Raw genomic sequence first — 56726 nt, forward strand, 5'->3', positions numbered from 1 at the left:
TCGGCATTGCGAAGTACTTCAGCTACATCGTCATCAAGTCGCCGTTCATCAAGACGCACTGTCCGATCGAACGGCTGTTTCCCAACCAGCGCTGACCGGCGCTTCCGTTTCGTCCATGCCCGACACCCCGCCTCGCTCCCGTCCGCCTGCCCGCTTCGTCCGGCTGGCCGAAACCGACAGACCCATGCTGACGTTGCAGATCGACGGCCAGCCGGCCACCGCGCTGGCCGGCGACACCCTGCTGGTGGCGCTGCTCGCCCACGGCCGGCGCGTGCGCGACAGCGAGTTCGGCGACGGGGCGCGGGCCGGCTTCTGCCTGATGGGCGCCTGCCAGGACTGCTGGGTGTGGACGCCGGCCGGCGAGCGCCTGCGCGCCTGCTCCACCCCCGTGACGGCGGGCATGTCGGTGTGCACGCGGCCGCCCGCGCAGCACTGGCCGGCGACGCCGGACCTGCTGCAATCCGTGCAGCGCCATGCCTCGGGGGCGGCAGCATGAGCCCTGCATCGCTCGCTCATCCCGCACGCATCGTCGTGGTCGGCGCCGGCCCCGCCGGCGTGCGCGCGGCGCAGGCCCTTGTGCAGGCCGGGCTGCGGCCCATCGTCATCGACGAGAGCCGGCGCGACGGCGGCCAGATCTACCGCCGCCAGCCCGAAGGCTTCAAGCGCCCCTATGCCAAGCTCTATGGCAGTGAGGCCGCCAAGGCGCAGGCGTTGCATCGCGACTTCGATGCGCTGCGCGCGCAGTTGGACTACCGACCCGACACGCTGGCCTGGAACCTGAGCGAAGGCGCCCTGCACGTGGTGCGCGAGGGCGAGCCGCAGACGCTGCCCTTCGATGCGCTGCTGGTGTGTTCCGGCGCCACCGACCGCCTGATGCCCGTGCCCGGCTGGCAGCGCGCCGGCTGCTACAGCCTGGGCGCCTCGCAGATCGCACTGAAGGCGCAGGCCTGCGCGATCGGCACGCGCGTCGCCTTCCTCGGCAGCGGGCCGCTGCTGTACCTGGTCGCGTCGCAGTACGTGCAGGCCGGCGCGCAGGTGGCGGCGGTGCTCGACACCGCGCCGGCCGCCAAGCCCTGGGGCGCCTTGGCCGGCCTCTTCGCGCGGCCGCGGCTCGCGCTGCGCGGCCTGGCGCTGATCCGCGGCCTGCGCCGTGCCGGCGTGCCGGTGCTGCAGGGCGTGACGCCGCTTCGCATCGACGGCGACGATGGCCTCGGCGTGCAAGCCGTGGCCGTGCTCGATACCAAGGGTCGCGAACAGCGCTTCGAATGCGATGCGGTCGGCCTGGGCTGGCACCTGCGCGCCGAGACGCAATTGGCCGATCTCGCGCGCTGCGAGTTCGACTTCGAGCCGCTGAGCCGGCAGTGGTTGCCGCGCATCGATGCCGACGGACGCAGCAGCACGCCGGGCGTCTACCTCGCCGGCGATGGCGCCCGCATCCTCGGGGCCGACGGCGCCGAGGCCGCCGGCCGACTGGCCGCGCTGGCGGCGCTCGCCGACCTGAGTCACGCGCCGGGCCGCGTGCTGTACGACGCCGAGTCCGCCGCGCTGCGCCGCACGCTGGCGCAGATGGACCGCTTCCGCGAAGGCCTGGCGCGCGCCTTTCCCTGGCCGCACGCGCAGGCCGCGGCACTGCCCGACGATGCGGTGGTGTGCCGCTGCGAAGCCGTGACGGCCGGCGAACTGCGGCGTTGCGTCAACGAGATGGACAGCCGCGAAGTCAACCGCGCCAAGGCCTTCAGCCGCGTCGGCATGGGCCGCTGCCAGGGCCGCTTCTGCGGCCATGCGTCGGCCGAGATCGTGGCGCAGGCCTGCGGTATTCCTGTCGAGCAAGTGGGACGGCTGCGCACGCAGGCGCCGGTCAAGCCCCTGATGATGAATACGCGCGAGGTGCAGGCATGAGCCCGGGACCACATGACACCGACGTGCTGATACTGGGCGGCGGCCTGATGGGCACCACCGCCGCCTTCTTCCTGCGCCGCGAGCACGGCCTGTCGGTCACGCTGCTCGAGCGCGAGCTGGTGGGCCGCCAGGCCAGCGGCACCAACTTCGGCAATGTGCGGCGCCAGGGCCGCGCGCTGGCGCAGATGCCGCTGGCCAACCGCGCGCGCGCCGTCTGGGGCCGCGTGAAGGAACTGCTGGGCGAGGACCTGGAGTTCGTGCCTTACGGCCATCTGCGCGTCTGCTACACCGAGAAGCAGGCCGCGGTGCTGGAGCAGCATGCGAAGGACGTGAAGCCGCTGGGCCTCGACCTGGAGCTCTTCAGTGCCGGGCAGCTGCGCCGGCGCTGGGGCATCTTCGCGCCCGAGGTGGTGAGCGGTTCGCTCTCGCCGAACGATGGCCATGCCAACCCGCGCCTGGCCGGCCCGGCCTTCGCGCGCGCGGCCCTGCGCGCCGGCGCGAACATCGTCGAGCATGCCGAGGTGATGCACGTCGAGCGCGACGGCACCGGCTTCGTCGCGCACACGGCAGACGGCCGGCGCTTTCGCGCGCCGCAACTGCTGGTGGCTTGCGGCGCCTGGTCGAACCGCATGGCCGAGCAGTTCGGCGAAGCCGTGCCGATGGACGCGCGCGGCCCGCAGATGGGCGTGACGGAGCCGCTGCCCTACGCGATCGGCCCGTCGATCGGCGTCTCATCGCCGGTCGAGCACGAGGGCCTGTACTTCCGCCAGATCGCGCGCGGCAACATCGTCTTCGGCGGCGGACTCAAGGGGCCGGCGCATGCCGACCTGATCCGTGCCTACGTGAAACCCGACAACGTGCTGCGCCAGCTGCGCGAGCTGCGGCGCCTGGTGCCGGCCTTCGAGCACGTGCAGCTGATCCGCGTGTGGAGCGGCATCGAGGGCTACACCGGCGACTGGCAGCCGGTGATCGGCCCCAGCGCCCGCGTGCCGGGCCTGCACTACGCCTTCGGCTTCAATGGCGAAGGCTTCGCGATCAGCCCGGGTGTGGGGGAGACGATGGCCGAGTTGATCGCCACCGGGCGCACGTCGACGCCGATCGAGAGCTTCTCGATCGGCCGGTTCGCTTCCGAGTTGGCGAAGCAGGCGGCCTGAAGCGGTTGGGGTGCGGAGGCGGGCGGTGTGCCCTCACCCTAACCCTCACAAAGCGTCCGGAGTCAAGACCCAATGCACTCCGAGCCTGTGCGGGCCCCTACATCGCCATCACCACGAAGACTTTTCGGAGCGTCTCATGCACCTGCCATTCGCCGGTGGTGTGCTGCGGAAAGAACAGCGTGTCCCCCGCGCGGATCTGAAGCGGCTCGCCGCCGGTCGGCGTGAAAGTGCAGGCGCCCGCGAGGATGTGCATGACCTCGGCGTTGGGCAGCTGGCGTTCGAAGCGGCCGGGTTCGCATTCCCAGATGCCGCTGTTGTTGCCGCCGGCGCCTGCCAGCTCGACGTCGATGCCGCGCAGGCGGCACGGCAGCTCGCTCAGCGGGCGCGCGGGCGTGCCCTGGTCTTGCAGGCCATCGATGGTGGCCGATTGGTGCAGAACGGTGATGCTTATGAGGATGAAGAGGAAAGAGGAGGAGGGGATGCGGGTTCGGCTGGCGGGGCAAGGGCGCGCTCGGCCACCTCGCAGAACCAGCGCACGCCCAGCGGCAGCGCATCGTCGTTGAAGTCGTAGCAGGGGTGGTGCAGCGCGCGATCGCCCTCCGGGCCCGGATCGGCGCGGCCCTGGCCCAGCCACAGGTAGGCGCCGGGCCGGCGCTTCAGCATGAAGGCGAAGTCCTCCGAGGTGAAGGCCGCGCGCGGCGCCGTGTCGGCTTGCAGGCCGATGGCGTTGGCCGCGGCGAGCGCGAGCACGGCCTCGTCGCTGGTATTGACCGTGGCCGGGTAGTAGCGCACGTAGTTGACTTCGGCCTGGGTGCCGCTGGCCAGCGCCACACCATCGACGGTGGCGCGCAGCGCGGCCTCGATGCGGTCCTGCGATGCGGCGTCGAAGCTGCGCACGGTGCCGGTGATCGACACCTCCGCGGGCAGCACGTTGTGGCTGTGGCCGCCTTCGATGCGTGTCACCGACAGCACCGCCGATTCGCCGGGGTCGATGCGGCGCGAGACGATGGTGTGCAACTGGGCGACGAGCTGGCTCGCGGCAAGGATCGCGTCGGGCGTGTGATGCGGCTGCGCCGCATGGCCGCCGCGGCCGCGCAGCACGATGTCGAAGCGGTCGGCCGCGGCCATGATCGGGCCGGCCCGCGTCTGCGCGTAGCCCAGCGGCAGGTCGGGCCAGTTGTGCAGCGCATAGACGCTGTCGCAGGGGAAGCGCTCGAACAGGCCGTCATCGATCATCGCGCGCGCACCGCCCTTGCCCTCTTCGGCCGGCTGGAAGATGAAGTGCACCGTGCCGTCGAAGCGGCGCGAGCGCGCCAGCTGGCGCGCGGCGCCGATCAGCATGCTGGTGTGGCCGTCGTGCCCGCAGCCGTGGTGCACGCCCGGCGTGCGGCTGGCGTGGGCGGCGCGCCCGAGCTCGACCATCGGCAGCGCGTCCATGTCGGCGCGCAGGCCCACGCTGCGCACGCCGCTGCCGCAGCGCAGCGTGCCGACCACGCCGGTGCCGCCGACCCCTTCATGCACTTCGAGGCCGAGCAGCCGCAAGGCCGCGGCCACCACGCCGGCCGTGCGCCGTTCCGCGAACGCGAGTTCCGGATGCGCATGCAGGTCGCGCCGCAGCGCGACCAGTTCGGGCAGCAGGTCGGCGACCGGCGCGGCGATCGCCTGCAGCGTCAACGCCCGGCCTCGACGGCATCGGCCAGTTCGGCCAGCGTGTGGAAGTGGTAGTCGGGCTGGGTGTGCTTGGACTCGAGCGTGCCGCCGGAACCCTTCTGCCCATGGCGGCGCTCGATCCAGCAGGTGGTGATGCCCAGCTGCTTGGAGATGCCGATGTCGTGGTACTGGCTTTGCGCCACGTGCAGGTTGTCCGCCTGCTTGTAACCCCAGGCGCCTTCGAAGCGGCCGCGGGCGTAGGCGAAGTAGCGTGCATCGGGCTTCTCGCACAACGCGTCGTCGCAGCTCAGCAGCATGTCGAAGGGAGAGCCCAGCGTCTTGTCGAAATGGGCCAGCGCCCACTGCTGCGCGTTGGTCATGGTCACCAGCTTGAAGCGCTTGCCGAGCCGCTTCAGTGCTTCCACCGAATCGGGGAACGCCGGCCACTGCGCCACCGAATCGCGCAGGCCCTGCGCGAGCGCGTCGGTGTCGGGCAGGCCGAGTTTCGGCGCGATGGCGTGCCAGCAGCGCTCCAGATCGTCGGGGTACCAGCCGGCCTTGCCGTCGGCGCGCGCATAGCGGTAGGCGGCGAGGAAGTCCTCGTCCGTCACGCGGGTCTCGGGCACGGCAGAGCGCAGGTAGGCGAGCATGCCGCCTTCGAAATCGATCAGCGTGCCGACGACGTCGAAGGTGAGCACCTTGAAATCTTGCAGGGACATGGTGAAAGCTCCAGTGATGACGGCAATGCCGGTGCCATGAGCATAGGGGCCGCTTTCTGCATGGCCGAACCGAACTGGGTCTGCGCTGCGGCACAGGATTTCGTTGTCCGCGCCGTGCCGGCATCTTCTTCTGCCGCGTGCGACCCGCCGACGTCGGCAGGCCGCGACGAGGGCCTTCAGATCAGCGCGCTGATCGCCTCACCCATCTCGATCGTCGTTGCCTTGCCGCCCAAGTCGCCCGTGCGCGGGCCCGCCGCCAGCACTTGCTCGATGGCCCGCACGATCGCATCGTGCGCTTCGCGATGTCCGAGGAAATCGAGCATCAGCGCGCCCGACCAGATCATCGCCACCGGGTTGGCAATGCCCTTGCCGTAGATGTCGGGCGCAGACCCGTGAACCGGCTCGAACAACGAAGGAAACTTGCGGTCCGGATTGAGATTGGCCGACGGCGCCAGGCCGATCGTGCCGGTGCAGGCCGGTCCCAGGTCGGACAGGATGTCGCCGAACAGGTTGCTGGCCACCACGACGTCGAAGCGCTGCGGCTGCAGCACGAAGCGCGCCGACAGGATGTCGATATGCTGCTTGTCCACCTTCACTTCGGGATAGCCGCTGCCGACCGCGTCCGCGCGACCGTCCCACCACGGCATGCTGATCGCGATGCCGTTGCTCTTGGTCGCCACCGTGAGCTGCTTGCGCGGCCGGGACTGCGCGAGGTCGAACGCGTACTTCAGCACCCGGTCGGCGCCGAAGCGGCTGAACACCGATTCCTGCACGACCACTTCGCGCTCCGTTCCCTCGAACATCACGCCACCGAGATTGGTGTATTCGCCCTCGGTGTTCTCGCGCACGATGTAGAAGTCGATGTCGCCGGGCTTGCGGCCGGCCAGCGGCCCGGGCACCCCTTCGAACAGACGCACCGGGCGCAGGTTCACGTACTGGTCGAACTCGCGCCGGAACTTCAGCAACGAGCCCCACAGCGAAATGTGATCCGGCACCGTGTCCGGCCAGCCGACCGCGCCGAAGTAGACGGCGTCCATGCCTTCGAGCCGGGACTTCCAGTCGTCGGGCATCATCTGCCCGGTCTTGACGTAGTAGTCGCAACTGGCCCAGTCGATGTGCGTCACGGCCAGTTCGATGCCGAAGCGGCGCGCGGCCTTCTCGAGGACGCGCAGGCCCTCGGGCATCACTTCCTTGCCGATACCGTCGCCCGGAATGGCGGCGATGCGAAGCGTCTTGCTCATGGTGTCTGCCTTCTTGTCGATGTTCAGTACGCGGATGCGCCGGCGGCGCTCATGGCGCTCTCGGTGCCGAGGCCGAATTCGCCGGCCAGGCGACGCGCGGCCTGTGCGAGCAGCGTGACGTCGATGCCGACCGCCACGAAGGTGGCACCGAGCTCGAGGTACTTGCGTGCCAGCGCGAGGTCCGCGGTCAGCGTGCCGGCCGCCTTGCCGCTCGCGACGATGGTGCGGATGGCGCGGTCGATGGCGGCCTGGACCTCGGGATGCCCCGGTGCGCCGCGGTGGCCCATCGACGCGGCCAGGTCGGCGGGGCCGATGAACACGCCGTGCACCCCGTCGACGGCGCAGATCTCTTCGAGGTTGTCGAGGGCGGTGACGGTCTCGGCCTGCAGCAGCAGGCAGACCTCGTCGTTGGCAGCGCCCAGGTAGTCGCGCCGGGCACCCCAGCGCGAGGCCCGCGCCACGGCAGCGCCGACGCCGCGCACGCCCTCCGGCGGATAGCGGGTGGCCGCCACCAGCGCGCGCGCCTGTGCAGCCGTGTCGACCATGGGCACCAGCAGGTTCTGCACCCCGATGTCGAGCAACTGCTTGATCAGCGCGGTGTCGCCGCTGACGGCGCGCACGACCGGCTGGCCGGGATAGGCCGCGACCGCCTGCAGCTGCGCCAGGGTGCTGCGCACATCGTTGGGTGCATGCTCGCCGTCGATCAGCAGCCACTGGAAGCCGGCGGTTGCGCAGACTTCCGCGCTGTAGGGCTGCGCCATCGACAGCCAGAGACCGATCTGCGGCTGTTTGGCGAGCAGTGCGTGCTTGAAGGAATTATTCATGACCGTTGCTTCCATTCAGTCCAGCCCGCCCTGGCACACGTACTTGGTGTGCAGGTAGTCGTCCAGGCCGTGGACCGAGCCCTCGCGGCCATAGCCCGACTCCTTCACGCCGCCGAAGGGCGCGGCCTCGGCGGCCAATGCGCCTTCGTTGATGCCGACGATGCCCGACTCCAGCGCATCGGCCACCCGCCAGATGCGACGCAGGTCTTGCGAGTAGAAGTACGCGGCCAGTCCGAACGGCGTGTCGTTGGCCTGCGCGATCACGTCCGCCTCGGTGTCGAAGCGCGTGATCGGTGCCACGGGCCCGAAGGTTTCCTCGCAGGCACAGGCCATCGTCGCGTCGACGTCGACGAGCACCGTGGGTGCGTAGTAGTGGGGTCCCAGCGCCGCCAGGCGCTCGCCGCCGGCGAGCACGCGCGCGCCCCGGGCGACGGCGTCGCGGACATGGCGCTCGATCTTCTCGACCGCGCGGACATTGATCATCGGGCCGATCTGCGAGGCGGCATCGGTGGCGGGCCCGATCTTGAGCGCCGCGACGCGCGCGCCGAGCTTGTCGGCGAAGGCGTCGTGCACGCTGCTGTGCACGAACACGCGGTTGGGGCACACGCAGGTCTGTCCGCCGTTGCGGAACTTGGCGGCCATCAGCCCTTCGACCGCAGCATCGAGGTCGGCATCCTCGAACACGATGAAGGGCGCGTTGCCGCCCAGCTCCAGGGACAGCTTCTTCAGCGTGTCGGCCGAACGACGGGCGAGGTGCTTGCCCACCGGCGTGGAGCCGGTGAAGGTGATCTTGCGCACGCGCGGGTCGTCCAGCCAGACGTCCACCACCTCGGGCGTGCGTTCGCGCGAGGCGGTGACGATGTTGAGCACACCGGGCGGCACGCCGGCCTGTTCGGCCAGCGCAACCAGCGCCAGCGAGGTCAGCGGCGTGTCCTCGGCCGGCTTGCAGACCACGGTGCAGCCGGCGGCCAGCGCCGGGGCGATCTTGCGCGCGATCATCGCGGCGGGAAAATTCCACGGCGTGATCGCAGCGACCACGCCCACCGGCTCCCTGAGCGCGAACATGCGGCGCCCCGGCAGCGGGGCGGGAATGACGTCGCCATTGGCGCGCACGGCCTCTTCGGCGAACCACTCGATGTAGCTGGCGGCGTAGGCGATCTCGCCCTTTCCCTCCGCCAGCGGCTTGCCCTGCTCGCGCGAGACCAGGCGCCCCAGGTCGTCCTGGTTCGCCATCACGAGGTCGTTCCAGCGCTTGATGATCTGCGAGCGCTGCTTGGCGGGAAGCTTGCGCCAGGCGGTGAACGCGCTGTGCGCGGCGTCGACGGCGGCGCGCGCCTCATCGGCGCCGCTGTCCGGCACCTGGGCGATCCGTCCTCCGGTGGCGGGATCCGTCACGTCGAGCGTGCGGCCGGTGGCGGCGCGCCACTCGCCGGCAATGAAATTGGCGCTGCGCAGCAGGCCGGGTTGGGAAAGCGTCAGGGGCATGGTTCCGGGAATCGGTGGGTTGGGCTAACGAAGGAAGGCTCAGCTCACGATGCCCATGTGCCAGGGCACGAACTCGTGATCGCCCAGGCCCAGCAACTCGCTCTTGGTCGGTTCACCCGAAGCGGCGCGCAGGATGTGCTGGAAGATGCGCTCGCCCATCTGCTGCACGTCGAGTTCGCCGTCCAGGATCAGGCCGCAGTTGATGTCCATGTCGTCCTCGAGACGGGTGAACATGGCCGTGTTGCTCGCGAGCTTGATGGTCGGCGACGGCTTGGAGCCGAACATCGAGCCGCGGCCGGTCGTGAAGCAGATCAGGTTTGCGCCGCTGGCGATCTGGCCGGTCGAGGCCACCGGGTCGTAGCCGGGCGAGTCCATGAACACGAAGCCGGACTTGTCGATAGTCTCGGCATATTCGTACACCGCCTGCAGCGGCGTGGTGCCGCCCTTCATCGCAGACCCGAGGGACTTCTCGAAGATGTTGGCCAGCCCGCCGGCCTGGTTGCCGGGGCCCACGACGCCATTGAACTGCCCGTTGTGGCCGCGTGTGTACTCCTCCCACCAGGCGAGGCGGTCGAGCAGTTTCTGCCCCACTGCCGGGCTCACGGCGCGGCGCGTGAGCATGAACTCCACGCCATGGATTTCCGGGGTCTCCGAGAGGATGGCGGTGCCGCCGTGGCGCACCAGGATGTCCATCGCCGCGCCCAGCGCCGGATTGGCAGTGATGCCGGAGAAGCCGTCCGAGCCGCCGCATTCCAGGCCGATCTTCAGGTGCGCCGCGCTGACCGGCTGGCGCTTCACGTCGTTCGCGGCGGGCAGCATGGACTCGATGGCCGCAATGCCCGCGGCAATGGTGGCGCGGGTGCCGCCGGTGTCCTGCATCACGAAGGTTCGCACATGCGGGCCGGGCACGAGACCCTGCGATGCCACGAGGTCGGCGACCTGGTTGCGTTCGCAGCCGAGGCCGACGATCAGCACGCCGGCGAGGTTCGGATGGCGCGCATAGCCGGCAATGGTCCGGCGCAGCACGTCGAAGTGCTCGCTCGGCGACGACATGCCGCAGCCGCTGGTCTGCGCGAAGGCCACCACGCCGTCGACATTCGGGTACGGCGCCAGGCGCTCCGGCGTGAAGTGGGCGGCGATCTGCTTGATGACGGTGGCCGAGCAATTGACCGACGAGATCAGGCCGACGAAGTTGCGCGTGGCGACGCTGCCGTCCGGGCGCACGATGCCCATGAACGTGGCGCGCTCGGCCTCCGGGACGTAGTCGACGGGGCGCACGTCCTCGCAGAAGCCCGGGTCGCGGTCGAAGTCGACCAGCTCGAGGTTGTGCGTGTGCACGTGCTCGCCGGGCTCGATGTCGCGCATGGCTGCGCCGATGACGGTGTCGTACTTCCTGACCTTCTCGCCGGCGGCGATCCGGCTCGCCGCGATCTTGTGGCCGGCAGGCACCTGCGCGCGCACGCGCAGGCCCAGCTCCGGCAATGCCTGGCCCAGCGCGATGGGGGCGCGGGCGATCAGCACGTTGTCGTTCTCGTGCAGCCGGATGAGCGGCGAAGGGGCGGCGACGGCAGCGGTGGCAACAGCGGTCATGCAGATCTCCTGGCGGGTTCGCCTCAGTTCTTGCTCATCAGCTCCTTGAGCTTGAGCCTCTCGATGAGCAACTTTTCCTTGGCCACGCTGGCGCTCACGTATTTCTCGTAGTCCGGCGCGTCGAGGTACATGAGCGGCGCGTCGATCCTGGCGCAGGCGGCGGCGAATTCCGGACTCGCGGCGGCGACCTTGAAGGCCGCGCGCAGCCGGGCGGCGACGTCCGCGGGCAGGCCCTTCGGCGCGCCGATGCCGTTGGGTGCATCCACCACGACGTTGTAGCCGGCCTCTTTCAAAGTGGGCGCGTCCTTGAACTCCGTCGTGCGCTGCTCGCCCCAGGTGGCCAGGAGGCGCAGCTTGCCCGACTTGACATGCGGCGCCCAGGAGCTGGAATCGGCCAGCACATCGACGTGGCCGCCCATCAGCGCCTGCAGCGCCTCCGCACCGCCCTTGAAGGGAATGGCGTTGAACTTCACGCCGGCGGCGATGGCGAACTCCTCCATGCCGACATGCGTCGCGCCGCCCAGGCCGGCGGTGCCGTAGGTGATCTTGTCGGGGTTGGCCTTGGCGTCGGCCACCAGGTCCTTGAGCGTCTTCCAGGGCGCTTCGGCACGCACCGCGATGCCGAAGGTCTGGCCCGAAACGCGCGCGATGTAGCTGAGGTCCTTGAGGGGATCGACCTGCACCATGCCGAGCTGCGAAAAGCGCGTCACCGAGATCGGGATCTGGCCGATCGTGTAGCCGTCGGGCTTGGCGCTCGCCAGCGCCTTCAGGCCGATCATCCCGGAGGCGCCGGTCTTGTTGTCCACCACGACCGACTGCCCGAGCTCCCTGGCCGCGGCGGTGCACAGCGCGCGCATGGTCACGTCCGCAGTGCCGCCGGCGGGCCAGGGGCAGATGAAGGTGACGGGACGATCGGGGTAGCCGGCCGCGACAGCGTGCGTGGCGGCGAATGGAAGCATGGCGGCGCCGAGGCTGCCCAGCATGAACTGGCGGCGATTGGATCGCATTGTCTTGTCTCCTGATTGCATCGTGGGAAGCGCCGATTGTTCAGGGTCTCATCATTACAATCCAATGAAGTTACCGACTCTCTTCTTTCCTATTGGGTTATGAACGATGCCTGCCATCGATCGCGTGCTTCGCTCCAACCTGAAGCTGCGGCATCTGCAGTTGCTGGTGTCGCTCGACGAGTTCCGCCATCTCGGCCGTGCGGCCGAATTCCTGTCGGTCACTCAGCCGGCGGTATCGAAGACGCTGGCGGAGATCGAACGCATGTTCGACCTCGAACTCTTCGTGCGTTCGACACGCGGGACGGAACCGACCGCCTACGGATCGGCCGTGGTGCGATTCGCGCGGTCGGTGCTGGCCGACTACGGCCGCACGCGCGACGAGATCGCTGCCGTGGCGAGCGGCGCGGCAGGCCGGACCAGCGTCGGCGCCATGGTGGTCGCCACGCCCTCCTTGCTGATGCGTGCCGTCGCGTTGCTGAAGGAGCGTTCGACACAGACCACCGTCATGATCGAGGAGGGAGATCTCACCCGCCTGCTGCCGCGCTTGCGCGTCGGCGAGCTGGATCTCTTCGTCGGGCGGCTCGAGCCGGGGTATGCGGCGCCGGACCTGAAAACCGAAGCCTTGTACGCCGAGCCCATGTGCGTCGTGGTGCGGCCCGACCATGAACTGGCGTCCGCCGCCAGGCCGACCTGGCGCCAGCTTGTTCAACGGCCGTGGGTGGTGCCTCCGCCCTGGGCGTCGTCGCGCATGAAGCTCGAGCAGATGTTCTACAAGCATCGCCTGGTGCCGCCTGTGGACATCGTCGAGACGGCATCCTTTCTCGTGACGCTCAGCTGCATCCGGGAGCGATCCGCCGCCGGCTTTCTTGCGCTTGGCGTGGCGCGGCATTTCGAAGGCGAGGGCCTCGTCAAGGCGCTCAGGCTGGCGGTCCCGATCGAGCTGCCGCCGGTTGGCATGATCACGATGCACGGGCGCAACCCGACGCCGGCTACCGAGCAACTGATGCGATGCCTGCGGGCCGCCGCGGCCGAGCGCATGTCGACCGAAGCTGCCCTGTAGCGGCCTGTCAGCGCTTCTTCCCGTCGAGCGCCTGCATCGACTTCATCGAGGAGCGGCGAGCAGATCGCCCCCCAGGGCGGAGGCGGCCGAAACGGGATAAGGGCCTTTGCGCCGCACTGCCCGGACGAACTCCATGGCCTGCACCTGCTGCGCGCTGTACTCGGCCGCGGGGCCGGCCGGGAAATGCTTCGGATCCTTGTCCATGGCGATCAGCAGCAGATCGTCCGTCGTCAACGGATCCGAGCCTTGGGCGCGGTCCGCCAGGCCGACCTCGAGCGCGAAGGCCCATTCCGCCGGCGCCGCTGGATCCTTGCGCAGCATGCGCGCCGCGAGCTTCGCGGCGTTGGGACTCAGCCGGGCGATCATTGCAAAACATTCATCCAGATGCACGCAGACCTCCAAAGTTGGCCGGGGGATGCTGCCAGCGCCAGCGAAATTGGCTGTAGGCGGCATCCGTTATCCGGCGTCGGCCTTGCACGCGCCACGGCTGTGCAGGCCAGGAAAACTGATTTCCGCTCGCGTCCTTGCGCCGGCCGGCCGCCTTGCGCAAACTCCGGCGCCACCAAGGAGACGACATGGACGAGACACTGCAGCAGGAACTCCTGATCCGCCGGCTGGTCGAGCGCTGGGCGGTCTGGCGCGACGCCGGCGACTGGGAGCGCTTCGCCACCGTGTGGCATCCCGAGGGCGTGATGATGGCCACCTGGTTCCAGGGCCCGTTCCGCGACTTCATCCGCGTCACGCGGGAGGGTTGGGCCAAGGGCGTGAGCATCCTGCACTTCCTGGGCGGCTCGGCCATCGAGGTGGCGGGCGAGCGCGCCATCGCGCAGACCAAGATGACCATCTCGCAGCGCGGCATGGTCGAGGGCGTGCTCTGCGACGTGGTGTGCACCGGCCGCTTCTACGACTTCATCGTCAGGCACGAAGGCGAATGGAAGCTGCTGCATCGGCAGCCGATCTACGAGAAGGACCGCATCGATCCCGTCGACCCGGCCGCAACCGTCGAGCTCGATGCCGAAGCGCTGGCGAAGTTTCCCGAGGGCTATCGCCATCTCGCCTACATCCAGACCCGCATCGGCTACACGGTCAAGCTCGACATGCCGATGCTGAAGGGCGAGGCGGTCGAGGCGCTGTACCGCCGCGGCACCGCGTGGCTGGCCGGCGGTGCGCTCGAGCGCTGAGCCCGGCAGCGCGCCATGGACCATTGCCTCACCCGCCGCGCGGCGCTCGGCGCCGCGCTGGCCTTCACCGCATGCGCTGCCATCGCGCAGGGCGCCTACCCCGACCATCCGCTGCGCATCGTCGTGCCCCAGCCGGCGGGCGGCGGCTTCGACTTCGTCGCCCGCACGCTGGCCGACCGCCTGGGCAAGCAACTGGGCCAGCCGGTGGTGGTCGAGAACCGGCCGGGCTCGGGCACGGTCGTCGGCACCGACCTGGTCGCCAAGGCGCCGGCCGACGGCTACACGCTGCTGCTGGGCTCGGTGTCGAACCTGGCCTTGAACATGGGCATGTACCGCAACCTGCCCTACGACAGCCTGCGCGACTTCGAGCCGCTGGGCCTGGCCGTGGCCTACAGCTACACGCTGATGGCGCGCAAGGAGCTGCCGCAAGCCACGCTGAAGGAAGTGATCGGCCACGCCAAGGCCAACCCGAAGAAGCTCAACTACGCATCGGCCGGCAACGGCTCGGGCCAGCACGTGATTGCCGCGGCGCTGTGGCATGCGGCGGGCGTGGAGCTGACCCACGTGCCCTACCGCGGCGCACAGGCGGCCTACCAGGACCTGATCGGCGGCCGCGTCGACCTGTTCTTCGATCTCTCGTCGACCGCGCGCACCCAGATCGATGCCGGCACGGTGCGCGCGCTCGCGGTTTCCGGTGCGGCGCGCATCCCGACGCAGCCGGACATCCCGACCATCGCGCAGACCGGCGCGGCGCCGCTGGAACTGGAATCGTGGTTCGGCCTGTTCGCGCCGGCGAAGACGCCGCCCGCCATCCTGGAGCGCTTGCGAACCGAACTCGCACGCGTGATCGCGATGCCGGAAGTGACCGAGACCTTCCGCAAGGCCGGCGGCAAGCCGCTCGCGCTTTCGGTCGCCGACACGCGTGCGCTGGTGCAGAAGGACGTGGAGCGCTGGAGCCGGATCGTGCGCGAGCTCGACATCCGGCCCGAGTGAGCGCTCAGCCGTTGCGGAACAGGAAGCTGTAGGCATTGAGCGCCGGCACGCCGCCCAGGTGGGCATAGAGCACCTTCGAGCCCGGTGCGAACTCTCCACGGCGCACCCTGTCGATCATTCCGTGCATCGACTTGCCCTCGTACACCGGGTCGGTCAGCATGCCTTCCTGCCGCGCGCAAAGACGGATGGCTTCCAGCGTGCCTTCGTTGGGAAGCCCGTATTCGGGGCCGCCGTAGCGCGTGTCGAGGATCACGTCCTCTTCGGCGATGTCGCGGCCCAGCCCGACGAGCTCGGCGGTGCTGCGCGCGATGCGCAGGATCTGCGCCCGCGTCTGCTCGGGCTTGGCTGATGCGTCGATGCCGATGACGCGGTCTGCGCGGCCGTCGGCCGCGAAGCCGACCACCATGCCGGCCTGCGTGCTGCCGGTGACCGAGCAGACCACGATGTAGTCGAACTTGAAGCCCAGTTCGGCCTCCTGTGCGCGCACCTCTTCGGCGAAGCCGACGAAGCCCAGCCCGCCGAAAGGATGCTCGGAGCAGCCGGCCGGAATCGGGAAGGGCTTGCCGCCGGCCTTGCGCACATCGTCCATGGCCTGCTCCCAGCTCGGGCGGATGCCGATGTCGAAGCCGGCCGCGTCCAGGCGCACATCGGCACCGAGGATGCGCGACATCTCGATGTTGCCCACGCGGTCGTAGACGGCATCCGAATAGTTGACCCAGTTCTCCTGCACCAGCACGCACTTGAGCCCCAGGTGCGCGGCCACGGCGGCGACCTGGCGCGTCTGGTTCGACTGGATGCCGCCGATGGACACCAGCGTGTCGCAGCCCTGGGCCAGCGCCTCGGGAATCAGGTACTCGAGCTTGCGCGTCTTGTTGCCGCCGAAGGCCAGGCCGCTGTTGCAGTCCTCGCGCTTGGCATAGAGATCGACCTTGCCGCCCAGGTGTGCGCTCAGGCGCTTGAGGGGGTGGATCGGCGTGGGGCCGAAGGTCAGCGGATAACGGGGGTAGCGGCTCAGGTTCATGGCGATGCTCCTTGGGTGCGGCGATGGGGCCATCGTAGGAAGAAGTGCGGTTCACAGGGTTGTGAAAACTGGGCTTTCAACGCACCATGAGCATCCTGCTGATCAGTTCGTCAGCGTTTCATTTCACGATGGCCAAAAATCAAGCAACAAAAGTTCGTAGTGCGCCGGAAGCGGCGTCTCTGCTCGATCGCACCGACAAATCGATTCTTCGGGCACTGCAGCGCGATGCCTCGATCTCCAACGTGGCGCTGGCCGCCAAGGTCCATCTGAGCCCGCCGGCCTGCCTGCGCCGCGTCGAGCGTCTGAAGCGCTCGGGAATGATCGGCGCCACGGTCGCGCTCCTGAATCCGCAGGCGCTCGGCGCGGGCATGCTGGTGATGATCGGCGTGGTGCTCGACCGCTCGACGCCCGAGTCCTTCAGCGACTTCGAGAAGGCCGCGGTGAAGATCTCCGGCTGCATGGAGTGCCACGTCGTGACCGGCGAGTTCGACTACTTCATGCTGGTGCGCACCGCCGACAGCGAGAGCTTCAACCGGCTGCACGCTGAGCAGCTGCTCTACCTGCCGGGCGTGCGGCAGATCCGGTCCTTCATTGTGATCAAGCAGGTGCTGTCGACGACGCAGATCCCGCTGGCCTGAGCATGAACACCTTCACCACTTCGGCCAGCCCCGTCGCCTGCTCGCGCAGCGACCGCGAGGCCGCGGCCGATTGCTCGACCAGGCTGGCGTTCTGCTGCGTCATCTGGTCGAGCTGGGAGATGGCCTGGGTCACCTGGCCGATGCTGTCGCTTTGCTCGGCCGTGGAGGCATTGAGCTCGGCCATCAGGCCCGTCACGCGTTGCACGGCGGCGACGATCTCGGCCATCGTGCGTCCCGCATCCTCGACCAGCTGAGCGCCCGAGGCCACGCGCAGCACCGAGTCGCCGATCAGGCCCTTGATCTCGCGCGCGGCCTGCGCGCTGCGCTGCGCGAGGTTGCGCACCTCCGTCGCCACCACCGCGAAGCCGCGGCCCTGTTCGCCCGCGCGCGCCGCCTCGACCGCGGCATTGAGCGCGAGGATGTTGGTCTGGAAGGCGATGCCGTCAATCACGCCGATGATGTCGCCGATCTTCTTCGACGCGGCCGTGATCTCGTCCATGTTGGCGACCACCTGGCCCACCACCGCGCCGCCGCGCGTGGCGGCCTGCGCGGCCGAGCCCACGAGCGCGCGGGCCTGGCGCACGGCATCGGCGTTCTGCTGCACGGTCTCGGTGAGCTGGTGCATCGAGGCCGAGGTCTGCTGCAGGCTGGAGGCGGTGGACTCGGTGCGCTTCGACAAATCCTGCTGCCCGCTTGCGATCTCCAGCGCGGCCGTGCCGATGGTGCTCGACGCCTGGTCCACATGCCCGATCGCGCCGGCGATGCGTTGCAGCGCCGATTGCAGCAGGCGCGCGGCCGGCGAACGCGCTTCGATGTTCACGCCGTCGAGCGCGAGGCGTTTGCCCTGTTCCAGCCGACTGACCAGCTGGTGCAGCTCGTGCCCCTGGACCGCATCGCGGCGCATGCGCTCGCCGATCAGGATCTCGAAGCCGGTCTGCACCACCACGTAGCCGGCGTGCAGCAGCACGATCGCGAAGTCCGGCTCGGTCGTGCAGTAGACCGGAAAGCCCAGCGCCTGCAGGCGGTCGAAGGCCACGTGGTGCACGGCGATCGCGCCGGCGCCGATGACCAGCGGCTTCCAGTCGCGGTAGAGGAGGAGAAAGGCCAGCGTGACGAAGACGCCGAAGTGGTATTCGACGCGCCCCATGCCGAGCTGGATCTGCAGCGCCACGGTGGCCATCAGCAGCACCGGGAACGTGCAGCGTGCGAGCAGGGTGCCGCGCGCGAGCGCATGGAGCGCGAGGCCGACCGCCATGAGCAGGCCAGCGGCGCCCAGCGCCGGTCCGAAGCTCCCCTGGACGAAACCGAGGCCTGCGGCCATCAGGCACCCCAGGGTCAGCGCGCCCATCATCCACGAGTCGGCCTGTCGTCTCAGGCTGGCCAGGTCCAGCGAGGCCGAGGCCCCGCCGAGCGATGTATTCATCTTCGATCTCCGCAGTTGGTGAAGGGAGTACGGATGAATATCGGCAGGAGAGGGGGCCTTGTTTAGAGCTGGTCGGTCGGTACAAACCACGAGAACAGCAGCAGCTGCAGCCGCGTCAGCATGCTCGAGTCGGGCTCGTCGTCGAGCACCTCGTTGGTCTCGTCGCCGGTGCCCACCCATTGCACGCTCTGGCCGTCGGGCTTGAGGACCACGCGGTAGACGCCCTCGATGTCGTCCAGCAGGTAGGCATAGAGCAGCGCCTGCGTGAGCTCGAAGCTGTGCACGCGCACGCCGAACTCGGTGTTGAGCCGCTCGGAGCGCGGATCGAGGTTCATCGAGCCGAGCAGCACCCACTCGCGATCGATCAGGGCCAGCTTGGCATGCAGGCGGCCGCGGGCCTGGCGCAGCAGGCGGCGGATCTGCGTGTTGCGCTTCAACTGCTGCGTGCTCACCTCGAGCAGTTCCACGCCGGTCTGAAGCAGCGCGACGCGAAAGCGGTTGTAGTTGACGTTGACCAGCGGTTCGTCGCTGTCGGCCAGCGAGTTGGTGATGATGGTGATGCGCAGGCCGCGCGCGCGGGCGGCGCGGATCCGCTCCATGCCCTCGTCGCCGGGGATGAAGTAGGGCGAGATCACCAGCACTTGCGACTTGGCAGTCGCCATCGTGGCGTACCAGCGGCGCGCCAGCGTCTCCATGCCGGGCGGCCGGGTGCCGAGCGCCTTGTTCGGGCTGTCGGCCAGGGCTTGGGCCTCGGCGCGCATCCAGCGCAGCTCGCCGCGCGCGAGCTGCTCGGCGAGGCGCGGCTCGCTGAGGATGTCGCTCTCCGGCGGCGCATCGGGCCAGGGCGCGTGCTGCGCCGAGGTGGCGAGGTCGAACTCGGCCACCAGTTGTTCGGTCGGGTCGGCCGCGCGCACCATGCGCTGCAAGGGGTAGACCACGTCGCTGTTCCAGTAGTCGTCGAAGATGCGCGCGGACTGCGGCACCACCGGGCCGGCCATCAGCAACTCGAAGTCGATGAAGTTCGCGCCTTCGCTGCGCAGGAAGTACTCGTCCGCGAGGTTGCGCCCGCCCGCGATCGCGATGGCGCCGTCCGCGATGAAGAGCTTGTTGTGCATGCGGTGGTTGAGCCGCTTGAAGTCGGTGAAGAAATCCAGCCAGCGCGTGGCCGAGTGCTCGCGCCCGTTCACGAAAGGGTTGAACAGGCGCACCTCGGCCTTCGGCTCGGCGGCCAGCGCCAGCAGCAGGCGGTCGAGCCCGCCCGTATAGAAGTCGTCGAGCAAGAGGCGCACCCGCACGCCGCGCCGCGCGGCATCGCGCAGCTCGCGCAGGATCAGGAGGCCGGTCTTGTCCTTGCCGAGCTGGTAGGTCTGCACGTCCAGCGAAGCCTGCGCGCGGCGGATCAGTTCGAGCCTGGCGTCCAGCGCGAAGCTGGCCTGGGGCAAGGGCCGCACGGCCGACAGCTCATCGGGCTGGGTGTTGAAGGGGGCGACGATGCGGCCCAGCTCGGTCTGTGCGGAGACGGGTGTCGCCAGCTCGGGCGGCTGGGGCTCGCGCGGTGGCAGGCCGGCACAGCCCGCCGCAAGACATGCCAGGCCCATGGCGGCACGCCGCAGCAACGGAAGAAGACGGGCGAAAAGGTCTGGCATGGCGCGGGACGGATGGTAGCCGCGCGACCCTGCCTCGAAGGAGCGGCCTGTCTACGGGATTGTTGAGTCTTCATTTAATTCACCAATAGAATGCGAATCACTCTTAACAAGATTTCGGGATGAGGGTTTGAACTCCAGTTTTTCCGCGCGGCGCAAGGCCGCATCGCTCCTGGCCGGATGCCTGGCCGTGTCTGCGCAATCGCAGGTTTTTGCCCAAGCGGGCAGCGGCGCCGTTCTGCCGGAGGTGCGGGTCGACGCCAGCGCCGAAACCGAATCCGCCACCAGTCCGGTGATCGGCTATCGCGCGAAGAACGCCGCCACGGCGACCAAGACCGACACGCCGCTTTCCGAAACGCCGCAGGCGGTGACAGTGATCACGCGCGACCAGATCGTGGACCAGGGCGCGACCAACCTGCAGGATGCGCTGGGCTACGCGGCCGGCGTGCGTTCCGACGCCTACGGCCTCGACGCGCGCAGCGATTCTTTCCGCGTTCGCGGCGCGTATCCCGACGTCTACCTCGACGGCCTGCGCCAGGCCTACGGCTACTACACCAGCACCACGCGCACCGAGCCCTACACGCTCGAGCGCCTCGAGGTGCTGCGCGGGCCCTCGGGCATGCTGTTCGGATCCGGTACCGCGGCCGGCATCGTCAACATGGTGAGCAAGCGACCCTTGCTCGAAACCCAGCGCGAAGTGGGCATCCAGTACGGCAGCTGGAACCGAAAGCAGATCCAGGCCGACCTGACCGGGCCGCTGACCGAGGACGGCCAGTGGTCCTACCGGCTGATCGCGGTGCAGCGCAAGGCCGACACGCAGGTCGATTTCGTGCCCGACGACCGCAGCCTGATCGCGCCCTCGCTGACCTGGCGCCCGAGCGCGGCGACCTCGCTCACGCTGCAGGGCCTCTACCAGAAGGACAAGAGCGGCTCGAGCTCGCAATTCTTCCCGTGGGAAGGCACGATCCTCCCGAACCCGAACGGGCGCCTGCCGACCAGCCGCTTCATCGGCGAGCCGGGCGACTACTACGACAGCGAGCGCAAGACCTTCGGCTGGCTGTTCGAGCACAAGTTCAACGAGAACTTCACTTTCCGCCAGAACTTCCGCCACGCGCAAAACGAGAACGACAACAGCTACCACTGGGGCGACTTCTTCACCATCACCGGCGGCTGGGGCGCCGACCCGGTCGGCAAGAGGCGCCTGTCGCGCTCGCTCGACAGCTCGCTCACGCGCAATCGCATCGACACGCTGGACAACCATCTCGAGAGCCACTTCGATACCGGCGCGCTCAAGCACACGCTGCTGGTCGGCGCCGACTACCAGCGCCATCGCGAGAACGTGTGGGGCGGGATCTCCACCAGCGAGATCGACGCCTATGCCCCGGTCTACGGCAATCGGCTGGAACCGGAACGCACGGCGCGGCCGCGCACCACGCAGCGCGCCACCGGCGTCTACCTGCAGGACCAGATCAAGCTGGGAAACTGGAACTTCATCGCCGGCCTGCGGCACGACCGCGTCGTCGCCGGCGCCGAGGGCAGCGAGGATTCGAGGGACAGCGCCACCAGCAAGCGCTTCGGCGTGCTGTATGCCTTCCCGTCGGGCTGGTCGCCGTACGTGAGCTATGCCGAGTCCTTCACGCCGCAGTCGCCGCGTGACGGCCGGGTGTTCAAGCCGCTGCGCGGCGAGCAGTGGGAAGTCGGCGTCAAGTACGAGCCCGCGGGCCGCAGCCTCGCCTTCAATGCCGCGGTCTACGATCTGCGCGAGAAGAACCAGATCGCCCAACCGCTGCCCAACGTCTACGCGCAGATCGGCCAGACCAAGACGCGCGGCGTCGAGCTCGAGGCCAAGGGCTCGATCACGTCGAACCTGGATGTCACGGCGCACTACAACTACACCGACCTCGACCCGCAGCTCGAAGGCCTGCCACGCCACCAGGCGGCGCTCTGGGCCAAGTACCGCTTCGCCATCGCCGGCACGCCGGGCTTTTCGGCCGGCGCGGGCGTGCGCTACATGGGCGCCTTCCGCGATGTCTCCTTCGGCGGCTACGGCCCGCGCATCCCCAGCGTCGCGCTGCTGGACCTCGTGTTCGCCTACGAGACCGCGAAGTGGCGCTATGCGCTGAACATCAACAACGCGACGGACAAGGAGTACTTCAGCACCTGCCTCGCGCGCGGCGACTGTTGGTGGGGTACGCGCCGCAACGTGGTGGCCAGCGCCACCTACCGCTTCTGAACCCCTGAGAAAAAACCGCGATGAACAGCCGACGAATCAAGACCTGGGCCTGGGTGCACAAGTGGAGCAGCCTGGTCTGCACCGTGTTCATGCTGCTCTTGTGCATCACGGGGCTGCCGCTGATCTTCCATCACGAGATCGGCCACTTGCTGGGCACCGAGGTCGATGCGCCGAAGATGCCCGCCGGCACGCCGCGCGCAAGCCTGGACCGCGTGATCGAGGTCGCGCATGCGCTGCATCCGGAGCGCGTGGTGCAGTTCGTCTCGCAGCCGGAGGACGACGACGGCCTGTGGTTCGTCACGCTCACGCCCACGCCGGCGCCGACCGAGGACTTCAAGTCGGTTGCGGTCGATGCGCGCACGGCCAAGGTGCTGGCGCAGCCCAAGTTCGACGAGGGCTTCATGTACGTGATGTTCAAGCTGCACGTCGACCTGTTCGCCGGCCTGCCCGGCAAGCTGTTCCTCGGCTTCATGGGCTTGCTGCTGCTGGTGGCGATCGTCTCCGGCGTGGTGCTCTATTCACCCTTCATGCGCAAGCTGGACTTCGGCACCGTGCGGCGCGAGCGCCGGCCGCGTCTCAAGTGGCTGGACCTGCACAACCTGCTGGGCATCGTGACGCTGGTGTGGGCCTTCACGGTCGGCGCCACCGGCATGATCAACACCTGGGCCGACCTGATCATCAAGTACTGGCAGTACGACCAGCTGAGCACGCTGCTCGCGCCCTACCAGGGGCAGCCCGAAGTGCCGAAGGCCGAGCGCGGCTCGGTGCAGCGCTCGCTGGACGTGGCGCTCGAGCGTGCGCCGGGCAACAAGGTTTCCTTCATCGCGTTCCCGGGCACGGCCTTCTCGAGCCCGCATCACAACACCGTGTTCCTGCGCGGCAGCGAACCCTTCACTTCGCGCCTGCTGCAGCCGGTGCTGGTCGACGCCAAGACCAATGCGATCACGGCCAGCCCCGAGCTGCCCTGGTACCTGACAGGACTCCTGGTCTCGCAGCCGCTTCACTTCGGCGACTACGGCGGCATGCCGATGCAGATCCTCTGGGCGCTGCTCGACATCGCGACCATCATCGTGCTGGGCAGCGGGCTCTATCTGTGGCTCAAGCGCGGCAACGCCGTGCCGGCCGCAGCGCGTGCCGACGAAGCGGCACATCAGGCGGCCGTTCCGCTGGCGCAGCCCACGGCGGCGAAGGCGGGCTCATGACGAAGCACCACCAGCGCCCTCGCTTCTGGCCCATGTGGGGCTGGCCGATCGTGCTGGGCGTGCTCACTTGCATCGGGCTGGTGTCGGCGCTCTTCAGCGACGGCGGTGTTGGCGATGCGCTGGCGTGGGTCGCGCTCGGCATTCCGTGCGCGGTGGGCGCCTGGTACGGCTGGCGCCGGCCTCGGCGTTCGTAGGCGCGGCCTCGATCCGGCGCCATAGGGTCTTGCCCGTCGTGGCGGCGCGGCGGCTGGCCGCAGAATCGCCGCGATGAAATCCTCCGTCGCCACGGCCTGCCTGCTGCTTGCCGCGTCTTCCGCCTCGGCGCAGGATGCCGAGTCCGCACCCACGCTGCGCGAGATCACGGTCTCCACGCCGCGCGGCGCGGCGCGGCCCTTCGATGTGCCCGGTTCGGTCGACCGCGTGGAAGGCAACGAGATGCGCGACGCACGCCTGCAGGTGAACCTGTCCGAAAGCCTGGGTAGCGTGCCCGGGCTGCAGATCCAGAACCGCCAGAACTACGCGCAGGATCTGCAGCTGTCGATACGCGGCTTCGGCGCGCGCTCCACCTTCGGCGTGCGCGGCGTGCGGCTCTATGTCGACGGCATCCCGGCCACGCTGCCCGACGGCCAGGGCCAGACCTCCAACATCGACATCGGCTCGGCCGACCGTGTCGAGATCCTGCGCGGGCCTTTCTCGGCGCTCTACGGCAATTCCTCGGGCGGCGTGGTGCAGGTGTTCACCGAGGACGGGCAGGGGCCGCCGCTGCTCGGCTTCTCGCTGGCCGGTGGCAGCTTCGGCACTGCGCGCGTCGGCAGCAAGCTCAGCGGTTCCTCGGGCGCTATCGACTACCTGCTGAGCGCCAGCCGCTTCCACACCGACGGCTGGCGCGAGCACAGCGCGGCGGATCGCGAGATCCAGAACGGCAAGCTGGGCTTCCGGCTCGACGACGGCAGCAAGCTCACGCTGGTCTTCAACAGCGTGCATCTTTATGCGCAGGACCCCCTGGGGCTGTCGGCCAGCCAGTACGCGCTGAACCCGCGCGGCGTCGATCCGGTCGCCACGCAGTTCGATACGCGCAAGACCGTGGACCAGCAGCAGCTCGGCCTGAGCTACGAGCGCCGCATCGATGCCGCGAACACGCTGCGCCTGATGGTCTACGGCGGCCAGCGCAGCACCGTCCAGTTCCAGGCGATCCCGACCTTCGTGCAGCAGAACCCGCTGCATGCCGGCGGCGTGATCGACCTGGCGCGCGACTACGGCGGCGTGGACCTGCGCTGGAGCGCCAGGCTGCAGCTGGCCGATAGGCCCTTCGACCTGGTCGCCGGCCTGGCCTACGACGGCCTGCGCGAGCGCCGCCGCGGCTGGGAGAACTTCGTCGGCCGGTCCAGTGCGCCACTGGCCCTGGGCGTGCTGGGCCGCTTGCGCCGCAACGAGCGCAACGAGGTGCGCAACCTCGATCCCTACGTGCAGGGCAGCTGGCGCTTCGCCGATCGATGGACGCTCGAAGCCGGCGTGCGACGCAGCAACGTGCGCTTCTCCTCGCACGATCTCCACATCGTCGGCCCGAACCGCGACGACAGCGGCAGCGCGCGCTACCGCAAGACCCTGCCGGTGGCTTCGCTGCGCTACGAGGCCACGCCCGATCTGGCGCTCTACGCCTCCGTCGGCCGCGGCTTCGAGACGCCGACGCTCAACGAGCTCTCCTACCGCGCGGACGGCTTCGGCGGGCTCAACTTCGCTCTGCAGCCTTCGGTGAACACCAGCGTCGAGGTCGGCGCCAAGGCGCGCCTGGGTGGCGGCCTGCTCACAGCGGCGCTGTTCCAGACACGGACGCGCGACGAGATCGTGACCAACACCAACTTCGGAGGCCGCGCCACCTTTCAGAACGCCGGCCGCACCCAGCGCGACGGCTTCGAGCTCTCCTGGCAGCACGAGACGGCGAACCATTGGCGCACGCAGCTCGCCTACACCTGGCTCGATGCGCGCTACCGCGACGGCTTCTGCTCGCCGACGCCTTGCAGCGCGATCAGCACGGTGCCGGCGGGCAACCGCATCCCTGGGATCGCGGAGCATGCGCTTTTCGCGTCCTTCGGCTGGGTGCCGCCCGAAGGCTGGCGCGCCGGTACCGAGTTGCGCGCACTTGGGCGCATCCAGGCCAACGACCGCAACGACGCTGCAGCACCCGGCTACGCGGTGGTGGCGCTCTATGCGGGCTACCTCAAGCGCTGGGAGCGTTGGGAGTTCAACGCCTTCGCGCGCGTGGACAACGTCTTCGACCGGCGCTACATCGGCTCGGTGATCGTCAACGAGTCGAACATGCGCTATTTCGAACCCTCCCCGGGCCGCAACTGGACGATCGGCATGGGAGCGGCGTATCGTTTCTGAATGGATTTCAGGGACCGACGCGATGCGGGCCGCAAGCTCGCCAAGGCACTGGACGCGTGGCGCGGGCGCCCCGATGTCGTCGTGCTCGCGCTGCCGCGCGGCGGCGTGCCGGTGGCCTGGGAGGTTGCGCATTTCCTGCACGCGCCGCTCGATGTGCTGGTGGTGCGCAAGCTCGGCTTTCCGGGCCAGGAAGAATTCGCGATGGGCGCCATCGCATCGGGCGGCGTGCGCGTGATGTCGGAGCTGCCCGGCTTCTGGCCGGTGTCGGAGCGGGCCATGGAAGCTGTGGTCGCGCGCGAAACGGAAGAGCTGGCACGGCGCGAGCAGCTCTACCGCGGCCAGCGCGCGCCGCTCGCACTCGCGGGGCATGTCGTCATCCTGGTCGACGACGGCCTCGCCACCGGCGCCACCATGCATGCAGCCGTGCTGGCGGCCCGTGCCGCAGAGCCGCAGCGCATCATCGTGGCCGTGCCGGTGGCCTCGCGCGAGGCGGTCCAGTTGCTGAGCACCGTGGCCGACGAGGTGCTGAGCGTGTTCACGCCCGAGCATTTCCGGGCGGTCGGCCTCTGGTATGCGGACTTCGCGCAGACCAGCGACGAAGAGGTTCGAGAACTGCTGCGCCAGCGGCGCTGACGCTCAGAGTCCGGCGGCCGCGCGCAGCGCCGCTGCCTGGCTCGTGTTCTCCCAGGTGAACTCGGGCTCTTCGCGGCCGAAGTGGCCGTAGGCAGCGGTCTTGCCGTAGATCGGGCGCAGCAGGTCGAGCATCTGGATGATGCCCTTGGGGCGCAGGTCGAAGTGCTCCTGCACCAGCGCGGCGATCTTCTCGTCGGAGATCACGCCCGTGCCTTCGGTGTAGACCGTCACGTTCATCGGCTTGGCCACGCCGATCGCATAGGCGACCTGGATCTGGCACTGGCGCGCGAGGCCGGCGGCGACGATGTTCTTGGCCACGTAGCGCGCCGCGTAGGCGGCCGAGCGGTCCACCTTGCTCGGGTCCTTGCCCGAGAATGCGCCGCCGCCGTGCGGGCAGGCGCCGCCGTAGGTGTCGACGATGATCTTGCGGCCCGTGAGGCCGCAGTCGCCCTGCGGGCCGCCGATGACGAAGCGGCCGGTCGGGTTGATCAGGTACTTGGTTTCCTTCAACCACTCCTTGGGGAGCACCGGCTTGATGATCTCCTCGATCACGGCCTCGATGAAGCTGCCCTTCATCTTGGTCGGCGTTTCGCTCTGGTCGGGGTGGTGCTGCGTGGAGAGCACGACGGTGTCGATGCTGTGCGGCTTGCCGTCCACGTAGCGCATCGTGACCTGGCTCTTGGCGTCCGGGCGCAGGAAGGGCAGGCGGCCGTCCTTGCGCAACTGGGCCTGGCGCTCCACCAGGCGGTGCGCGTAGTAGATCGGCGCGGGCATCAGCTCGGGCGTTTCGTCGCAGGCATAGCCGAACATCAGGCCCTGGTCGCCGGCACCGGTGTTGAGGTGGTCGTCGCTCGCATGGTCCACGCCCTGCGCGATGTCGTTGGACTGCTTGTCATAGCAGACCATCACGGCGCAACCCTTGTAGTCGATGCCGTAGTCGGTGTTGTCGTAGCCGATGCGCTTGATGGTGTCGCGCGCCACCTGGATGTAGTCGACGTGCGCGTTGGTCGTGATCTCGCCGGCGAGCACCACGAGGCCGGTGTTGGTCAGCGTCTCGGCGGCCACGCGGCTGCGCGGGTCCTGCGCGAAGATCGCGTCCAGAATTGCGTCCGAGATCTGGTCCGCCACCTTGTCGGGATGGCCTTCGGAAACCGATTCGGAAGTGAAGAGAAAGTCGTTCGCCATTTCGGTAAAACTCCATGCAAGTGAATTGGCGCGTTGCCAACCCATCAGGAGCTTTGGCGAACGCTTTAGCAGTGATGTTTAACGTCGCCCTGCAAGTAGTTCCATAACTCAGCGACAATTTGCATTCTATTCGAGCCGCGTTACCCTGCGCGCGCGTCCTGGTTTTCACCCCCCCTCCGTGTCGATGATTGCTTTGTTTCGATTGCTCGCCCGTGTGCCGCTGCCCTTGATGCATGCGGTCGGCGGCTGGCTGGGCTGGCTGGTCTGGTGGCTGGCGCCGACCTACCGAAAGCGCTTCAAGGAAAACGCCGAGAGCGCCGGCTTCAGCCCTGCGCAATACCGGCCTGCCATTGCCGCGGCAGGCGCCATGGCGGCCGAGTTGCCGTGGCTGTGGGCGCGGCCGCAGGGCGAGAGCGTGCTGCCGCGCATCGTCCGGTGGGATGGCGACGCCGAATTGGAGGCCGCATTGGCCGCGCGCAAGGGCGTGATCCTGGTCTCGCCGCACATCGGCAGCTGGGAGACCCTGGGGCAGGCGGTCGGCGAACGCTTCGTCGATGCCTACGGGCCGATCACGGCCTTGTTCAGGCCGGCCCGCAAGAAATGGATGGCTGAACTGATCGCCGGTTCGCGCGACCGGCGCGGTCTGCAGACGCTGCCGACCAGCGTGGGCGGGGTGCGCGGGTTGATGCGCACGCTGCGCGCCGGCGGCTACACCGGCATCCTTCCGGACCAGGTGCCGCCGCTGGGGCAGGGCGTGTGGGCGCCTTTCTTCGGCCGGCCCGCCTACACGATGACCTTGCTGCCGCGTCTGGCGCAGCAGACCGGTTCGCGCGTGTTCCTTGCCGTCTGCGAGCGGCTGCCGCGGGGCGCGGGCTATGCGATCCGCATCGAAGCCTTCGATGGCACCGCGCTGAACGATCCGAAGGCCACGCCCGAAGCCGCCGCCACCGCCATGAACGAAGGCATCGAACGGCTCATCCGCCGGCTGCCGGGCCAGTACGTCTGGGACTATGCGCGCTACAAGCAGCCGCGCGGCGAGGCGGCACCGGGGGCGGCAGTGGAGGCGGCACCATGAGCCTGTCGTCCCAGCTCGGCATCGGCTTCATGCGCACGCTGGCCCATGTGCCGCTGCCTCTGGCGCGCGGCTTCGGCGCTTTTCTGGGCCGGGTGCTGCATACCGTCGCAGCGCGGCGCCGGCGCGTGGTCGATACCAACCTCGCGCTGTGCTTCCCGGACAAGTCGCCCGAGGAGCGACGCCGCATCGCACGCGAAACCTTCGTCTATGTGGCGCAGTCCTGGCTCGACCGCAGCTGGCTCTGGCATGCGCCGGAAGCAACGGTGGCCGCCCGGCTCACGGTGAAGGGATCGGCCCGGGAGATCGACGAGATCGCCAACGGGAGCGAGCCGATGATCCTGTTCGCACCGCACTTCTACGGCCTCGATGCGGCGGCCACGGCGTTGACCATGCACACGGCCCGGCCCTCGACCACCATCTACACCACGCAGCGCGATCCGATGGTGGACGAGTGGATTCGCGAGGGGCGCAAACGCTTCGGCAACGTGGTCGCGCTGAACCGGGTCGACGGCATCAAGCCGATCCTGGCCGGGCTGCGCAAGGGCGGCTTGCTGTACCTGTTGCCCGACATGGACTTCGGCCGCGACCAGACGGTCTTCGTGCCCTTCTACGGCGTGCCGGCCTCCACCGTGCCCTCGCTGTCGCGCTTCGCCCGCCTGGGCCGGGCCAAGGTCGTGCCGGTGGTCTCGAAGCTCACCAGGGACGGCTACGAGATCGAGGTGCTGCCGGCCTGGCAGGACTTCCCGAGCGAGGACGTGGTGGCCGACACCGCCTTGATGAACGAGCGCCTGCAAGGCTACATCGACAGGATGCCCTCGCAGTACTACTGGGTGCACCGCCGCTTCAAGACGCGGCCGGATGGTGCGGCGCCTGTGTACTGAGCCCCCGGCTTGCCACTTCGTGTGCTTCGCCACCCCCGAGGGGCTGAAGCCCGCGGCTCCAAGCCTGCCTGCGCAGGCTTGGACGGGCTGAAGGGGTGCTGCCTCTGGCGGCGACTCGGGGCGCGGCCCGCCTTGGGGCGGCCCGGCGGCGGGCGCAGTCTATTGATTGCGCTGCAGGAAGGCCTCGATCTCGCTCGCGACGTACTGCGGCTGCTCGTGCACGATCCAGTGCGTGGCGCCGGGCACCTTCTTGATCTCGAGCTTCGGCACGTACTCTTCGAGTCCTTCGAGCAGTCCCGGCAATAGCGCGGCGTCATCGAGTGCCCAGAAGACGAAAGTGGGCACCTCCACAACGAGGCGCTCACGTGGCAGCGTCGGAATCTCGGACGGCTTGCCGGGCAAGGCCGGCTTCATCGGCGTGACGCGATAGAGGTTGCAGGCGCCGGTGAGGCCCGCGTCCCACACCTCGCGGTACTTGTTCTTGACTTCTTCGGTCAGCCAGCCGAAACCGTCGGCACCGGCCTTCATCTGCGTGAAGGAGAGCCACATGCGCTTGTAGTCGTCGGCAGAAAGCAGCGCTTCGGCATCGGGCCGCGCGAGGAAGTTCATGTAGGCGCTCGCGGCCTGCTGCGCGGGATTGTTCAGCAGCTCGCGCGTGAAGGTGCCCGGATGCGGCGAATTGATGATGACCAGGCGGCCGAGCTTGTCCGGGTGCTGGTTGGCATAGCCCCAGCCGAAGGCGCCGCCCCAGTCGTGCGCCACCAGGGCCTCGATGCGGCCGTCCGCGTTTTCGCTTTGGGCGAGCTGCTCGATGTCCTGCACCAGCAGGTGCGCGCGGTAGGCCGATACCTCGGTGGGCGAGCTCGATTTCTCGAAGCCGCGCAGGTTCGGCGCCACGCAGCGGTAGCCGCCGTGCTCGGGGCTCGCGAAGTATTCGAGCAGCTCGTCCCAGATGAAGGCGGCCTCGGGAAAGCCGTGCAGGAACACCATCAGGGGGCGGCCGGGTGCGCCCGCGGCGCGGCAGCTGAGCGTGGTGCCGTTGGGCAGCGCGCGCGCAAAGGTTTCGATCATGGCTCGTTGTCTCCTTCTTCTGTCGGTTCTGCGGGCTGCTCGTTCTGCGGATGGGCCCAGCGCCACAGCAGTTCGGCCGCCTCGTCGACTCCCTGTTGCTTCAAGGCCGAGAACAGTTTGACCTCGCCGCCGCCGGCCTGCAGTCGCGCAATCGACAGCGCCTTGGCGCCTTCGGAGCGCGTGAGCTTGTCGGCCTTGGTCAGGAGCACCAGGAACTTGAGGCCTTGCTCGACCCGCGGGCGGATGACTTCCAGCAGGATGTCGTCGAGCTCGGTGAGGCCGTGGCGCGGGTCGCACATCAGCACCACGCCGCGCAGGTTCTCGCGCGTCATCAGGTAGTTGCCCATGACGCGCTGCCAGCGCAGCTTGGCCTCGCGCGGCACGGCTGCGTAGCCGTAGCCGGGCAGGTCGGCCAGCACGGCGTCGTCGACCTTCTGCTTGCCGACGCCGAACAGGTTGATGTGCTGGGTGCGCCCTGGCGTCTTGGAGGCGAAGGCCAGGCGCGTCTGCTGGGTGAGCGTGTTGATGGCGGTCGACTTGCCGGCGTTCGAGCGCCCGACGAAGGCAATCTCCGGCAGGTCGAAGGCCGGCAGGTGTTCCAGTTGGGGCGCACTCGTGAGGAAGTGCGCAGTGTGCAGCCAACCGCGTGCGACGCGGATGCGTTCGGCGGCCGCGGCATCGACGACAGGGGCCTTGCGGGAAGGGGGAGTGGCCGGCAGGCGCCGCGGGGTGGTCATCGATGAGCTTTCGGAACGGGGCGCCATTGTAGAATCGCGCGGTTTTGCGCCATAAATCCAAGCCCCCCGCTATGAAGTTGTTCGCTCATTTTCTGCTCGCAGCCCTCATGGGCGCCGCCGCCAGTACCAGCTTCGCGGCCGATGAGCCCGGGGCCAAGCCGGCTGCCGAGGCGCCTGCCAAGTCGCCCAAGCCCGATCCCGCCAAGGGCGACACCATCTTCAATGCCGCGCCGGCCAACAGCCAAAGCTGCGCCTCGTGCCACAACGCGGACGGCAACTCGGCCATCCCGGCCAATCCCAAGCTGGCGCAGCAGCACCCCGAATACATCCTCAAGCAGTTGCAGGACTTCAAGTCCGGCAAGCGCAAGAGCGCAATCATGAAGCCGCTGGCTTCGGCGCTGTCCGACGAAGACATGCGTAACATCGCCTGGTTCGTCGGTTCCAAGAAGGTCAAGACCGGTTTCTCGAAGGAGAAGGACCTGGTGTCGCTCGGCGAGAAGATCTACCGCGGCGGCCTGGGCGATCGCCAGATCCCGGCCTGCGCCGGCTGCCACAGCCCCAACGGTGCCGGCATCCCGGCCCAGTACCCGCGCCTGGGTGGCCAGCATGCCGACTACATCGTGCAGCAGCTCACCCTGTTCCGCGACGGCGGGCGCCTGAATGCTGCGCAGATGACCGGTGTGGCCGCCAAGCTCAACGACCGCGAGATCAAGGCCGTGGCCGACTACATTGCCGGGCTGCGTTGATTTCCGGCGCGCAAGCGTGAACTAACCGCCGATAACAAACCCAAACAAGGCGGGCCGATCCAGCGAGGATGGCCCGCCTTTTTGCTTTCCACGATTCCCCTTCATGTCAGTTTCCACCCACGGCCTTCGAGTCCGGCGCGGCCCCCACGTGGTCCGCGCGGCGGTGGAGCTCATGTCGTCGATGCGCTTCGCGATCGCGCTGCTCACGGTCATCTGCATTGCATCGATCATCGGCACCGTGCTCAAGCAGCACGAGCCGATCAACAACTACGTCAACCAGTTCGGGCCTTTCTGGGCCGAGGTGTTCCGCGCGGCCAGGCTCGATTCGATCTACAGCGCCTGGTGGTTCCTGCTGATCCTGGCTTTCCTGGTGATCAGCACCTCGCTGTGCATCGCGCGCAATACGCCGCACATCTTCAAGGACCTGAGGACTCTCAAGGAAGGCATCCGCGCGCAAAGCCTCAAGGCTTTCGGCCAGCGGGCCGAAACGGTTCTCGACGAAAGCCCGGACGCCGCGGCCAACCGCATCGGCCAGCTGCTGGCGGGCGGCGGCTGGAAGGTCAAGCTGCAGCACCGCGACGGCGACGGCTGGATGGTGGCCGCGCGCGCGGGCGGCGCCCACAAGCTCGGCTACATCGCGGCGCACAGTGCGATCGTGCTGGTGTGCCTCGGCGGCCTGCTCGACGGCGACCTGATCGTGCGCGCCCAGACCTGGTTCAACGGCAAGAGCGTCTACACCGGCGGCGGCCTGATCGCGGACGTTGCGCCACGGCACCGCCTGTCGCCCAGCAACCCGACCTTTCGCGGCAACATCCTGGTGCCCGAAGGCGGACAGGGCAGCGTCGCGATCCTGAACCAGGCCGACGGCGTGCTGCTGCAGGACCTTCCGTTCTCGATCGAGCTCAAGAAGTTCATCGTCGACTATTACTCGACCGGCATGCCCAAGCTGTTCGCGAGCGAAGTGGTGCTGCACGACCGCGAGACCGGCGCGCAGGTGCCGGCGCGCATCGAGGTGAACCACCCGGCCAGCTACAAGGGCATCGAGATCTACCAGTCGAGTTTCGACGACGGCGGCTCCAGCGTGAAGCTCAAGGCGGTGCCGATGGCGGCTGCGGCCAAGCCTTTCGAAGTGGAGGGCATCATCGGCAACAGCTCGGAGATCACCAACGGCACCGACCGGCTGACGCTCGAGTACACGGCGCTGCGCGTGATCAACGTCGAGAACTTCGGCGAGAGCGCCGGCGGTGCGATGACCAGCGGCGCCGACGTGCGCAAGGTCGACCTGACGAGCGGCATCGAATCGCGCCTGGGCGCGGCCAACAAGACCAACAAGCCCAAGGTGCTGCGCAACATCGGCCCGAGCATCGGCTACAAGCTGCGCGATGCCGCGGGGCAGGCGCGCGAGTACCAGAACTACATGGTGCCGGTCGATACCGGCGACGGCCAGCCGGTCTTTTTGCTCGGCATGCGCGAGCGGCCGGAGGAGCCCTTCCGCTATTTGCGCGTACCGGCCGACGACCAGGGCTCGATGGACGGCTTCGTGCGCATGCGCGCCGCGTTGGCCGATGCCGACACGCGCACGCGCGCCATCGAGCGCTACATCGCGCGCGCGGCCGATTCCAAGCGGCCCGAGCTGGCCGAGCAGCTGCGCATCTCGGCCGGCCGCGCGCTGGCGCTGTTCGCGGGCACCGAGCGGGCCAAGGCCGACGCGGTGAGCGCCGGAGGCTGGCAGGCGATCGCCGAATTCATGGAAGCGAACGTGCCCGAGGCCGACCGGGAGCGCGCCGGCGCGGTGCTGGTGCGCATCCTCAACGACGTGCTGTTCGAGGTGCTCAATCTGAGCCGCGAGAAGGCGGGGATGGCGGCCTTGCCGGCCGACGAGAAGTCGCAAGCCTTCCTGACCCAGGCGGTGCTCGCCATCAGCGACGCGTATTTCTACCCCGCGCCGGTGGCGATGATGATGACCGACTTCAAGCAGGTGCAGGCCAGCGTGTTCCAGGTCGCTCGCGCGCCGGGCAAGAACGTGGTCTATCTGGGTTGCCTGTTGCTGATCGTGGGCATTTTTGCGATGCTGTACGTGCGCGAGCGCAGGCTGTGGGTGTGGCTCGCCAAGGACGCGAGCGCCAGTGGCACGGCGGCCACCATGGCTTTTTCGGTCAACCGCAAGACCATCGACAGCGATCGCGAATTCGAGCGTCTCAAAGACAAGCTGCTCGCCAGCAGGAAAGACACCGCCCCATGAGCACCACCACCCTCACACTGAACGACGGCTGGCTTTCGCGCCGCAACGCCTTCGACTGGGTGTTTGCCGCGCTGGTACTGGCCGGCGGACTGTTCGCGTTCTCGCGCTATGTCGGCGCGATGGACATCTACGAGAAGATCATCCTGCTGGCGGCGATGCCCGCCGCCATCTGGCTCGGCTGGTTCTGGCGGCCGCTGCGCGTGCTGGCGATCGTGGTGGCGGCAGCCGCGCTGCTGGGCATCGCCTCCTACCAGGGCGACCTGGCGCGTGCCGACACGGTGTTCTGGCTCAAGTACTTCCTGTCCAGCCAGTCGGCCATCCTGTGGATGAGCGTGCTCTTTTTCATGAGCACGCTGTTCTACTGGATCGGCTTCTTTGCGGCCAAGCAGGCCGACACCATGGACCTCATCGGCTCGCGCCTCGCATGGGCGGCCGTCACGATGGCGCTGATCGGCTCCATGGTGCGCTGGTACGAAAGCCACCAGCTCGGGCCGGACATCGGCCATATCCCGGTCAGCAACCTCTACGAGGTGTTCGTGCTGTTCTGCTGGCTGACGGCGACCTTCTATCTCTACTTCGAATCGCGCTACGGCACGCGGGCCTTGGGTGCCTTCGTGATGCTGGTGGTCAGCGCCGCGGTCGGCTTCCTGCTCTGGTACACGCTGGTGCGTGAAGCCCACGAAATCCAGCCGCTGGTGCCGGCTTTGCAGAGCTGGTGGATGAAGCTGCATGTGCCGGCCAACTTCATCGGCTACGGCACCTTTGCGCTGGCGGCGATGGTGGCCTTCGCCTACCTCATCAAGGAGCAGGCGCAGGAGACCCGCTGGTACAAGCTCACGCCGATGTGGCTGCTTGGCGTGGCGCTGTGCTTCGTGCCCGTGGCGTTCCGCCAGCGCGTGCAGGAAGCCGGCGGCAGCTACTGGTTCGCCTATGCGGCCATCTCGGCATTGATCGCCGCCGGCATCCTGCTGGGCCGCAAGCGCATCGCCGCGCGGCTGCCGGCCAACGAGGTGTTGGACGACGTGATGTACAAGTCCATCACGGTCGGCTTTGCCTTCTTCACTATCGCCACCGTGCTCGGCGCCCTGTGGGCGGCCGACGCCTGGGGCGGCTACTGGAGCTGGGACCCGAAGGAAACCTGGGCGCTGATCGTCTGGCTCAACTACGCGGCCTGGCTGCATATGCGGCTGGTCAAGGGCCTGCGAGGCACGGTGGCAGCCTGGTGGGCGCTGGGCGGGCTGGCGGTGACGACCTTCGCCTTCCTGGGGGTCAACATGTTCCTGAGCGGATTGCACAGCTACGGCACCTTGTAGGAGCGGCCGGCGGGTTTTCGCGGTGAAGTGAAACCGGATGAACGCCTGGCGCGTAACCGAATCAGCATTGGGAACGAACTCCTTCAAGCACAACCATCCAGGCGAAAGGCGATCCATGTTGATTCACTCCCGCGACAAGGGCTTCATTCACCCGCATTCCAGCGAGATCACGCCGCGCAGCGTCTACGAAGGGCGGCGCGACATGCTCAAGCTGCTGGCGAGCGGCGTCGCCGGAGCGGCCCTGGCCTCGTGGGCCGCGCGCGACGCCCTGGCGCAGGCCACCGCGCCGGGCAAGCTGGCGGCGCTGAAGGGCGCGAAGTCGGCGGTGCCGGGTGCGCAGACCATGGAAAAGCTCACCGATTACAAGGACGCGACGAGCTACAACAACTACTACGAGTTCGGCACCGACAAGGCAGATCCGGCCAAGAACGCCGGCACCCTGAAGACCCGGCCCTGGACCGTCGAGGTCGAAGGCCTGGTCAAGAAGCCGGGCAAGTACGACATCGAGGACCTGATCAAGCTCAGCGCGCAGGAAGAACGGATCTACCGCTTGCGTTGCGTCGAAGGCTGGTCGATGGTGATTCCGTGGGTCGGTTACTCGCTGGCCGAACTCATCAAGAAGGTCGAGCCGCAGGGCAACGCCAAGTACGTGGAATTCGTCACGCTGGCCGACCCCAAGACCATGCCCTTCGTCGGCTCGCGCGTGCTCGACTGGCCCTACGTCGAGGGCTTGCGCATGGACGAAGCAATGCACCCGCTCACGCTGCTGACTTTCGGCATGTACGGCGAAGTGCTGCCCAACCAGAACGGCGCGCCGGTTCGCATCGTCGTGCCCTGGAAGTACGGCTTCAAGAGCGGCAAGTCGATCGTCAAGATCCGCTTTGTCGAGAAGGAACCCGGCACGGCCTGGAACAAGGCCGCGGCGCAGGAATACGGCTTCTATTCGAACGTGAACCCGAACGTCGATCATCCGCGCTGGAGCCAGGCGACCGAGCGGCGCATCGGCGACGGCGGGGGCTTGTTCGCCAAGCGCCACAAGACGCAGATCTTCAACGGCTACGAGCCCCAGGTCGGCCAGCTCTATGCTGGCATGGACCTCAAGAAGTTCTATTGAAATGGCTGCCCCCATGCTCGGCACTGGCGTGTCCTCGCTGCCCCCGAAGGGGGCGCAAGCCGCCTTGGGGCGGCCCGGCGGCGGCTTCGTGAACAAGCTTCTGATGCACCCGGCGGCCAAGCCGCTGGTGTTCGTGCTCTCATTGCTGCCCTTCGCATGGCTGGTCTACGGTGCGTTCACCGATGGCCTGGGCGCCAATCCCGCCGAGTACCTGATCCGCTCGACCGGCGACTGGACGCTGCGCTTCATCTGCATCGTGCTGGCCGTCACGCCGCTGCGGGTGATCACCAAGACCAATGCGCTGGCGCGCTTTCGCCGCATGCTGGGCTTGTTCGCCTATTTCTATGTCGTGGTCCATCTGCTGAGCTACAGCTGGTTCGACATGGGCTTCGACGTTCCGGAGATCGCCAAGGACATCGCGAAGCGCCCGTTCATCCTGGTGGGCTTCTCGGCCTTCGTGCTGCTCACGCCGCTGGCCGCGACCTCGTTCAACCGGGCCATCAAGGCGCTGGGCGCGAAGCGCTGGCAGACGCTGCACAAGCTGGTCTATGTGATCGCCGGGCTGGGCCTGCTGCACTTCTTCTGGATGCGCGCGGGCAAGAACGACTTCGCGGAAGTGTTCGTCTATGCCGCGATCATCGCGCTGCTGCTGGGCTGGCGCGTCTGGAACTTCGCGAGCGGCAAGAAGAGGGTGCAGCGCCCTGCGCTGCGCCCGGTCAGTCGCTGAGCTGTTCGCTGCGCAGCTGGTCTTCGATGCTTTCACGCCGGCGGATCAAGGCGGCACGCTCACCGCTGACCAGCACTTCGGCGGCACGCCCGCGCGTGTTGTAGTTGCTCGCCATGGCCATGGAGTAGGCGCCGGCCGAAAGCACGGCCAGCAGGTCGCCTGCTTCCACCGCCAGCGCGCGGTCGCGGCCGATCCAGTCGCCGCTCTCGCAGACCGGGCCCACGACGTCGTAGCTGACGGTCTCGCCCTGGCGCTCAGCCACCGGAACGATTCGGTGAAAAGCCTGGTACATCGCGGGCCGCGGCAGATCGTTCATCGCCGCATCGACGATGCAGAAGTTCTTGTCCTCGCCCGGCTTGGTGTAGAGCACTTCCGTCACGCAAACCCCGGCGTTGCCGACCAGCGAACGTCCGGGCTCGACGATGAGCCGGCGTCGTCCGAAGCCGCGCGCATCGAGGCGCGCGAGCAGCTGCTGCCACAGCGCATCGGCCGCCGGCGGCGTGTCGCCGTTGTAGTCGATGCCCAGCCCGCCTCCGAAGTCGAGGTGATGCAGCGCAATGCCGGCCTTCTCGATCGCCTCGACCAGGTCGAGCACGCGCTCCAGCGCTTCGAGGTAGGGCGAGGCGTCGGTGATCTGCGAACCGATGTGGCAGTCGATGCCGACGATCTGCAGCCCCTTCAACGACGCGGCGTGCTGGTAGATCGCGACCGCGCGGTCGTGCGCCACGCCGAACTTGTTGCCCTTGAGGCCGGTCGAGATGTAGGGATGCGTCTTCGGGTCGACGTTGGGATTGATGCGCACGCTGATCGATGCGCGCCGGCCTTCTTCGAGCGCGACGGCGTTGAGCACATCGATCTCGGCCTCGCTTTCCACATTGAAGCAGCCGATGCCGGCCGCGAGCGCCTGGCGCATTTCGCTCTTCGTCTTGCCGACGCCGGAGAAGATCACCTTGGCAGGGTCGGCGCCAGCGGCGAGCACGCGCGCGAGCTCGCCGCCGGAGACGATGTCGAAGCCGCAGCCCGCTTCGGCAAAGACGCGCAGCACGCCCAGCGAGGAGTTGGCCTTGATGGCATAGCAGACCAGCGCGTCGCGGCCTTCGAAGCCGCGCTGGTAGGCGCCGAGCGCATCGAGCATCCATTGCTTCGAATAGACGAACAGCGGCGTGCCATGCTCGCGCGCCAGGGTCGAAAGCGGCACGCCTTCGACGTGCAAGGTGCCGTTCTTGCGTGCGATGTGGGGATGTCCCGGAAGGCGCGGGTCGCTGCTCACTTCGTTCCTTCGGTCGTTGCCGGCGCCTGTGCGGGCGAATTGGCGGGCTCGTTGCGCGACGATTCGGGAATCAGCAAACCCGGCAGCGTGGCGCGATTCTTTGCGGCCGGATCGGTCGGAAGATAGAGCGGGCCCTTCTGGCCGCAGCCGGTCAGCGCGACCCCAACGATTGCGAGGCCAATTGCGCTCACTAGAATTTGATGAACATTCAACATGGTGAAATTGTACGTTTCGACCATTGGTCGCTTGGCGGACCGCCTGACCTCGGTCACCGTCGAATTGCGATTGCCAAGCCCACTGCTGCACGACGGATTCGGATTCACGGCAATATCGTGCTCGGAAGCGGTGCCGGAAAGCCCGCTACGAGACCCCTCATGAAGCGCCTGAGCGCGAAGGTACAAGAACTGCAATGACCGACCCCGAGTACATGGACCGCGCGGAAGCGGCGCTGGCCGCCATCGAGCGCAGCTGCGACCGCATCAACGACGCGACCGACGCCGATATCGACAACCAGCGCGTGGGCGGCATGATCACGATCACCTTTCGCAACCGTAGCCAGTTGGTCGTCAACCTGCAGCCGCCGTTGCGTGAAATCTGGCTGGCGGCCAAGTCCGGCGGCTACCACTACCGGCACGACGGCCGTGCGTGGGTCGACACCAAGACCGGGGAAGAGCTCTTCGGCAACCTGTCGCGCGAAGCGACTGCGCAAGCCGGGCAGCCCTTGCAGTTCGTGGCCGGCTGACGATCAGTTGCGGAAGAACTCGAGGATGCGGTTGCGCTCTTCCGGCGGCGGCGCCGGACTGACTGGCACGCCCGAGATCGCTTCGGCCGGCGGCGTCGGGCCGGCCTCGACGCCCAGGGTCGCGACGCCTCGGCCCGGTGCATAGTCGTCGTAGTACCACTCGCCGCCGACGTTGACCACGCCGGACGGCGCCGTGTTCAATTCGGCCACCGGCACGCCCTTGATGGCGGTCTCCATGAAGCTGATCCAGATGGGCAGGCTCAGGCCGCCGCCGGTCTCGCGATCGCCGAGCTTGCGCGGTGTGTCGTAGCCCATCCACGCCACCGCGGCCATCGTGGGCTGGAAGCCGGCGAACCATGCGTCCAGCGAGTCGTTGGTGGTGCCGGTCTTGCCGTAGAGGTCGGGGCGCTTCAGCGTGGCTTGCGCCTTGGCGGCCGTGCCGCTGCGCGCCACCTCCTGCAGCAGGCTGTCCATGATGAAGGCATTGCGCTGGGGAATCGCGCGCATGGCTTCGTTGAGCAGCGGAGGCTGCGTCTCCACCAGGACCTTGTCCTTGTGATCGGTGATGCGCGTCACGAGGTAGGGATTGACGCGGTAGCCGCCATTGGCGAACACCGAGTAGGCGGTGGCCATCTGCATCGGCGTGACCGATCCGGCGCCCAGCGCCATCGGCAGGTAGGCGGGATGCTTCTCGCGCTCGAAGCCGAAGTTGCTGATCCAGTCCTGCGCGTAGCGCGTGCCGATCGACTGCAGCACGCGGATCGACACCATGTTCTTGGAGCGGGCGAGCGCGCGGCGCAGCGACATCGGTCCTTCGAAAGTGCCGTCGTAGTTCTTGGGCTCCCACGGTTGTCCGCCGGTGGTGCCGGCGTCGAAGAAGAGCGGCGCATCGTTGACGACCGTGCCGGGCGTGAAGCCCTTTTCGAGCGCGGCCGAGTAGATGAAGGGCTTGAAGCTCGATCCCGGCTGGCGCCAGGCCTGCGTGACGTGGTTGAACTTGTTCTTGTCGAAGTCGAAGCCGCCGACCATGGCCTTGACCGCGCCGTCGCGCGGGTCGAGCGCGATGAAAGCACCCTCGACCTCGGGCAGCTGGGTGATCTCCCAGGTGTTCTTCGGGGTCTTCACGACACGGATCACCGCGCCGCGACGGATCCTGATGTTGGGCGGCGCCTTGTCCGAGAGCCCGGACTGCGCGGGCCGCAGGCCGTCGCCGATGATCTGCAGCGTGTCGCCGTTGCCGCGCACGGCGTTGATTTCCTTGGCGCTGGCCCTGAGCACCACGGCTGACATCACATCGCCATTGTCCGGATGATCGGCCAGGGCGTCGTCGACTGCCTCGTCGAGCTCCTTGGGATCGGCGGGCAGGTCGACGAACTTCTCGGGGCCGCGATAGATCTGGCGGCGCTCGTAGTCCATGATGCCTTTGCGCAAAGCGCGATACGCGGCGGCCTGGTCGGCGGCCACCAGCGTGGTGTAGACCTTGAGGCCGCGCGTGTAGGTGCTGTCGCCATACTGTGCGTACATCAGCTGGCGCACGGTTTCGGCCACGTATTCGGCATGCAGCCGCGTCGGATCCGCGGCGTCGCGCAGGTGCAGCTCTTCCTTCTTGGCTTCTGCTGCCTGTTCGGCCGTGATGAAGCCGGCTTCCTGCATGCGGTCGATCACATAGAGCTGGCGCCCTCGTGCACGAGCAGGGTTGTTGACCGGGTTGTTGGCGCCGGGCGCCTTCGGCAGCCCGGCCAGCATCGCCGCCTGGGCGATCGTGATGTCCTTGAGGGGCTTGCCGAAATAGGCTTCGGATGCCGCCGCGAAACCGTAGGCCCGGTTGCCGAGATAGATCTGGTTCAGATAGATCTCGAAGATCTGGTCCTTGGAGAGCAGGTGCTCGAGCTTGAAGGTCAGCAGCACCTCGTAGATCTTGCGGGTCAGCGTTTTTTCCGAGCTCAGGTAGACATTGCGCGCCACCTGCATGGTGATGGTGGAGGCGCCCTGGCTCTTGACGCGATTCATATTGGCCAGGCCGGCGCGGACCAGGCCCTTGTAATCAACCCCGCCGTGGTCGTAGAAGCGCGCATCCTCCGCCGCCAGCACGGCGTCCTTCATCATCTTCGGGATGGTCGCGATCGGGGTGAGGTTGCGGCGCTCTTCGCCGAATTCGCCGATCAGAGTGCCTTCCGAGGAAAAAACCCGCAGTGGCAGCTTGGGGCGATAGTCGGCGAGCTCGGAGATGTCCGGCAGGTTCGGATAGGCGACGGCCAGCGCGACGGCAATCACACAGACCAGGGATGCCGCCCCGGCCGCAGCGATACCCAAGCCCCACAGCACGATGCGCATGAGCCATGAAAGCCAGGCCGGGCGCGTGGGAGGAGGGGTTCTGGCGGGCCCGTTGGGGCGAGTTTTTTCGGGCATGAAAGGTGGAGAAGTCAGCGCTCATTATAAAAAGGCGACCCCTTCGGACGGCTCTGGGGGCGCGCATAAAACCCAAGTACTCGCATTTGTGACCGAAGTTGCAGAACCGTACTGTTACGTCCCCTTTTGACAACGCTTGTCGCTGGAGTGAGGATTCGCCGCTTGGTTGCCCGTGCACCTCCTGCTAGCATGCAACCACTCGCAAATATTTCCAATCGTTACAAACGGATGGGATCGAACTTGACTGCTTTGGGATCGTTGTTTCGCCGTCAGCCCGCGCCACTGCTCGGGTTGGACGTCAGTTCGTCCAGTGTGAAGCTGGTCGAGCTCGGCCGCGATGCCAGCGGCAAGCTGGTATTGGAGCGTTGTGCGATCGAGCCTCTGGAACGGGGATGGATCACCGACGGCAACGTCGAGAAGTTCGACGAGGTCGCCGAAGCGGTGCGGCGCGTTGTCCGCAAGAGTGGCACCCGCACCAAAAACGCCGCCTTGGCGTTGCCGCCTTCGGCCGTCATCACCAAGAAGATCGTTCTGCCGGGCGGCATGAGCGAGCAGGAGCTCGAGATCCAGGTCGAGTCCGAGGCCAATCAATACATCCCCTTTTCGCTGGACGAAGTGAGCCTGGACTTTTGCGTCATCGGGCAGAGCGCCAATTCGGCAGGCGATGTCGAGGTTCTGATCGCCGCGTCGCGCAAGGAAAAGGTGCAGGACCGCCAAGGTTTGGCCGAGGCGGCAGGGCTGAAGGCCATGATTCTCGATGTCGAATCCTATGCTTCGCGCTTGGCCACGGCGCGGCTCATCGAGCAACTCCCCGGCCAAGGCCGCGATGCCGTGGTCGCGCTGTTCGAGGTGGGAGCGTTCACCACGAGCATGCAGGTCTTGCGCAACCAGGAAGTGCTTTACGACCGCGACCAGGCTTTTGGCGGCGCCCAGCTCACCCAGCTGATCGTTCGGCAGTACGGCTTTTCCGCGGAAGAGGCGGAAGCCAAGAAGCGCAGCGGCGATTTGCCCGACGACTACGGTTCGGGTGTGCTGAAGCCCTTCGTGGCAAGCATCGCCCAGGAGATCGCCAGGGCGCTGCAATTCTTCTTTACCAGCACGCCGCACAACCGCGTCGACTACGTGTTGCTGGCGGGCGGCTCGGCATCGCTGCCTGGGCTGACCAGCGCCGTGACGCGGCAGACTTCATTTGCCTGTTCGCTCGTCAATCCCTTCGACGGGATGGAGATCGGCAGTGGAATCCGGGAGAAGAAGGTGCGCCGTGAGGCCCCGTCCTATCTGACATCGTGCGGCTTGGCGATGCGGAGGTTTCTGCAGTGATTCTGATCAATCTGCTCCCGCACAGGGAGGCTTCGCGCAAGCGCAGGCGAGAGGCCTTCTATGCGACTTTGGGCGCCTCGGCGGTCCTCGGCTGCCTGATCGCAGGTGCGGCATTCCTCTGGTACCAGGCTCAGATTTCCAGCCAGCAAGCGAAGAACAGCTTTCTGCAGTCCGAGATCACCAAGCTCGAAGCGGAGATCAAGGAGATCTCGACCTTGCAGGCCGAAATTGCGGCCTTGCGTGCACGGCAACAGGCGGTCGAAGACCTGCAGGGCGATCGGAATCTGCCGGTGCATCTGCTCAACGAGCTCGTTCGCCAGCTGCCGGACGGTGTCTATCTGACGAGCATGAAACAGGACAACCAGACGGTCACGCTTCAAGGCATGGCGCAGTCCAACGAACGCGTGTCGGAACTGCTGCGCAATCTTGGCAACAACAGCCCGTGGCTGGTCAAGCCGGAGCTGGTCGAAATCACGTCCGCGAATATCAATCTGAGTCCGCGTGACCAGCGCCGGGTTGCGAACTTCACCATGCGCATCGGCCTCAAGCGGCCCACGGATGCTCAGAAGGCCGCGGCCGGTGCGGCCACGGCGGCATCGGCCGCAGTCAAGGGATAGGCGTCATCATGGCAACAACGCGCGCTTCCCAAAAGATCGACATCGCTGCCGCCGCGCAGCGCTTCGGGGATCAGTTCCGGGGTCTCAATCCGAACGACCCATCCGTCTGGCCGCCGGTGCCGCGCTACGCCTTGTGCGTCGCCGTCACGGCCCTGGTGCTGGTGGCACTGTGGTTCGTGTGGCTCACCAATTCGAACGACGAACTCGAAGCCGAGCGCGCGAAGGAAGTCACGCTCAAAGCGGACTACCAGAAGAAGGTTGCGCAGGCCGCCAACCTCGACTTGCTGAAGAAGCAGCGCGAGCAGGTGCAGCAGTATGTGACCCTGCTCGAAAAGCAGCTGCCGAGCAAAGCGGAAATGGACGCATTGCTCTCCGACATCAACCAGGCCGGGCTGGGCCGCAGTCTCCAGTTCGAATTGTTCCGTCCGGGGCAGGTTTCGGTGAAGGACTATTACGCCGAGCTGCCGATCGCCGTGCGGGTGACGGGTCGCTACCACGACATGGGCGCCTTCGCCGCGGACGTCGCCAACCTTTCCCGCATCGTGACCTTGAACAACTTGACGGTGACGCCGCAAAAGGATGGCGCTCTGACCTTGGATGCCACGGCGCGGACCTTCCGCTATCTGGACGATGAAGAGCAGGCGGCGCAGAAACGCGCCGCGGCGGGGGCGAAGAAGAAATGAGAACGCTCGGTTTTCTGTGGCTCGGCATTGCTGCCGTCGGCCTCAGCGGTTGCATGGGGTCGGAGCAGGAGGACCTTCAGCGCTGGATGGCGGAGCAGAGGGCGCAAGTGCGGCCCAACGTTCCGCCCATCACGGAGCCGAAGAAGTTCACGCCCCAGGCCTACACCGAGGGCAGTGCCTTCGAGCCCTTCAACATGCAGAAGCTGACGCAAGCTCTGCGGCGTGATTCGAACCAGCCGAGCACGTCGGGGCTCATCGCGCCCGAATTGGCTCGCCGCAAGGAGGCCCTCGAGGCTTTTCCGCTCGATTCGATGGCCATGGTCGGCAGCATGAACCGCAAGGGCGAGCCGGTGGCCCTGGTCACGGTCGACAAGCTGCTGTACCAAGTGCGCGTCGGCAACTATCTGGGACTCAACTACGGGCGCATCACCCGTATCAGTGAAACCGAACTCGGCTTGCGTGAAATCGTGCAGGACGCCGCCGGTGAATGGATCGAACGCGTGGCGACGCTGCAGTTGCAAGAGAGGTCGAAATGAATTCCAAGAAATCAATGTTCGCGCAGTGGCTGCGCGCTGTTGGCGTGAGCCTGCTTGCATTCGGCACGATCGCCGTCGCGCAGGCGCAGAACGCCATCGAATCGGTGACGAGTTCGATGCAATCCGGCGCCGAAGTCATTCGGGTCGACCTGACGCAACCGCTGTCTGCCGTGCCAACCGGCTTCGCGATTCAGACACCGGCGCGCATCGCGCTCGATTTCCCGGGTGTGACGAATGCCATCGGCCGTTCGGCGATCGACGTCAACCAGGGCAATCTGCGCTCGGTCAACGTGGTGCAGGCCGGTGAACGCACGCGCCTGGTCCTGAACCTGAAGCAGGCTACCGCGTACAAGGCTGAGATCCAGGGCAAGTCCTTGTTGATTTCGCTGGAGCCCGTTCCGGGCGCCGCATTGGTTGCTTCCACGCCTTCCGCATTTGCCGAGAACCGCAACCGGGACACCTTGCCCTTGCGCGACGTCGATTTCCGCCTGGGCTCGGACAACACCGGCCGCGTGATCGTCGACCTGGCCAACAACCAGGTGGGCGTCGACATTCGCCAGCAAGGCAAGAACCTGGTGGTCGAATTCACCAAGTCGACCCTGCCCGAGGGCCTGCGCCGCCGTCTGGACGTTTCGGACTTCGGCACGCCCGTCCAGTTGGTGACGACGCAGCAGTCCGGCGACCGCGTGCGCATGACCATCGAGCCCAAGGGCGACTGGGAGCACAGCGCCTACCAGAGCGAGAACCAGTTCGTCGTCGAAGTGCGCCCACGCAAGGTCGACCCGACCAAGCTCACCCAAGGCGCCGGCTACAGCGGCGAGAAGCTCTCGCTGAACTTCCAGAACATCGAGATCCGCTCGCTGCTGCAGGTGATCGCCGACTTCACGAACTTCAACATCGTGACCTCGGACTCCGTCACCGGCGCGCTGACCTTGCGCCTGAAGGACGTGCCCTGGGACCAGGCACTGGACATCATCATGCAGGCGAAGAACCTGGGCATGCGCAAGAACGGCAGCGTTCTGTGGATCGCACCCAAGGACGAAATCAACGCCAAGGAAAAGCTCGAATTCGAAGCCCAGGCTGCCATCCAGAACCTGGAGCCTCTGCGGACCCAATCGTTCCAGCTGAACTACACCAAGGCCATCGCGATCGCACAGGGCCTGACCGGCACGGGCGCATCGAGCGGCGGTGGCGGTGGTTCCGGGACGACGACGCGCATCCTGAGCCCGCGCGGCAGCGTGATCGCCGAATCGCGCACCAACCAGCTCTTCGTTTCGGACATTCCTTCGCGTCTCCAGCAGGTCGCCGAGCTGATCCAGAAGCTCGACGTGCCGGTTCGCCAGGTGTTGATCGAAGCGCGCATCGTCGAGGCGTCCGACACCTTCGGCAAATCCCTGGGCGTGCGGCTCGGCGGCGGCGTCGCCGGCGGCACGGTGGGCTCGAACAGCGGCCGCCCGATTTTCGGCAACGTCGGCGTCATGCCGGTCGTCACGCCGGCAACGGCAACCACGACGGGCAGCGCGTTGACGACTTTCACCAATTCGAACTTCGTGAACCTGCCGTCGACCGGCGTTTCCGGCAACGGCAATGCGCCGGGCACTTTCGCGATCTCGCTCTTCAACTCCAGCTTCTCGCGCATGCTGAACCTGGAAATCTCCGCGCTCGAAGCCGACGGCAAGGGCAAGGTGGTGTCGAGCCCGCGCGTGGTGACTGCAGACCAGACCAAGGCATTGATCGAGCAGGGCACTGAACTGCCCTACCAGGTCGCCACCTCCAGCGGCGCCACCTCGATCGCGTTCCGCAAGGCCAACCTCAAGCTCGAGGTCACGCCGCAGATCACGCCCGAGGGCAACATCATCCTGACGCTCGACGTCAACAAGGACACGGTCGGCCAGGCCACCACGGCCGGTTTCGCGATCAACACCAAGCACGTGCAAACCGAGGTGCTGGTCGAAAACGGCGGCACGGTGGTCATCGGTGGTATCTTCGAGCTCACCGAAACCAACGATGAATCGCGCGTGCCGGTGCTCGGTGAAGTGCCCTATGTCGGGGCGCTGTTCCGTACGCGCAATCGCGTTGCCAACAAGACCGAAATGCTCGTCTTTATCACCCCGAAGATGATTACCGACCGCAACGCCGCGCGCTGAACGCGCGGGCGTTCGTAGCACCGCGTGGCGGTCGCGCTCGTCGGCTTGCCCGGCGCCGGAAAATCAGCAGTGGGCCGGCGCCTCGGCCAGCGCCTGCAGCTTCCCTTCATCGACAGCGACGAAGTGGTCGAGCGCCGGATCGGCTGCTCCATCCGCGACTACTTCGAACGCGAAGGCGAAGAAAGCTTCCGCAATGTCGAAGAAGCCGTGATCGCCGATCTCGCGGCGACGGCCCATGGCGTCGTGGCGACCGGCGGCGGCGCCGTACTGCGGGAGGCCAACCGGATCCAGCTGCGCACGCACTTCCACGTGATCTACCTGCGATCCTCGCCCGAGGATCTGTTCCGGCGGCTGCGCCACGACGTCAAGCGCCCCCTGCTGCAGGTGGCCGATCCCCTGGGTCGCCTGCATGAGCTTTACAGTGCGCGCGACCCGTTCTATCGCGAGACGGCCCACGACGTGGTCGAGACCGGCCGGCCCTCGGTCGCGATGCTGGTGAACATCATCGTGATGCAGCTCGAACTTGCCGGCGCGGTCTCCGCCGAAACCCGGAGCCAGCCACCGGACTGAGGCAAGCCCTTGCGGCATGCGCCTAAACTCGGGGCCATGCGATTGCCTGCCTCCCCCGAATCCGTCGAGATCCAGCTCGGCGAACGCAGCTATCCGATCCTGATCGGCAGCGACCTGCTCGGCGAACCGAATAATTTTGCAGCGGTACCCGCAGCCGCCACGGCCCTGATCGTCACCAACACCACCGTGGCGCCGCTCTATGCGGCTGCATTGCGCCGGACGCTGGCCGGACGCTTCCATGCCGTGCACGTGCTCGAACTGCCCGACGGCGAAGCGCACAAGGACTGGCAGACGCTGAACCTGATCTTCGATGCCCTGCTCGGCCACGGCTGCGACCGCAAGACGGTGCTGTTCGCGCTCGGCGGCGGGGTGGTGGGCGACATGACCGGCTTCGCCGCAGCGAGCTACATGCGCGGCGTGCCCTTCGTGCAGGTGCCGACCACCTTGCTGGCCCAGGTCGACTCGTCGGTGGGCGGCAAGACCGCGATCAATCACCCGCTCGGCAAGAACATGATCGGCGCCTTCTATCAGCCGCAACTGGTGCTGTGCGACCTCGCCACGCTCGGTACGCTGGCGCCGCGCGAACTCAGCGCCGGCCTGGCCGAGGTCATCAAGTACGGCCCCATCTACGACATGCGCTTCCTCGACTGGATCGAGTCGAACATCGACGCGCTGGTGGCCAGAGAACCGGGTGCGCTGGCATACGCCGTCAAGCGCAGCTGCGAGATCAAAGCCGCGGTGGTGGGGCAGGACGAGCGCGAAACCGGCCTGCGGGCGATCCTCAATTTCGGCCACACCTTCGGGCACGCGATCGAGTCGGGCCTGGGCTACGGCAAGTGGCTGCATGGCGAGGCAGTCGGCTGCGGCATGGTCCTGGCCGCGCATCTGTCGCAGCGGCTGAGTGGCGTCGACGCTGCCTTCGTGCAGCGTCTCACGGCCTTGATCGAGCGCGCGGGCCTGCCCGTGGTCGCGCCTGCGCTCGGCGCGGAGCGCTATCTCGAACTGATGCGCATCGACAAGAAGTCGGAGGCGGGCGAGATCCGCTTCGTCGTGATCGACAAGCCCGGCTCGGCCGTCATGCGCAGCGCACCCGAGGCGATGGTGCGAGAGGTGCTGGCGCAATGCTGCGCGGCCTGAATCGGAAGGCTTCGCGATGAGCCTGGCGCGCCATGCCAGCGATCCGGCGCGCTCGCGCGGGCGGCGCCATCCCGAGCCGCCTGCGCCCACGCGCGATGCCTTTCAGCGCGACCGCGACCGCATCGTGCATTCGACCGCGTTCCGGCGCCTGGTCTACAAGACCCAGGTGTTCCTGAACCACGAGGGCGACCTGTTTCGCACCCGCCTGACCCATTCTCTCGAGGTCGCGCAGCTCGGCCGTTCGATCGCCCGCGCGCTGCGGCTCAACGAAGACCTGGTGGAAGCCGTCGCGCTGGCGCACGACCTCGGCCACACGCCTTTCGGCCATGCGGGCCAGGACGCGCTCAATGCCTGCATGACGGAGCACGGGGGCTTCGAGCACAACCTGCAGAGCCTGCGTGTCGTGGACGAACTCGAACACCGCTATCCGCAGTACGACGGCCTCAACCTGAGCTTCGAGACCCGTGAAGGCATCCTCAAGCACTGCTCCCGAACGAATGCGGAGCGCATCGAGGCGAGCGAGCCGGGCGGCGTGGCGCGGCGTTTCTGCGACGGCACGCAGCCTTCGCTCGAAGCGCAGCTGTGCAACCTCGCGGACGAGATCGCCTACAACGCCCACGACATCGACGACGGCGTGAGGTCGGGGCTCATCAGCATCGAGCGCGTGAGCGAGGTCGGCCTGTTCGACCGCTATCGCCGCGAAGCGCTGGCCGAGTATCCGCAACTGCAGGGGCGGCGCGTGCTCTATGAGGCGATCCGCCGGATGCTGAGCGCGCAGGTCTACGACGTGATCGATGCCACCCGCGCCGCGCTCGAGGCGGCCGCGCCGGCCGATGCCGACGCCGCGCGCAGGGCCGGGCCGCTGGTGCTCTTCAGCGAGGCCATGCGCGCGCAATCCATCGAGCTCAAGCAGTTCCTTTTTCGCAATCTCTACCGGCATCCGCGCGTCACGCAGACCACCGACCGGGCGCAGCAGGTCGTGCGCGAGCTGTTCGCCGCCTATCTGGCCCGCGCCGAAGAGATGCCCGACTCCTATGCGCAGCGTGCGGGCCGGCATCGCGCTGTGGCCGACTACATCGCCGGCATGACCGATCGCTTCGCGATGCGGGAACACGAGCGCCTCACTGGACGGCGGTGGACCGAAGAATGAGCCGCAGCCAAGCGCATGCACGCATACCCGCCGCTGCGCTCGCCGTGGTCGTGGCGGGCGTCGCGGCGGCCTTGCATCTCGGCAAGCTGGCGCCGGCCGTCCCGGCCTTGCAGGCCTCTCTGGGCATCGGCTTGGTCGAAGCAGGCTTTCTGCTGTCGTTGGTGCAGGTCGCCGGCATGACCCTCGGCCTCGTGGTCGGCCTGGCGGCGGACACGATCGGCCTGCGCCGCAGCATGCTCGCGGGCCTGGCCGTGATCACAGGCGCAAGCGTGCTCGGCGGGCTGGTCGGGAGCTCGGGCGAGGGCGGGGCGAAGGCCATTCACCTGCTGCTGGTGCTGCGTGCACTCGAAGGCGTCGGCTTTCTCCTGGTGGTGATGCCGGGGCCCGGGCTGATCCGTTCCATGTCGCAACCGAGCACCGAGAAGGCGGCGATGGGTCTTTGGGGCGCCTACATGCCGCTCGGCGTCGCCTTGGCGCTACTGCTCGGGCCCGCGTTCATCGCGTGGGCGGGCTGCCCGGGCTGGTGGTGGGCGCTGTCGCTGGTGTCGGCGGCCGCGGCGGCGTGGGTCGTGCTCGGCGTGCCCGCGGACAACAAGCGCATGGCATCGCCTGCCGCCATCTCGCCGGAGAACTGGTCGGGACGCCTGCTCGATACCGTGCGCGCAGGCGGACCCTGGACGCTCGCGCTGGCGTTCGCGGTGTACTCGGCGCAATGGATGGCGGTGATCGGCTTCCTGCCCGCCATCTACACCGACGCTGGCGTCCCGGATGCCTGGAGCGCAGCGCTGACAGCGCTCGCGGCGGCGATGAACATCGTCGGCAACGTCGCCGGCGGCCGCTTCCTGCAGCACGGCATCGCGCCCGAGCGCCTGCTGCGCGTGGGCTTCGTCGTGATGGCGCTCGGCGGCGTCGCGGCCTTTGCGCAGATCGGCCAGGCCGCCGATGCCGCCAGCCTGCCGCCCGCGCTGCGCTATCTCGCGATCTGCATGTTCTCGCTCGGCGGCGGGGTGGTGCCGGCGACGCTCTTCATGCTCGCGGTCCGGCTGGCGCCCGGGCCTTCCACCGTGTCAACGACGGTGGGGATGATGCAGCAGGCCTCGTCGCTGGGGCAGTTCATCGCGCCGCCGGTCGTCGCCTGGATCGCCCACCGCGCCGGGGGCTGGCAATGGACCTGGGTCGTGACCTTGGCCTGCTCGCTGGCGGGGATGGCCCTCGTATCCCGCGTGTCGCCTTCAAGTCCCCGCACGGGCACGGCATGAACACAGGTGCCACAATTTCGGCAGCACAGGCGCAGGCCGACACGCAACGCTGGCTCGAGCGCGCGGTCATCGGTCTCAACCTATGCCCCTTTGCGAAGGCGGTGCATGTGCGAGGACAGATTCACTATGCCGTCTATCTGCCTGGCGAAGAGGCCGACCTGATCGATGCGCTGCTTCTTGAAGCGCACGAGCTCGCGGCCCGGGACCCTTCCGAACGCGACACCACACTCTTGATCGCACCGAACACCTTGGCCGACTTTCTGGACTTCAACGATTTCACGGCGCGCGCTGAGCGTCGGCTGATGCGCGCGGGTTTCGACGGCCAGTTCCAACTGGCGAGCTTCCATCCGCACTACCAGTTCGCCGGCACGGAGGCCGAGGACATCACCAACGCGACCAATCGTGCGCCGTACCCCACGCTGCACCTGCTGCGCGAAGACAGCGTGAGCCGCGCCGTCGAAGCCTTCCCGGATGCCGAGGCCATTTTCGGGCGCAATATCCAGACCCTCGAGGCGCTCGGTGCCGCAGGGTGGGATGCGCTGGATGTCGATCCGGGCGGAGCGGCGCGATGAGCAGCAAGACCGTCGCCCGCGCGTCGAAAGCCGAAGCCGACCTGCAAAGCGAGTTGCGGCCCGGTCAATCGATCGAGTTGCTCAAGGAACTACACATCCTCACGCGCGAAGGCCGGCTCAACCAGGATTCGCGCCGCAAGCTCAAGCAGGTCTATCACCTGTTCCAGTTCATCGAGAAGGTGCTGCACGAATTGCCGAACGAGGGCGCCCAGGCCACGCTGGCCGACCATGGCGCGGGCAAGTCCTACCTCGGTTTCATCATCTACGACCTGTTCTTCAACCAGCGCGGCGGTGGGCACGTATACGGCATCGAAACCCGGGCCGAACTGGTCGACCGGTCGCGCGCGCTTGCTGCACGGCTCGGTTTCGAGCGCATGTCCTTCCTCAATCTCACCGTGGCCGAATCTGCCGGCGCCAGCGAACTGCCGGCGCGGATCGACATCGTGACCGCGCTGCATGCCTGCGATACCGCCACCGACGATGCGATCGCTTTCGGCCTCGCGAAAGAAGCGCGTTTCATGGTGCTGGTTCCCTGCTGCCAGGCCGAGATTGCCGCCTGCCTGCGGCAGACCAAGGCGCTGGCGCTGTCACGCACACCGCTGGCCGAGCTCTGGCGCCACCCGCTGCACACGCGCGAAATCGGCAGCCAGCTCACCAACGTGCTGCGCTGCCTCTACCTGGAGGCGAACGGCTACCAGGTCACGGTGACCGAGCTGGTGGGCTGGGAGCACAGCATGAAGAACGAGCTGATCATCGCGCGCCATACCGGCCAGCGCAAAGCCAGCGCCGCGGCGCGGCTGCGCGAGCTGCTGGAGCAGTTCGGGCTCGAGTCCTTGCTGGCGACGCGCTTTCGCCTGCCCTGATCGATGCGCTGAATCCGCGCCATGGCACGCCTGCCCCGCCTCACGCTGGCCGACCAGCCGCACCACGTGATCCAGCGCGGGAACAACCGCCAAGCCGTCTTCATCGACCGCGCCGACCGCGAGATGCTGCTGGGCCTGCTGGGCGAGAACGCCGCGCGCTTCGGCATCGCCTTGCACGCCTATGTGCTGATGGACAACCATTTCCACCTGCTCGCCACGCCTTCGAGCGCCGACGGACTGCCGCAGTGGATGCAGGCGATCGGGCGGCGCTACGTGCGCTACTTCAACGACCGGCATGGACGCAGCGGTACCTTGTGGGAAGGGCGCTACAAGTCGGCGCTGATCCAGACCGATCGCTACTTGCTGGCCTGCATGGCCTACATCGACCTGAACCCGGTGCGGGCCGGCATCGCCGCGGAGGCGCGCGACTACCCGTGGTCGAGCCATGCGCACTATGCCGGGCTGCGACACGACAAGCTGCTGACACCGCATCCTTTGTACTGGGCGCTGGGCAACACGCCGTTCGCCCGCGAAGCCGCGTATGCCGATTTGGTGCGCGCGGGCGTTCCGGCCACCGATCAAGCGGAGTTGACCGAGGCCACGCTGCATGGTTGGGCGGTGGGGGATCGCGACTTTCTGGAGTCGTTACAAAAAGCCACGCCGCGGCGTGTGCTCAAGGCCCGCCCTGGCCGCCCGCCGGCCGCCCAGAGCTGATCGAAAAAATGCCGGAGCCCGCGCAGGATACAGTTCATTTGCTATCAATTTTGATGTGTCCCTTAATTAAGTTGTTCCCATGGGTATGGAATGAAATTGGAATCTGACCCCAAATAAAGTGTTTGGCATTATTTGTGCAACGCAATATGCTCCTTTTCCCTGCGAAAAATTGAAGGAGCACGCCCATGACAACGGCTGCCGAGATCGAGCATCTCCAACAACACGGCCTTTACTCCGGTGCCGACGAGCACGACGCCTGCGGCGTCGGCTTCGTGGCCCACATCAAGGGCGAAAAGAGCCATGCCATCGTGCTGCAGGGCTTGAAGATTCTCGAGAATCTGGACCATCGCGGCGCAGTGGGCGCTGACAAACTGATGGGCGACGGCGCCGGCATCCTGATCCAGCTGCCCGATCTGTTGTACCGCGAAGAGATGGCCAAGCAGGGCGTCACGCTGCCGCCGCCCGGCGAGTACGGCGTCGGCATGATCTTCCTGCCCAAGGAGCATGCTTCCCGCGAGGCCTGCGAGCAGGAGTTGGAACGCGCCATCAAGGCCGAAGGCCAGGTGCTCCTGGGCTGGCGCGACGTGCCGGTGAATCGCGAGATGCCGATGTCGCCGACCGTGCGCAAGAAGGAACCGCTCCTGCGCCAGGTCTTCATCGGCCGCGGCAACGACGTGATCGTGCAGGACGCGCTGGAGCGCAAGCTCTACGTGATCCGCAAGACCGCCAGTGCCAGCATCCAGCGCCTGAAGCTCAAGCACAGCAAGGAGTACTACGTTCCGAGCATGTCGAGCCGCACGGTGGTCTACAAGGGTCTGCTCTTGGCCGATCAGGTCGGCACCTACTACCTCGACCTGCAGGACAAGCGCTGCATCTCGGCCCTGGGCCTGGTGCACCAGCGCTTCTCGACCAACACCTTCCCCGAGTGGCCGCTGGCCCACCCGTACCGCTATGTCGCGCACAACGGCGAGATCAACACGGTCAAGGGCAACTACAACTGGATGAAGGCGCGCGAAGGCGTGATGTCCTCGCCGGTGCTGGGTGCAGATCTGCAGAAGCTCTATCCGATCAGCTTCGCCGACCAGTCCGACACCGCTACTTTCGACAACTGCCTCGAACTGCTCACGATGGCCGGCTACCCGATCAGCCAGGCCGTGATGATGATGATTCCCGAGCCCTGGGAGCAGCACGCGACCATGGACACGCGCCGCCGCGCCTTCTACGAGTACCACGCCGCGATGCTGGAGCCCTGGGACGGCCCGGCCTCGATCGTCTTCACCGACGGCCGCCAGATCGGCGCCACGCTCGACCGCAACGGCCTGCGGCCCTCGCGTTACTGCGTGACCGACGACGACCTGGTGATCATGGCCTCCGAATCCGGCGTGCTCCCCGTGCCCGAGCAGAAGATCGTGCGCAAGTGGCGCCTGCAGCCCGGCAAGATGTTCCTGATCGACCTGGAACAAGGCCGCATGATCGACGACGAGGAGGTCAAGGCCACCCTCGCGAACAGCAAGCCCTACAAGCAGTGGATCGAGAACCTGCGCATCAAGCTCGACAGCGTCGAGGCCGAGGCCGTGCAGGCGCCGGTGAGCCAGGTCGCGCTGCTCGATCGCCAGCAGGCCTTCGGCTACACGCAGGAAGACATCAAGTTCCTCATGAGCCCGATGGCCGCGGCCGGCGAGGAGGGCATCGGCTCCATGGGCAACGACAGCCCGCTGGCCGTGCTGTCCAACAAGAACAAGCCGCTCTACAACTACTTCAAGCAGCTGTTCGCGCAGGTCACGAACCCGCCGATCGATCCGATCCGCGAGGCGATCGTGATGTCGCTGGTGTCCTTCATCGGTCCGAAGCCGAACCTGCTCGACATCAACCAGGTCAACCCGCCGATGCGGCTCGAGGTGAGCCAGCCGATCCTCGACTTCGGCGACATGGCGAAGCTGCGCGACATCGGCAAATACACGCAGGGCAAGTTCAAGAGCTACACGCTCGACATCACCTATCCGCTCGCTTGGGGCGAGGAGGGCGTCGAGGCCAAGCTGGCCTCGCTGTGCGCCGAAGCGGTCGATGCGATCAAGGGCGGCCACAACATCCTGATCGTGAGCGACCGCGCGGTGAGCCCGACCCAGATCGCGATCCCCGCGCTGCTGGCGCTGTCGGCCATCCACCAGTACCTGGTGCGCGAAGGCCTGCGGACCACCGCCGGCCTGGTGGTCGAGACCGGCTCGGCGCGCGAGGTGCATCACTTCGGCGTGCTGGCGGGCTATGGCGCCGAGGCCGTGCACCCGTACCTCGCGATGGAAACCCTGGCCGCGATGCATGAAGACCTGTCGGGCGACCTGAGCGCCGAGAAGGCGATCTACAACTACGTCAAGGCGATCGGCAAGGGTCTGTCCAAGATCATGTCGAAGATGGGCGTCAGCACCTACATGAGCTACTGCGGCGCGCAGCTCTTCGAAGCCATCGGGCTCAACAGCGAAACGATCGTCAAGTACTTCACCGGCACCGCCAGCCGCGTCGAGGGCATCGGCGTGTTCGAGATCGCGCAGGAAGCCATCCGCATGCACAAGGCGGCCTTCAGCGACGACCCGGTGCTCGCCCACATGCTCGACGCCGGCGGCGAATACGCCTGGCGCACGCGCGGCGAGGAGCACATGTGGACGCCCGACGCGATCGCCAAGCTGCAGCACAGCACGCGCGCCAACAACTTCAACACCTACAAGGAATACGCGCAGCTCATCAACGACCAGAACCGCCGCCATCTCACGCTGCGCGGGCTGTTCGAGTTCAGGATCGATCCGGCCAAGGCGATTTCCGTGGACGAGGTCGAGCCGGCGAGCGAGATCGTCAAGCGCTTCGCGACCGGCGCCATGTCGCTGGGCTCGATCAGCACCGAAGCGCATTCGACGCTCGCCGTCGCGATGAACCGCATCGGCGGCAAGAGCAATACCGGCGAGGGCGGCGAAGACCCGGCGCGCTATCGCAACGAGCTCAAGGGCATCCCGATCAAGGTGGGCGACACGCTCAAGAGCGTGATCGGCGAAGCCAACGTCGAGGTCGACCTGCCTCTGCAGGACGGCGACTCGCTGCGTTCGAAGATCAAGCAGGTCGCCTCGGGCCGCTTCGGCGTCACCGCCGAGTACCTCTCGTCGGCCGACCAGCTGCAGATCAAGATGGCGCAGGGCGCGAAGCCTGGCGAAGGCGGCCAGCTGCCGGGCGGCAAGGTGTCCAACTACATCGGCGCGCTGCGCTACTCGGTGCCGGGCGTGGGCCTCATTTCTCCCCCCCCGCACCACGACATCTATTCGATCGAGGATCTGGCGCAGCTGATCCACGACCTGAAGAACGTCGCGCCGCACGCGAGCGTGAGCGTCAAGCTGGTGAGCGAAGTCGGCGTCGGCACGATCGCGGCCGGCGTCGCCAAGTGCAAGAGCGACCACGTCGTGATCGCGGGCCATGACGGCGGCACCGGCGCGTCGCCATGGTCGTCGATCAAGCACGCGGGCAGCCCGTGGGAGATCGGCCTGGCCGAGACCCAGCAGACCCTGGTGCTCAACCGCCTGCGCGGGCGCATCCGCGTGCAGGCCGACGGCCAGATGAAGACCGGCCGCGACGTCGCCATCGGCGCACTGCTTGGCGCCGATGAGTTCGGCTTCGCGACCGCGCCG

General features: G+C 67.3%; 51 protein-coding genes and 1 pseudogene (1 of these 52 running past the window's edge). 34 read left to right on the forward strand and 18 right to left on the reverse strand.

Going from position 1 to position 56726, the window contains the following annotated elements; translation table 11 throughout:
• The 4 genes and pseudogenes from BLS74_RS35065 to BLS74_RS10600 form a co-directional block, all read left to right on the forward strand.
• Nucleotides 1-95 (forward strand): annotated as a pseudogene (locus BLS74_RS35065) (Lrp/AsnC family transcriptional regulator); the annotation flags it as partial.
• Between the two features lie 20 nt (nucleotides 96-115).
• Nucleotides 116-496, forward strand: coding sequence for a (2Fe-2S)-binding protein (locus BLS74_RS10590; RefSeq protein WP_093105496.1), 381 nt, complete (start codon nucleotides 116-118; stop codon nucleotides 494-496).
• Nucleotides 493-1899, forward strand: coding sequence for an FAD/NAD(P)-dependent oxidoreductase (locus BLS74_RS10595; protein WP_093105499.1), 1407 nt, complete (start codon nucleotides 493-495; stop codon nucleotides 1897-1899). The genes BLS74_RS10590 and BLS74_RS10595 overlap by 4 nt, the downstream gene beginning before the upstream one ends.
• Nucleotides 1896-3053 carry an NAD(P)/FAD-dependent oxidoreductase gene (locus BLS74_RS10600; RefSeq protein WP_093105501.1) on the forward strand — a complete coding sequence of 386 codons (1158 nt, stop codon included), beginning with the start codon at nucleotides 1896-1898 and terminating at the stop codon, nucleotides 3051-3053. The genes BLS74_RS10595 and BLS74_RS10600 overlap by 4 nt, the downstream gene beginning before the upstream one ends.
• A gap of 97 nt (nucleotides 3054-3150) precedes the next feature.
• Here BLS74_RS10600 and BLS74_RS10605 read toward each other — a convergent pair whose 3' ends face one another.
• The 8 genes from BLS74_RS10605 to BLS74_RS10640 all read right to left on the reverse strand — a co-directional run bounded on the left by BLS74_RS10605 (nucleotide 3151) and on the right by BLS74_RS10640 (nucleotide 11569).
• The gene (locus BLS74_RS10605) at nucleotides 3151-3504 is read right to left on the reverse strand and encodes a cupin domain-containing protein (protein WP_093106131.1); all 354 of its coding nucleotides are present in this window, start codon (nucleotides 3502-3504) and stop codon (nucleotides 3151-3153) included.
• Nucleotides 3501-4727, reverse strand: a complete 1227-nt coding sequence (locus BLS74_RS10610) for a M20 aminoacylase family protein (RefSeq protein WP_093105504.1) — start codon at nucleotides 4725-4727, stop codon at nucleotides 3501-3503. Before BLS74_RS10610 ends, BLS74_RS10605 begins: the two co-directional genes overlap by 4 nt.
• Entirely contained in the window at nucleotides 4724-5422 is a 699-nt protein-coding gene (locus tag BLS74_RS10615; RefSeq protein ID WP_093105505.1) for an HAD-IA family hydrolase, read from the reverse strand. Before BLS74_RS10615 ends, BLS74_RS10610 begins: the two co-directional genes overlap by 4 nt.
• A 176-nt stretch (nucleotides 5423-5598) precedes the next feature.
• On the reverse strand, nucleotides 5599-6663 hold the full coding sequence (locus BLS74_RS10620) for a tartrate dehydrogenase (protein ID WP_093105508.1): 1065 nt from the start codon (nucleotides 6661-6663) through the stop codon (nucleotides 5599-5601).
• Between the two features lie 23 nt (nucleotides 6664-6686).
• Nucleotides 6687-7487 carry a 4-hydroxy-2-oxoheptanedioate aldolase gene (gene hpaI / locus BLS74_RS10625; protein ID WP_093105511.1) on the reverse strand — a complete coding sequence of 267 codons (801 nt, stop codon included), beginning with the start codon at nucleotides 7485-7487 and terminating at the stop codon, nucleotides 6687-6689.
• A 15-nt stretch (nucleotides 7488-7502) separates the two neighbouring features.
• Entirely contained in the window at nucleotides 7503-8972 is a 1470-nt protein-coding gene (locus tag BLS74_RS10630; RefSeq protein WP_093105513.1) for an NAD-dependent succinate-semialdehyde dehydrogenase, read from the reverse strand.
• A 39-nt stretch (nucleotides 8973-9011) separates the two neighbouring features.
• Nucleotides 9012-10562 carry a UxaA family hydrolase gene (locus BLS74_RS10635; protein ID WP_093105516.1) on the reverse strand — a complete coding sequence of 517 codons (1551 nt, stop codon included), beginning with the start codon at nucleotides 10560-10562 and terminating at the stop codon, nucleotides 9012-9014.
• Nucleotides 10563-10585: 23 nt separating this feature from the next.
• On the reverse strand, nucleotides 10586-11569 hold the full coding sequence (locus BLS74_RS10640; protein WP_093105518.1) for a Bug family tripartite tricarboxylate transporter substrate binding protein: 984 nt from the start codon (nucleotides 11567-11569) through the stop codon (nucleotides 10586-10588).
• Between the two features lie 106 nt (nucleotides 11570-11675).
• Here BLS74_RS10640 and BLS74_RS10645 point away from each other — a divergent pair, with 106 nt between their 5' ends.
• Complete coding sequence (locus tag BLS74_RS10645; RefSeq protein ID WP_093105521.1) at nucleotides 11676-12629, forward strand: LysR substrate-binding domain-containing protein; 954 nt, start codon at nucleotides 11676-11678, stop codon at nucleotides 12627-12629.
• A gap of 42 nt (nucleotides 12630-12671) precedes the next feature.
• Here the strand turns inward: BLS74_RS10645 and BLS74_RS10650 are convergent, their stop codons facing one another.
• Nucleotides 12672-12995 carry a hypothetical protein gene (locus tag BLS74_RS10650; RefSeq protein ID WP_093105525.1) on the reverse strand — a complete coding sequence of 108 codons (324 nt, stop codon included), beginning with the start codon at nucleotides 12993-12995 and terminating at the stop codon, nucleotides 12672-12674.
• Between the two features lie 209 nt (nucleotides 12996-13204).
• Between BLS74_RS10650 and BLS74_RS10655 the strand changes: the two genes are divergently transcribed.
• Both BLS74_RS10655 and BLS74_RS10660 read left to right on the forward strand, forming a co-directional pair.
• A complete protein-coding gene (locus BLS74_RS10655) occupies nucleotides 13205-13810 on the forward strand; it encodes a nuclear transport factor 2 family protein (RefSeq protein ID WP_093105528.1) in 606 nt (201 codons plus the stop codon).
• Between the two features lie 15 nt (nucleotides 13811-13825).
• On the forward strand, nucleotides 13826-14803 hold the full coding sequence (locus BLS74_RS10660; protein ID WP_093105530.1) for a Bug family tripartite tricarboxylate transporter substrate binding protein: 978 nt from the start codon (nucleotides 13826-13828) through the stop codon (nucleotides 14801-14803).
• A gap of 4 nt (nucleotides 14804-14807) precedes the next feature.
• Here the strand turns inward: BLS74_RS10660 and BLS74_RS10665 are convergent, their stop codons facing one another.
• Nucleotides 14808-15824: a 1-aminocyclopropane-1-carboxylate deaminase gene (locus tag BLS74_RS10665; RefSeq protein WP_093105533.1), complete on the reverse strand. Its 1017-nt coding sequence runs from the start codon at nucleotides 15822-15824 to the stop codon at nucleotides 14808-14810.
• Nucleotides 15825-15952: 128 nt separating this feature from the next.
• Between BLS74_RS10665 and BLS74_RS10670 the strand changes: the two genes are divergently transcribed.
• The gene (locus tag BLS74_RS10670; protein ID WP_093106134.1) at nucleotides 15953-16462 is read left to right on the forward strand and encodes an Lrp/AsnC family transcriptional regulator; all 510 of its coding nucleotides are present in this window, start codon (nucleotides 15953-15955) and stop codon (nucleotides 16460-16462) included.
• On the opposite strand, the gene BLS74_RS35530 is transcribed toward BLS74_RS10670, so the two are convergent.
• Entirely contained in the window at nucleotides 16422-17885 is a 1464-nt protein-coding gene (locus tag BLS74_RS35530; protein ID WP_170855574.1) for a methyl-accepting chemotaxis protein, read from the reverse strand. The two genes, BLS74_RS10670 and BLS74_RS35530, sit on opposite strands and share 41 nt — an antisense overlap.
• A gap of 62 nt (nucleotides 17886-17947) precedes the next feature.
• Entirely contained in the window at nucleotides 17948-19531 is a 1584-nt protein-coding gene (locus BLS74_RS10680; RefSeq protein ID WP_093105536.1) for a phospholipase D family protein, read from the reverse strand.
• Between the two features lie 127 nt (nucleotides 19532-19658).
• On the opposite strand from BLS74_RS10680, the gene BLS74_RS10685 reads away from it, so the two are divergent.
• From BLS74_RS10685 to BLS74_RS10705, 5 genes are all read left to right on the forward strand, one after another.
• A complete protein-coding gene (locus BLS74_RS10685; protein ID WP_093105538.1) occupies nucleotides 19659-21761 on the forward strand; it encodes a TonB-dependent siderophore receptor in 2103 nt (700 codons plus the stop codon).
• A gap of 20 nt (nucleotides 21762-21781) precedes the next feature.
• Nucleotides 21782-22963: a PepSY-associated TM helix domain-containing protein gene (locus BLS74_RS10690; RefSeq protein WP_093105541.1), complete on the forward strand. Its 1182-nt coding sequence runs from the start codon at nucleotides 21782-21784 to the stop codon at nucleotides 22961-22963.
• Nucleotides 22960-23157 carry a hypothetical protein gene (locus tag BLS74_RS10695; protein ID WP_093105544.1) on the forward strand — a complete coding sequence of 66 codons (198 nt, stop codon included), beginning with the start codon at nucleotides 22960-22962 and terminating at the stop codon, nucleotides 23155-23157. Before BLS74_RS10690 ends, BLS74_RS10695 begins: the two co-directional genes overlap by 4 nt.
• Before the next feature lie 73 nt (nucleotides 23158-23230).
• On the forward strand, nucleotides 23231-25348 hold the full coding sequence (locus BLS74_RS10700) for a TonB-dependent receptor family protein (protein WP_093105546.1): 2118 nt from the start codon (nucleotides 23231-23233) through the stop codon (nucleotides 25346-25348).
• Nucleotides 25349-25981: a phosphoribosyltransferase gene (locus tag BLS74_RS10705; protein WP_093105549.1), complete on the forward strand. Its 633-nt coding sequence runs from the start codon at nucleotides 25349-25351 to the stop codon at nucleotides 25979-25981.
• Between the two features lie 3 nt (nucleotides 25982-25984).
• On the opposite strand, the gene metK is transcribed toward BLS74_RS10705, so the two are convergent.
• On the reverse strand, nucleotides 25985-27166 hold the full coding sequence (gene metK / locus BLS74_RS10710; protein WP_093105552.1) for a methionine adenosyltransferase: 1182 nt from the start codon (nucleotides 27164-27166) through the stop codon (nucleotides 25985-25987).
• 184 nt (nucleotides 27167-27350) lie between these two features.
• Between metK and BLS74_RS10715 the strand changes: the two genes are divergently transcribed.
• The gene (locus BLS74_RS10715) at nucleotides 27351-28241 is read left to right on the forward strand and encodes a lysophospholipid acyltransferase family protein (protein WP_093105554.1); all 891 of its coding nucleotides are present in this window, start codon (nucleotides 27351-27353) and stop codon (nucleotides 28239-28241) included.
• Nucleotides 28238-29122, forward strand: coding sequence for a lysophospholipid acyltransferase family protein (locus tag BLS74_RS10720; protein WP_093105557.1), 885 nt, complete (start codon nucleotides 28238-28240; stop codon nucleotides 29120-29122). The genes BLS74_RS10715 and BLS74_RS10720 overlap by 4 nt, the downstream gene beginning before the upstream one ends.
• A 159-nt stretch (nucleotides 29123-29281) precedes the next feature.
• Here BLS74_RS10720 and BLS74_RS10725 read toward each other — a convergent pair whose 3' ends face one another.
• Both BLS74_RS10725 and yihA read right to left on the reverse strand, forming a co-directional pair.
• Nucleotides 29282-30193 carry an alpha/beta fold hydrolase gene (locus BLS74_RS10725; RefSeq protein ID WP_093105559.1) on the reverse strand — a complete coding sequence of 304 codons (912 nt, stop codon included), beginning with the start codon at nucleotides 30191-30193 and terminating at the stop codon, nucleotides 29282-29284.
• Nucleotides 30190-30930, reverse strand: coding sequence for a ribosome biogenesis GTP-binding protein YihA/YsxC (gene yihA / locus BLS74_RS10730; RefSeq protein ID WP_093105562.1), 741 nt, complete (start codon nucleotides 30928-30930; stop codon nucleotides 30190-30192). The genes BLS74_RS10725 and yihA overlap by 4 nt, the downstream gene beginning before the upstream one ends.
• A 71-nt stretch (nucleotides 30931-31001) precedes the next feature.
• On the opposite strand from yihA, the gene BLS74_RS10735 reads away from it, so the two are divergent.
• The 5 genes from BLS74_RS10735 to BLS74_RS10755 all read left to right on the forward strand — a co-directional run bounded on the left by BLS74_RS10735 (nucleotide 31002) and on the right by BLS74_RS10755 (nucleotide 37072).
• On the forward strand, nucleotides 31002-31676 hold the full coding sequence (locus BLS74_RS10735; RefSeq protein ID WP_093105564.1) for a c-type cytochrome: 675 nt from the start codon (nucleotides 31002-31004) through the stop codon (nucleotides 31674-31676).
• Between the two features lie 103 nt (nucleotides 31677-31779).
• Nucleotides 31780-33918, forward strand: a complete 2139-nt coding sequence (locus BLS74_RS10740) for a cytochrome c biogenesis protein ResB (protein WP_093105567.1) — start codon at nucleotides 31780-31782, stop codon at nucleotides 33916-33918.
• A complete protein-coding gene (ccsB, locus tag BLS74_RS10745) occupies nucleotides 33915-35231 on the forward strand; it encodes a c-type cytochrome biogenesis protein CcsB (protein WP_093105569.1) in 1317 nt (438 codons plus the stop codon). The genes BLS74_RS10740 and ccsB overlap by 4 nt, the downstream gene beginning before the upstream one ends.
• Nucleotides 35232-35346: 115 nt before the next feature.
• Nucleotides 35347-36345: a protein-methionine-sulfoxide reductase catalytic subunit MsrP gene (msrP, locus tag BLS74_RS10750; RefSeq protein WP_093105572.1), complete on the forward strand. Its 999-nt coding sequence runs from the start codon at nucleotides 35347-35349 to the stop codon at nucleotides 36343-36345.
• Nucleotides 36346-36433: 88 nt separating this feature from the next.
• Nucleotides 36434-37072 (forward strand): protein-methionine-sulfoxide reductase heme-binding subunit MsrQ, encoded by a 639-nt coding sequence (locus BLS74_RS10755; RefSeq protein WP_093106138.1) that lies wholly within the window; start codon nucleotides 36434-36436, stop codon nucleotides 37070-37072.
• Here the strand turns inward: BLS74_RS10755 and lysA are convergent.
• Together lysA and BLS74_RS10765 are read right to left on the reverse strand one after the other, a co-directional pair.
• Nucleotides 37062-38342, reverse strand: a complete 1281-nt coding sequence (gene lysA / locus BLS74_RS10760) for a diaminopimelate decarboxylase (protein WP_093105574.1) — start codon at nucleotides 38340-38342, stop codon at nucleotides 37062-37064. The two genes, BLS74_RS10755 and lysA, sit on opposite strands and share 11 nt — an antisense overlap.
• Nucleotides 38339-38665 (reverse strand): LPS translocon maturation chaperone LptM, encoded by a 327-nt coding sequence (locus tag BLS74_RS10765; RefSeq protein ID WP_348272421.1) that lies wholly within the window; start codon nucleotides 38663-38665, stop codon nucleotides 38339-38341. The genes lysA and BLS74_RS10765 overlap by 4 nt, the downstream gene beginning before the upstream one ends.
• An 86-nt stretch (nucleotides 38666-38751) precedes the next feature.
• Here BLS74_RS10765 and cyaY point away from each other — a divergent pair, with 86 nt between their 5' ends.
• The gene (gene cyaY / locus BLS74_RS10770) at nucleotides 38752-39084 is read left to right on the forward strand and encodes an iron donor protein CyaY (protein ID WP_093105576.1); all 333 of its coding nucleotides are present in this window, start codon (nucleotides 38752-38754) and stop codon (nucleotides 39082-39084) included.
• Nucleotides 39085-39087: 3 nt separating this feature from the next.
• Here the strand turns inward: cyaY and BLS74_RS10775 are convergent, their stop codons facing one another.
• Entirely contained in the window at nucleotides 39088-41493 is a 2406-nt protein-coding gene (locus BLS74_RS10775) for a penicillin-binding protein 1A (protein WP_093105578.1), read from the reverse strand.
• Nucleotides 41494-41733: 240 nt separating this feature from the next.
• On the opposite strand from BLS74_RS10775, the gene BLS74_RS10780 reads away from it, so the two are divergent.
• From BLS74_RS10780 to BLS74_RS10840, 13 genes are all read left to right on the forward strand, one after another.
• Nucleotides 41734-42813: a pilus assembly protein PilM gene (locus BLS74_RS10780; RefSeq protein WP_093106143.1), complete on the forward strand. Its 1080-nt coding sequence runs from the start codon at nucleotides 41734-41736 to the stop codon at nucleotides 42811-42813.
• Nucleotides 42810-43430 carry a PilN domain-containing protein gene (locus BLS74_RS10785; RefSeq protein ID WP_093105581.1) on the forward strand — a complete coding sequence of 207 codons (621 nt, stop codon included), beginning with the start codon at nucleotides 42810-42812 and terminating at the stop codon, nucleotides 43428-43430. Before BLS74_RS10780 ends, BLS74_RS10785 begins: the two co-directional genes overlap by 4 nt.
• A gap of 8 nt (nucleotides 43431-43438) precedes the next feature.
• On the forward strand, nucleotides 43439-44113 hold the full coding sequence (locus BLS74_RS10790) for a type IV pilus inner membrane component PilO (RefSeq protein ID WP_093105584.1): 675 nt from the start codon (nucleotides 43439-43441) through the stop codon (nucleotides 44111-44113).
• The gene (locus tag BLS74_RS10795) at nucleotides 44110-44649 is read left to right on the forward strand and encodes a pilus assembly protein PilP (protein ID WP_093105587.1); all 540 of its coding nucleotides are present in this window, start codon (nucleotides 44110-44112) and stop codon (nucleotides 44647-44649) included. Before BLS74_RS10790 ends, BLS74_RS10795 begins: the two co-directional genes overlap by 4 nt.
• Nucleotides 44646-46796, forward strand: coding sequence for a type IV pilus secretin PilQ (gene pilQ, locus BLS74_RS10800; protein WP_093105589.1), 2151 nt, complete (start codon nucleotides 44646-44648; stop codon nucleotides 46794-46796). Before BLS74_RS10795 ends, pilQ begins: the two co-directional genes overlap by 4 nt.
• 24 nt (nucleotides 46797-46820) lie before the next feature.
• Nucleotides 46821-47366, forward strand: a complete 546-nt coding sequence (locus tag BLS74_RS10805) for a shikimate kinase (protein WP_093105592.1) — start codon at nucleotides 46821-46823, stop codon at nucleotides 47364-47366.
• A gap of 36 nt (nucleotides 47367-47402) precedes the next feature.
• Entirely contained in the window at nucleotides 47403-48503 is a 1101-nt protein-coding gene (gene aroB / locus BLS74_RS10810; RefSeq protein ID WP_093105594.1) for a 3-dehydroquinate synthase, read from the forward strand.
• 16 nt (nucleotides 48504-48519) lie between these two features.
• Entirely contained in the window at nucleotides 48520-49653 is a 1134-nt protein-coding gene (locus tag BLS74_RS10815) for a deoxyguanosinetriphosphate triphosphohydrolase (protein WP_093105597.1), read from the forward strand.
• Nucleotides 49650-50912, forward strand: coding sequence for an MFS transporter (locus BLS74_RS10820; protein ID WP_093105599.1), 1263 nt, complete (start codon nucleotides 49650-49652; stop codon nucleotides 50910-50912). The genes BLS74_RS10815 and BLS74_RS10820 overlap by 4 nt, the downstream gene beginning before the upstream one ends.
• Entirely contained in the window at nucleotides 50909-51484 is a 576-nt protein-coding gene (locus BLS74_RS10825; protein ID WP_093105602.1) for a DUF1415 domain-containing protein, read from the forward strand. Before BLS74_RS10820 ends, BLS74_RS10825 begins: the two co-directional genes overlap by 4 nt.
• Entirely contained in the window at nucleotides 51481-52347 is an 867-nt protein-coding gene (locus BLS74_RS10830) for a class I SAM-dependent methyltransferase (protein WP_093105605.1), read from the forward strand. Before BLS74_RS10825 ends, BLS74_RS10830 begins: the two co-directional genes overlap by 4 nt.
• Nucleotides 52348-52368: 21 nt before the next feature.
• Complete coding sequence (locus BLS74_RS10835) at nucleotides 52369-53061, forward strand: transposase (protein ID WP_093105607.1); 693 nt, start codon at nucleotides 52369-52371, stop codon at nucleotides 53059-53061.
• Nucleotides 53062-53246: 185 nt separating this feature from the next.
• Nucleotides 53247-56726 carry the 5' portion of a glutamate synthase-related protein gene (locus BLS74_RS10840; RefSeq protein WP_093105610.1) on the forward strand. The gene runs 1263 nt beyond the window's last position, so 3480 of the gene's 4743 nt are visible here — the first part of the coding sequence; the start codon lies at nucleotides 53247-53249; the stop codon falls past the right edge of the window.

It is taken from the genome of Variovorax sp. CF079 (genome assembly GCF_900101545.1).
Taxonomy (GTDB): Bacteria; Pseudomonadota; Gammaproteobacteria; order Burkholderiales; family Burkholderiaceae_C; genus Variovorax.

Coding starts and splice junctions, on each gene's coding strand:
- BLS74_RS10590 (WP_093105496.1), top strand. CDS start 116: ATGCCCGACACCCCGCCTCGCTCCCGTCCGCCTGCCCGCTTCGTCCGG.
- BLS74_RS10595 (WP_093105499.1), top strand. CDS start 493: ATGAGCCCTGCATCGCTCGCTCATCCCGCACGCATCGTCGTGGTCGGC.
- BLS74_RS10600 (WP_093105501.1), top strand. CDS start 1,896: ATGAGCCCGGGACCACATGACACCGACGTGCTGATACTGGGCGGCGGC.
- BLS74_RS10615 (WP_093105505.1), bottom strand. CDS start 5,422: ATGTCCCTGCAAGATTTCAAGGTGCTCACCTTCGACGTCGTCGGCACG.
- BLS74_RS10620 (WP_093105508.1), bottom strand. CDS start 6,663: ATGAGCAAGACGCTTCGCATCGCCGCCATTCCGGGCGACGGTATCGGC.
- hpaI (WP_093105511.1), bottom strand. CDS start 7,487: ATGAATAATTCCTTCAAGCACGCACTGCTCGCCAAACAGCCGCAGATC.
- BLS74_RS10630 (WP_093105513.1), bottom strand. CDS start 8,972: ATGCCCCTGACGCTTTCCCAACCCGGCCTGCTGCGCAGCGCCAATTTC.
- BLS74_RS10635 (WP_093105516.1), bottom strand. CDS start 10,562: ATGACCGCTGTTGCCACCGCTGCCGTCGCCGCCCCTTCGCCGCTCATC.
- BLS74_RS10640 (WP_093105518.1), bottom strand. CDS start 11,569: ATGCGATCCAATCGCCGCCAGTTCATGCTGGGCAGCCTCGGCGCCGCC.
- BLS74_RS10645 (WP_093105521.1), top strand. CDS start 11,676: ATGCCTGCCATCGATCGCGTGCTTCGCTCCAACCTGAAGCTGCGGCAT.
- BLS74_RS10650 (WP_093105525.1), bottom strand. CDS start 12,995: ATGATCGCCCGGCTGAGTCCCAACGCCGCGAAGCTCGCGGCGCGCATG.
- BLS74_RS10655 (WP_093105528.1), top strand. CDS start 13,205: ATGGACGAGACACTGCAGCAGGAACTCCTGATCCGCCGGCTGGTCGAG.
- BLS74_RS10660 (WP_093105530.1), top strand. CDS start 13,826: ATGGACCATTGCCTCACCCGCCGCGCGGCGCTCGGCGCCGCGCTGGCC.
- BLS74_RS10665 (WP_093105533.1), bottom strand. CDS start 15,824: ATGAACCTGAGCCGCTACCCCCGTTATCCGCTGACCTTCGGCCCCACG.
- BLS74_RS10670 (WP_093106134.1), top strand. CDS start 15,953: ATGGCCAAAAATCAAGCAACAAAAGTTCGTAGTGCGCCGGAAGCGGCG.
- BLS74_RS35530 (WP_170855574.1), bottom strand. CDS start 17,885: ATGAATACATCGCTCGGCGGGGCCTCGGCCTCGCTGGACCTGGCCAGC.
- BLS74_RS10680 (WP_093105536.1), bottom strand. CDS start 19,531: ATGCCAGACCTTTTCGCCCGTCTTCTTCCGTTGCTGCGGCGTGCCGCC.
- BLS74_RS10690 (WP_093105541.1), top strand. CDS start 21,782: ATGAACAGCCGACGAATCAAGACCTGGGCCTGGGTGCACAAGTGGAGC.
- BLS74_RS10695 (WP_093105544.1), top strand. CDS start 22,960: ATGACGAAGCACCACCAGCGCCCTCGCTTCTGGCCCATGTGGGGCTGG.
- BLS74_RS10700 (WP_093105546.1), top strand. CDS start 23,231: ATGAAATCCTCCGTCGCCACGGCCTGCCTGCTGCTTGCCGCGTCTTCC.
- BLS74_RS10705 (WP_093105549.1), top strand. CDS start 25,349: ATGGATTTCAGGGACCGACGCGATGCGGGCCGCAAGCTCGCCAAGGCA.
- metK (WP_093105552.1), bottom strand. CDS start 27,166: ATGGCGAACGACTTTCTCTTCACTTCCGAATCGGTTTCCGAAGGCCAT.
- BLS74_RS10715 (WP_093105554.1), top strand. CDS start 27,351: ATGATTGCTTTGTTTCGATTGCTCGCCCGTGTGCCGCTGCCCTTGATG.
- BLS74_RS10720 (WP_093105557.1), top strand. CDS start 28,238: ATGAGCCTGTCGTCCCAGCTCGGCATCGGCTTCATGCGCACGCTGGCC.
- BLS74_RS10725 (WP_093105559.1), bottom strand. CDS start 30,193: ATGATCGAAACCTTTGCGCGCGCGCTGCCCAACGGCACCACGCTCAGC.
- yihA (WP_093105562.1), bottom strand. CDS start 30,930: ATGACCACCCCGCGGCGCCTGCCGGCCACTCCCCCTTCCCGCAAGGCC.
- BLS74_RS10735 (WP_093105564.1), top strand. CDS start 31,002: ATGAAGTTGTTCGCTCATTTTCTGCTCGCAGCCCTCATGGGCGCCGCC.
- BLS74_RS10740 (WP_093105567.1), top strand. CDS start 31,780: ATGTCAGTTTCCACCCACGGCCTTCGAGTCCGGCGCGGCCCCCACGTG.
- ccsB (WP_093105569.1), top strand. CDS start 33,915: ATGAGCACCACCACCCTCACACTGAACGACGGCTGGCTTTCGCGCCGC.
- msrP (WP_093105572.1), top strand. CDS start 35,347: ATGTTGATTCACTCCCGCGACAAGGGCTTCATTCACCCGCATTCCAGC.
- cyaY (WP_093105576.1), top strand. CDS start 38,752: ATGACCGACCCCGAGTACATGGACCGCGCGGAAGCGGCGCTGGCCGCC.
- BLS74_RS10775 (WP_093105578.1), bottom strand. CDS start 41,493: ATGCCCGAAAAAACTCGCCCCAACGGGCCCGCCAGAACCCCTCCTCCC.
- BLS74_RS10790 (WP_093105584.1), top strand. CDS start 43,439: ATGGCAACAACGCGCGCTTCCCAAAAGATCGACATCGCTGCCGCCGCG.
- BLS74_RS10795 (WP_093105587.1), top strand. CDS start 44,110: ATGAGAACGCTCGGTTTTCTGTGGCTCGGCATTGCTGCCGTCGGCCTC.
- pilQ (WP_093105589.1), top strand. CDS start 44,646: ATGAATTCCAAGAAATCAATGTTCGCGCAGTGGCTGCGCGCTGTTGGC.
- aroB (WP_093105594.1), top strand. CDS start 47,403: ATGCGATTGCCTGCCTCCCCCGAATCCGTCGAGATCCAGCTCGGCGAA.
- BLS74_RS10815 (WP_093105597.1), top strand. CDS start 48,520: ATGAGCCTGGCGCGCCATGCCAGCGATCCGGCGCGCTCGCGCGGGCGG.
- BLS74_RS10820 (WP_093105599.1), top strand. CDS start 49,650: ATGAGCCGCAGCCAAGCGCATGCACGCATACCCGCCGCTGCGCTCGCC.
- BLS74_RS10825 (WP_093105602.1), top strand. CDS start 50,909: ATGAACACAGGTGCCACAATTTCGGCAGCACAGGCGCAGGCCGACACG.
- BLS74_RS10830 (WP_093105605.1), top strand. CDS start 51,481: ATGAGCAGCAAGACCGTCGCCCGCGCGTCGAAAGCCGAAGCCGACCTG.
- BLS74_RS10835 (WP_093105607.1), top strand. CDS start 52,369: ATGGCACGCCTGCCCCGCCTCACGCTGGCCGACCAGCCGCACCACGTG.